This window comes from Herbaspirillum frisingense GSF30, from assembly GCF_000300975.2.
In the GTDB taxonomy this organism is placed as follows: domain Bacteria; phylum Pseudomonadota; class Gammaproteobacteria; order Burkholderiales; family Burkholderiaceae_D; genus Herbaspirillum; species Herbaspirillum frisingense.
Genome location: NZ_AEEC02000007.1, coordinates 1 through 57,671 on the forward strand (window position 1 = coordinate 1; position 57,671 = coordinate 57,671).

Genomic DNA, 57,671 nt, shown 5'->3' on the forward strand with positions numbered 1-57,671 from the left:
TCTAGAGTCGACCTGCAGGCATGCAAGCTTCGGCCGCCTAGGCCGCGGCCGCGCGAATTCGAGCTCGGTACCATTTATCAGGGTTATTGTCTCATGAGCGGATACATATTTGAATGTATTTAGAAAAATAAACAAATAGGGGTTCCGCGCACATTTCCCCGAAAAGTGCCACCTGACGTCTAAGAAACCATTATTATCATGACATTAACCTATAAAAATAGGCGTATCACGAGGCCCTTTCGTCTTCACCTCGAGAAAATTTATCAAAAAGAGTGTTGACTTGTGAGCGGATAACAATGATACTTAGATTCAATTGTGAGCGGATAACAATTTCACACATCTAGAATTAAAGAGGAGAAATTAAGCATGCGTAAAGGAGAAGAACTTTTCACTGGAGTTGTCCCAATTCTTGTTGAATTAGATGGTGATGTTAATGGGCACAAATTTTCTGTCAGTGGAGAGGGTGAAGGTGATGCAACATACGGAAAACTTACCCTTAAATTTATTTGCACTACTGGAAAACTACCTGTTCCATGGCCAACACTTGTCACTACTTTCGGTTATGGTGTTCAATGCTTTGCGAGATACCCAGATCATATGAAACAGCATGACTTTTTCAAGAGTGCCATGCCCGAAGGTTATGTACAGGAAAGAACTATATTTTTCAAAGATGACGGGAACTACAAGACACGTGCTGAAGTCAAGTTTGAAGGTGATACCCTTGTTAATAGAATCGAGTTAAAAGGTATTGATTTTAAAGAAGATGGAAACATTCTTGGACACAAATTGGAATACAACTATAACTCACACAATGTATACATCATGGCAGACAAACAAAAGAATGGAATCAAAGTTAACTTCAAAATTAGACACAACATTGAAGATGGAAGCGTTCAACTAGCAGACCATTATCAACAAAATACTCCAATTGGCGATGGCCCTGTCCTTTTACCAGACAACCATTACCTGTCCACACAATCTGCCCTTTCGAAAGATCCCAACGAAAAGAGAGACCACATGGTCCTTCTTGAGTTTGTAACAGCTGCTGGGATTACACATGGCATGGATGAACTATACAAATAAGCTTAATTAGCTGAGCTTGGACTCCTGTTGATAGATCCAGTAATGACCTCAGAACTCCATCTGGATTTGTTCAGAACGCTCGGTTGCCGCCGGGCGTTTTTTATTGGTGAGAATCCAAGCTAGCTTGGCGAGATTTTCAGGAGCTAAGGAAGCTAAAATGGAGAAAAAAATCACTGGATATACCACCGTTGATATATCCCAATGGCATCGTAAAGAACATTTTGAGGCATTTCAGTCAGTTGCTCAATGTACCTATAACCAGACCGTTCAGCTGGATATTACGGCCTTTTTAAAGACCGTAAAGAAAAATAAGCACAAGTTTTATCCGGCCTTTATTCACATTCTTGCCCGCCTGATGAATGCTCATCCGGAATTTCGTATGGCAATGAAAGACGGTGAGCTGGTGATATGGGATAGTGTTCACCCTTGTTACACCGTTTTCCATGAGCAAACTGAAACGTTTTCATCGCTCTGGAGTGAATACCACGACGATTTCCGGCAGTTTCTACACATATATTCGCAAGATGTGGCGTGTTACGGTGAAAACCTGGCCTATTTCCCTAAAGGGTTTATTGAGAATATGTTTTTCGTCTCAGCCAATCCCTGGGTGAGTTTCACCAGTTTTGATTTAAACGTGGCCAATATGGACAACTTCTTCGCCCCCGTTTTCACCATGGGCAAATATTATACGCAAGGCGACAAGGTGCTGATGCCGCTGGCGATTCAGGTTCATCATGCCGTTTGTGATGGCTTCCATGTCGGCAGAATGCTTAATGAATTACAACAGTACTGCGATGAGTGGCAGGGCGGGGCGTAATTTTTTTAAGGCAGTTATTGGTGCCCTTAAACGCCTGGGGTAATGACTCTCTAGCTTGAGGCATCAAATAAAACGAAAGGCTCAGTCGAAAGACTGGGCCTTTCGTTTTATCTGTTGTTTGTCGGTGAACGCTCTCCTGAGTAGGACAAATCCGCCGCTAGGAGCTTGCGGCCGCACTTGTGTATAAGAGTCAGGTTCCTGCTTGCGCCCTTCGGAGGCGGCGATCAGTGCGCGCTTTTCGCGTTCGGCAGTGATCTGGGCCTGCATGGCGTGCAGGATTTCCTTGGGCGGGGTCAGGTCCTTGATTTCATAGCGCAGCACCTTCACGCCCCAGTTCTCGGCCGATTCGTCGATGGCACTGACGATGGCGGTGTTGATGTGATCGCGTTCCTCGAAGGTCTTGTCCAGTTCCATCTTGCCGATCACCGAGCGCAGCGTGGTCTGCGCCAGCTGGGTGATGGCGGCAATGTAGTTGGATGAACCATAGGAGGCCCGCATCGGATCGGTGATCTGGAAGTACAGGATGCCGTCGACCTGCAGCTGCGTATTGTCACGGGTAATGCAGACCTGCGGCGGCACGTCCAGCGGGATTTCCTTGAGGATGTGCTTGTAGGCCACGCGATCGATGAAAGGCACCACGATGTTGAGGCCCGGTGCCAGCGTGGCGTGGTACTTGCCCAGGCGCTCCACCACCCAGGCGTGCTGTTGCGGGACCACCTTGACCGTCTGCACGACGAAGACGATGGCGAGGAAGAAAATGACCAGAGTGACGCTACCCAGCATGGAACTCTCCTTGGAACTTGAGGGGGATGGATCAGCGCGGTGCCACCAGCAGGCGGCTGCCGCGTATTTCGCGGATGACGTAGGGGCCGGGCAAGGCATGGTGCCCGGGCAGCAGTTCGACATCCCACTGCGCACCGCGGTAGGGGACGCGGGCGATGTATTGGCTGCCCTGTGCCTGCCAGGCTGGCACCTCGACGCTCTGGCCGATATCGAGCAGCAGGTTGGGATCGTCGTTGGCATTGCCCTGGCGCAGGCGGCCATAGCGGCTGCGGCGCAGCGCGAGCACCGCCGCCACGCCCACGATGGCCGCTACCAGCAGTTGCCACTCCAGTGGCACGCCACCCCATGCAACGACGCCGCCGGCGGCCAGACCCAGCGCAATCATCAGCAGATAGAAGGTCCCGGTGAATAGTTCTGCGGCCAGCAGCCCACCTGCCAGCGCCCACCAGATCGCCCAGTCGCTCATCAGCCCACCTCGTCAGTTAATAGCAAACGCGCCAAGTCTACCGCAGCTTGAGAACACAAAAACAAAGGCGCGGACATTTCTGTCCGCGCCTTTCACTTCTTTCAACGATCGACGTCAGTTGTTGGTCACTGACGCTTACCGCATCATCACTTCTTGGCCAGCTGCTGCCAGGTATCGATGACGGTATCCGGGTTCAGCGAGATCGACTCGATGCCCTGGTCCATCAGCCATTCGGCGAAGTCCGGATGGTCCGAAGGGCCCTGGCCGCAGATGCCGACGTACTTGCCCTTCTCGCGGCAGGTGGCGATGACCTTGGTCAGCAGGGCCTGCACCGCCGGGTCGCGCTCGTCGAAGTCGGCTGCCAGCAGCTCCATGCCGGAATCGCGGTCCAGGCCCAGGGTCAGCTGGGTCAGGTCGTTGGAACCGATGGAGAAGCCGTCGAAGTGTTCCAGGAACTGCTCGGCCAGGATGGCGTTGGACGGCACTTCGCACATCATGATGACGCGCAGGCCGTTCTCGCCGCGCTTCAGACCGTACTTGCCCAGCAGGCCGATGACCTTTTCAGCCTGACCCAGGGTACGCACGAAGGGCACCATCACCTCGACGTTGGTCAGGCCCATGTCTTCGCGTACGCGCTTCATGGCCTGGCATTCCATCTGGAAGGCTTCGGCGAAGTCATGCGCCAGATAACGGGCCGCACCACGGAAGCCCAGCATCGGGTTTTCTTCGTCCGGCTCGTAGCGCGAACCACCGATCAGCTTCTTGTACTCATTGGACTTGAAGTCCGACAGGCGCACGATTACCGGCTTGGGCCAGAAGGCCGCGGCGATGGTGGCGATGCCTTCGGCCAGCTTGTCCACATAGAAAGCCTTGGGCGAAGCATGACCACGGGCGACGGACTCCACAGCCTTCTTCAGGTCGGCGTCGATGTTCGGGTATTCCAGGATGGCCTTGGGGTGTACGCCGATGTTGTTGTTGATGATGAATTCCAGACGCGCCAGGCCGACACCGCCATTGGGGATCGACTGGAAGTCGAAGGCCAGTTGCGGGTTACCCACGTTCATCATCACCTTCAGCGGGATCGGCGGCAGTTCGCCACGGGCCACTTCGGTCACTTCGGTTTCCAGCAGGCCGTCGTAGATCTTGCCTTCGTCGCCTTCAGCGCAGGACACGGTCACCAGGGTGCCATCCTTCAACACGTCGGTCGCGTCACCGCAACCGACCACCGCCGGCACGCCCAATTCACGGGCGATGATGGCGGCGTGGCAGGTACGACCGCCACGGTTGGTGACGATGGCCGAGGCACGCTTCATCACCGGTTCCCAGTTGGGATCGGTCATGTCGGCCACCAGCACGTCGCCGGGCTGTACGCGTTCCATTTCCGCCGGATCGGTGATCACGCGCACCGGACCGGCGCCGATCTTCTGGCCGATGGCACGGCCGGTGGCCAGCACGGTACCGGAGCTCTTCAGCTTGAAGCGCTGCTGGGCGTCGGTGGCCTTTTGCTGCGACTTCACGGTTTCCGGGCGAGCCTGCAGGATGTAGAGCTTGCCGTCACGGCCGTCCTTGCCCCACTCGATGTCCATCGGGCGCTGGTAGTGCTTTTCGATGATGGTGGCGTACTTTGCCAGTTCCACCACTTCGGCGTCGGTCAGGGAATAGCGGTTGCGCAGTTCCACCGGCACATCCACGGTCTTGACCGAGCGGCCGGCCTTGGCTTCGCCGGTGAATTCCATCTTGATCAGCTTGGAACCCAGGTTGCGGCGGATCACGGGCTGCTTGCCCAGTTCCAGCATGGGCTTGTGGACGTAATACTCGTCCGGGTTGACGGCGCCCTGCACCACGGTTTCGCCCAGGCCATAGCTGGAGGTGATGAAGACCACATCCTTGAAGCCCGATTCGGTGTCGATGGTGAACATCACACCAGCCGCGCCGACGTCGGAGCGCACCATGCGTTGCACGCCGGCCGACAGCGCCACTTCCGCGTGGGTGAAGCCCTTGTGGACGCGATACGAGATGGCGCGGTCGTTGTAGAGCGAGGCGAAGACGTGCTTCATCGCTTCCAGAACGTTGTCGATGCCGACCACGTTCAGGAAGGTCTCCTGCTGACCGGCAAAGGAGGCGTCAGGCAGGTCTTCGGCGGTCGCGGAGGAACGCACGGCAAACGACATCTCGGCGGTCGAATCGGCTACCAGCTTGTCGTAGAAGGCACGGATTTCCTGGTCCAGGCGCGGCTGGAATGGCGTGTCGATGATCCATTGACGGATCTCGGCGCCGGCTTGCGCCAGCGAACGCACGTCATCGATATCCAGACCTTCGAGGCGCTTGGCGATACGGGCGGCCAGCGTCGGACCGCCACCGGCGCTGTGTTCCAGGAAATCGCGGAAAGCTTGCGCAGTCGTGGCGAAACCGCCCGGCACACGTACACCGGCGCCGGCCAGCTGGGAAATCATTTCACCCAGCGATGCGTTTTTGCCACCGACGGACTCGACGTCCGTCATGCGAAGAGTTTCAAAGGAGGCTACGTATACTGCCCCCTGGGTGTTTACTGCGTTGGACATGACTACCCCTAGCTTGATGATAAGAAATCTTCGCGGGCGCGGCATGGGTCGGTTTATTTTTGTTATTCTGCGACGGTTGCGGCAGCAGGTGCGGTGTCGAGGAAGAGCCCAGGGACATGAGCAGACGCGCGCAGGCACCGAGGACGTTTGCCAATGCAAACATCATCAGGAACTCGGTCGAATTGCGCAGGCGAATGACGGTCATGAGGATGGGCTTCTCGAAATATTGCTAGGCATTGTACCGCGTGAAATCATTTTTGTTCGTAGCACCAAACTTTTTTTCAATTTTCCAAAAGACAAGATAATCAGACCATGCTCGACCCCATGCCGATCCCGCATCCTTCGCCCGTCCTGGCCGCCAACCGCACTGTCTTCTTTGTTTCCGACGGCACCGGGATCACCGCAGAAACCTTCGGGCATTCGGTGCTGAGCCAGTTCGAGTTGCGTTTCAAGCAGATCCGTCTGCCCTTCATCGATACCCTGGACAAGGCCCACGACGCCACCCGCAAGATCAACGAGGCCTATCAGGTCGACGGCAAGCTGCCGATCGTCTTTTCCACCCTGGTCAAGTCGGAGCTGTCCTCGGTGATCCGCCGCGCCAAGGCCATGCACATGGATCTGTTCCAGACGTTCGTGGAGCCGCTGGAGCAGGAGCTGGAGATGAAGTCCACGCACACCATCGGCCGCAGCCACAACACCACCGATTCCGAGGAATACCGCAATCGAATCGAGGCCATCAATTTCTCCCTGGCGCATGATGACGGCCAGTCCAACAAGAATCTCTCGGAAGCCGACGTGATCCTGGTGGGCGTCTCGCGCTCAGGCAAGACCCCGACCAGCCTGTACCTGGCCATGCAGTTCGGCATCAAGTGCGCCAACTACCCCCTGATCCCGGAAGACTTCGAGCGCGAAAAGCTGCCCAGCGGCCTGGTGATGCACAAGAAAAAAATCTTTGGCCTGACCATCGCTCCTGAACGCCTCTCGGAAGTGCGCAATGAGCGCCGCCCGGGTAGCAAGTACGCCGCGCTGGAAAATTGCCGCTATGAAATCAATGAAGCCGAGAAGATGATGCGGCGCGAAGGCATCCGCTGGATGTCCTCCACCACCAAGTCCATCGAGGAAATCGCTGCCACCATCCTGCAGGAAATCAAGCTGGAGACGCGCTGAACTCAGGCCCGACCTCGGGCCTGCAGCGACGGGCCACGGTCAGCACGCGGGTGCGCTTTTTGGGGCCGCTGATGAAGGTTTCCATGGTGAAGGAAACTTCAGTATCGAGGGTGTAGGCGGCGTTGTAGCAATCCGGGCCGCAGAGGTGGTCGGCGGCCGGAACCAACATATTTCCACGCAGCAAATAAGACTGATAAGGCTGGCCGACGCGCTCGCCGTCGGCGAACAGCACCGCGACCCGGTCGGCGCCGAAACGGTAATCGAAGAGACGGGAAAACAGGATGGGGCGCCCCAGTGCCCCTGCCAGCATGCGCAGTTGGCCACGTTCGCGGTAGAGCAACTGGCCCGGCACTTCGCCCGAAATGAAATCGAAGGTGCCGACGGCCGTAGCCTGCGGTGTCTCGCTACCTTCCCAGATGGTGCGATCGAACTGCCATTGCCCAAGGAAGTAGGCCGCCAGGGCGGCCAAGTCCGGGGGAGGAAACGCCGTCGTGACCGCCGTCGTCGCCATGATGCCCTCTCAGCGCCCCAGCGTGCGCTGGCGCAGTTGTTCGAACAGGCAAACGGCCGCCGCAGCGGCCACGTTGAGCGACTCCATCTGCCCCAGATGCGGGATCACCACTTCTTGCGTTGCGGCCTCCTGCAAGGCCGGCGAGACGCCCTGCCCTTCATGCCCCAGCAACCAGGCCACAGGGCCGGAGAGGTCGCAGTCGTAGATGGTCTGCGCGGCGTGCGAGCTGGTGGCCAGCAACGGAATGCGGCTGGCTGCGCACAAGGCGACCAGGTCCACATTCTCGAAGATATCCAGCACGAAATGCGCGCCCATGCCGGCGCGCAAGACCTTGGGCGACCAGGCTGCCGCCGTGCCGGGGGAACAGAACACCTGCTTCACCCCGGCCGCGGCGGCGCTGCGCAAGATGGAACCCAGGTTGCCGGGGTCTTGCAGACCATCCAGCAATACTGCCGAATCCCGCAGCGATTGGGGCGCGACCGCCTGTGGGGTCATCACCAGCAGGAACAGCCCGACGCCGTTTTCGACGGTGCTGATGGCGTCATACAGCTTGTCGGCCAGCACCAGGCACTGGGCACCCAGCGCTTCACTCCGGGCCAGGATGGGTGCGACCTCGGGATGGTACTGGGCGCCCTCTGCGACTACGCAAAGCTGTGGCGCGCCGCGATACTGCAGCCAGGCCTGGGCCAGGTGCACGCCGTCCAGCAGGCTCTGGCCGGCGCGGCGGCGCGCCTGGCTGCTGGAGGCCAGCTGCTTCAGATCCTTGAAGAGCGGATTGTCTTTCGAAGTAATCAGTTTCATGTGCCCTCCCTACGCCACCATGACGGCCGGGCCTGACACGGCCTGCCCCGCCAGCAGGGCCTTGACCGGAGCGTAGGAGCGGCGGTGCACCGGCGACACGCCATGCAGGCGCAGCATCTCCAGATGCAAGGGGGTCGGATAACCCTTGTGACGGTCAAAGCCGTAATGCGGATAGGCGTCGTGCAAGACCATCAGTGCGGCATCGCGCGCGGTCTTGGCCAGGATGGAGGCGGCCGAAATCGAGGGCACCTTGTCGTCGCCCTTGACGATGGCTTCGGAGCGGATGCTCATCACCGGGCAGCGATTGCCGTCGATCAGCGCCAGCGTGGGCAAGGTGGAGAGTGCTTCCACCGCGCGTCGCATGGCCAGCATGCTGGCCTGCAGGATGTTGAGTTCGTCGATTTCCTGCTCGGTGCAGGAGGCGATGGACCAGGCCAGCGCGCATTCCTTGATCTCCAGCGCCAGGCCATCGCGGGCGGCTTCGCTGAGTTTCTTGGAGTCGCGCAGGCCCTTGACCGGGCGCGCCGGATCCAGGATCACGGCAGCGGCGAACACCGGACCGGCCAGCGGCCCGCGGCCCGCCTCGTCAACGCCGCAGATGATCTCTCCGGTGTGGTCGTCGAACAATGCCATTGTCTGCGGCGCCAGCTTGGGCATGGGAATTTCCTTCTTCAAACTTGATAACGAACCGTCGCTGCCGAGGTCAGCGGCGACGGGCGCCGATGACCTCGCACACGGCATTGGCACTCTCGCGGCTGGTATCGCGCAGCAGCGCATGGTGCATGTCGGCAAAGCGCCGCAGCAGGCGCTGCTGGAGCGCGTGGTCTTCCAGCTGATGCCACATGGCATCGGCCAGCGCGGTCGGGGTCGCCTGATGCTGCAGCAGTTCCGGCACCAGGAAGTCCCGGGCCAGGATATTGGGCAGACCGACCCAGGGCTGGTAGGCCATGTGACGCATGATCTGGTAAGAGGCCCAGTTGACCTTGTAGGAGATCACCATCGGCTTCTTGTACAGCGCCACTTCCAGCGAGGCCGTACCGGAGGCCACCAGCACCGCATCCGAGGCTTCCATGGCGCTGTGCGACTGGCCACGGATGACCTGGATGTCCAGGTCTTCATAGCCACCCTGGCGAATCTGTTCCTGGAAGAATGCCATCTGGTGATCGCCGGCCATCGGGGTGACGAACTGCAATTGTGGGTCACGCTGCCTGAGCAGGCGCGCCGCCGCCAGGAAGCCTTCACCATTCTGCTTGAGCTCGCTCATGCGGCTGCCCGGCAGGATGGCTACCACCCGCCCGGGACCGGTCAGACTCAGGCGCTGGCGGGCGCCGGCCGTATCCGGTTGCAGCGGAATCACCTCGGCCAGCGGATGACCGACATAGGTCACCGGCACGCCAGCCTTGCGGTAGATGCTTTCCTCGAAGGGGAAGATGACCAGCATGTGCGATACCGCACGCTGGATCTTCTTGATGCGCCAGCCTCGCCAGGCCCAGATCTGCGGCCCGATGAAATGGATGGTCGGGATACCGGCCTTCTTGAGCTGTTCTTCCAGGCCCAGGTTGAATCCCGGGTAATCGACGCCGACGAAGGCGTCCGGCCGGTCGGCCAGCAGCTTGTCACGCAGCGCTTCCTGGATGCCCTTGATCTCGCGATAGCGCGGAATCACCTCGAACAGGCCGCGCACGGTCAGCTTGTCCATCGGCCAGTGGCTGGTAAAGCCTTGCGCGGCCATGTGCTCGCCGCCGATACCATGCAGACGCGCCTGCGGCAGGCGTTCACGCACGCCGGCCAGCAGGCGGCTGCCGAGCAGGTCGCCTGAACTCTCCCCGGCGACCAGCGCAATCGACTGGCGCCGCGTGATGTCAGCGGATGATGCCACGGGCCGAAGCCTCGATGAACTCGCGCAACATGCGGATGTACTGGGCAGCATCGGCGGACTTGGCTTCCATCTGCGCCAGTTCCTGCTTGGCCTGCTCCAGCGGCAGGTTGGCACGATAGATCAGCTTGTAGGCGCGCTTGATCTCCATGATCTGCTCGCTGCTGAAGCCACGACGCTTGAGGCCTTCGCTATTGATGCCGGCGGGGACGGCGCGGTTGCCGGCAGCCGTCACGAAGGGCGGGACGTCCTGGCTGACTGCGGCGGTGAAGGCCGTCATGGCATGCGCGCCGATGTGGCAGAACTGGTGCACGGTGGTGAAACCGCCCAGGAAGACGTAATCGCCCAGGTGCACGTGCCCGGCCAGCGTGGCATTGTTGGCCAGGATGATGTTGTTGCCCAGCTGGCAATCATGGGCCAGGTGGACGTAGGCCATGATCCAGTTGTCGTTGCCGATGCGGGTGGCACCGGCATCCTGGACGGTGCCACGGTTGAAGGTGACGAATTCGCGGATGGTGTTGCGGTCACCGATCTCGACGGTGGTAGGCTCGCCGGCATACTTCTTGTCCTGCGGCGCCGCACCGATGGAGGCGAACTGGAAAATCTCGTTGTCCCGACCGATGCTGGTGTGGCCTTCGATGACCACGTGCGGACCGATGCGGGTACCGGCACCGATGCGCACATCAGGGCCGATGACGGCATAGGCGCCGATCTCGACCGACTCGTCGATCTGTGCTCCGGGGGCAATCACTGCGCTTGGATGGATCTTGGACATATCCTGTGCTTCGCTTGGGTTCGCTGGATGTACACATTGCAGATGCGCAACATGCACAATGAATCAGGCCCGGCGCGACCTTGCCGATCGCCGCCGGGCCTGCCTTGCAGCCTGTCGTCAGGCCGGCCGGGTCAGGCGCTCTGGCTGGCGTCGGCGGCGCTGCGCATGGTGCACATGAGGTCGCCTTCGACTGCCACCTGACCATCGACGGTAGCCACTGCGCGGTACTTCCAGATGCCGCGCGCGCGACGGGTGATCTCGACTTCCATCTTCAACTGGTCGCCCGGCTCCACCGGACGCTTGAAGCGTGCATTGTCGATGCCCACGAAATAGACCACGGTGTTTTCGTCCGGCTTGCGGCCTTCGGTCAGGAAGGACAGCAGTGCAGCCGTCTGGGCCAGCGCCTCGATCATCAGCACGCCCGGCATCACCGGCTTGTGCGGGAAGTGACCATTGAAGAATTCTTCATTCACGGTCACGTTCTTGATCGCGGTGATGGTCTTGCCGCTCTCCCAGTTCAGCACGCGATCGACCAGCAGCAGCGGGTAACGGTGCGGCAGGTACTGTTTGATTTGATTGATGTCGAGGCTATTCATTCTCTTCTTGATTCTCTGAAAGCGGGGCTTGGCCCGCTTGTTCTTGTGTCAACGTTTTGAGCGATTTTTCCAACGCCCGGATTTTCTCACGCATCGTGCCCAGATTGCGCACTAATGCCGCCGATTTTTCCCAGTCGCGGTGTTCGGTGATGGGATAGAAGCCGGTGTACTGGCCTGGCTCCAGGATGGAACGCAGGGCCAGGGTGCCGGCCGAGACGTGGACCTTGTCCACGATGGTGATGTGGCCATGGATCATGGCTGCGCCACCGATGGAGCAATACTTGCCGATGCGGGCGCTGCCGGCGATGCCTGCACAGGCAGCAATGGCGGTATGCGCGCCGATGTGGCAGTTGTGGGCGATCTGGATCTGGTTGTCGAGCTTGACGCCCTCCTCGATCACGGTGTCGGCCAGCGCACCACGGTCGATGGTGGTATTGGCGCCGATTTCGACGTCGTCGCCGATCATCACGCGGCCCACCTGGGGAATCTTGATCCACTGGCCCGCCTCATTGGCGAAACCAAAGCCATCCGCGCCAATCACGGCGCCGGAATGGACGATGCCACGGGCGCCGATTTCGCAGCCGTAGTGCAAGGTGGCACGGGCGTGGAAATGGGTATCCTCGCCAACGCTGGCGTGCTGCCCGATGAAACTGCCGGCATCGATGCGGGCACGCGGGCCGATGACGGCGCCGGCTTCGATCACCACCAGCGGACCAATCACGGCATCCGGCGCCACGCTGGCAGCAGGATCGACCACGGCGCTGGGGTGGATGCCGGCCGGAGGCAGCACCTCGGCCAGGGCCTGGAACATCTGCGCAGCACGGGCGAAATAGGCGTAGGGATTACGGGTGACGATGCGGGCACCGGCATAAGCCTGTACCTGGGCGTCGTCGGCCTCGGACAGGATCAGCGCCGCGGCCTGGGTCTGGTCGGCTTGTGCGCGGAATTTGGGATTGGAGAGGAAGGTGATGTGGCTGGAACCTGCGGCATCCAAGGGCGCGATGCCCTGGACTGCGATGTTCGCATCACCCTTCAACTGCCCGCCCAAGCGCTCGACCAATTGCTCCAGTCGAATACTCATCTTGGCTTTCCGAATGACAGGCGTTGCCTGGAATGACGATAAAACGAAAGCCGCCTGCATGGCGGCCCCTGAAGCGACATGCGGGCGCCGGGGCGATGCTGCCCCGCGCCCGCACGGCGGTGATTCAATTACTTGGCCAGTTCCTTGAGCACCTTGTCGGTGATGTCGATACGCTTGCTGGCGTAGACGGCTTCCTGGAACACGATGTCATACTTCTCGGCATCGGCGATCTGGCGGATCACCTTGTTGGTACGCTCCAGCACAACCGCCAGTTCTTCGTTGCGGCGCTGGTTCAGGTCTTCGCGGAACTCGCGTTGCTTGCGCTGGAATTCCTTGTCCAGATCGGACAGGTCACGCTGACGCTTGGCGCGGTCGGAATCGGACAGCACGGCGGCGTCCTTGTCCAGCTTGTCGGACTGGGCCTTCAGACGGGCGGCCATGTCTTGCAGCTCACGGTCGCGCTTGGCGAATTCGGCTTCCAGCTTGGCTTGGGCAGCCTTGGCCGGAGCGGCTTCGCGGAAGATGCGCTCGGTGCTGACGAAGGCGATTTTCGAGCTCTCCTGCGCATGGGCAGGGGCAAAGCTCAACAGGCAGGCAGCCATCACGATGGTCTGCAGGGACAGGAACGATTTGGTCATGAACTTCAAGATTACTCTCCGTATTACGAATCAATGATGACCGCTTTAGAAGCCGGTACCCAGTTGGAACTGGAAGGTTTGAGACTTGTCACCCGTCTTCAGGTTCAATGGCTTACCGAAGCTGAGCTTCAGAGGGCCAATCGGTGACACCCAGCTGATACCCACGCCGGCCGAATAACGCAGGTCGTTCAGCTTGATGTTCTGGCCGTCAGCGAAGACGTTGCCGCCGTCAAAGAAGGTGAACCAGCGCAGCGTACGGTCCTGGCCCGAACCCGGGAACGGGAACTGCAACTCGGCGTTGCCGTACAGACGCGAGGCGCCACCCATGGAGTCGCCGTACTGGTCCTTCAGCGAACCCAGCGAAGACGCTTCGTAGCCGCGCACGGTGCCGATACCGCCGGCATAGTAGTTCTTGAACACCGGATAAGGCTTGCTGCCAATGCCACGGCCGTAGTCCACTTCGCCATTCAGGGCCAGGGTCACGGCCTTGCTGAAGAAAGGCTGGAAGTACTGGTGCTGATAGCTCGCACGGTAGTACTTCAGGGTACCAAGGTACGAAACTTCCAGGTTGGCGCGCTGATAGCGGCCGGAAGTCGGAACCAGTGCCGAGTCGCGGCCATCACGCTGCCACGCCACCGTCAGCGGGATGCTGGTGGTACGGGCGCTGCCGATACCGCACGTTGCCCCCGAGGAGACGTCGGTCACATCGCAACCCGCAGCGCCGGCGCCGCCGAAGTCGCGCACATACTGGCGGTACAGCGAGGGGCTGGTGCTGTCGGTGCTGACGTTGGTGTTTTCCACGCCGATACCGAAGAAGACGCGATCCAGTTCCGAGAACGGCACGCCGAACTTGATGCTGCCACCCAGCGTCTTGACGCGATAGTCACCGGTCGTATAGACCGAGGGACGAATCGTGCGCAGGTAGATTTCATAGGTGCGGCTGATGCCGTCATCGGTGAAATACGGATTGGTGGTCGACAGCGAGATCGTGCGATAGCGCGAGCTGGTATTGATGTCGATACCCACGGTATTACCGCTACCGAAGGCGTTTTCCTGCGAGATCGAGCCGGTCAGGCTGAGCTTGTCGGACTGCGAGAAGCCGGCGCCGACCATGATGTTGCCGGTCGGCTTTTCCTCGACCTTCATGTTGAGGTCCACCTGGTCGCTGGTACCCGGCACTTCGGGCGTATCGACGGTGACTTCCTTGAAGTAGCCCAGACGGTCCACGCGGTCGCGCGAGAGCTTGATCTTTTCGCCGTCGTACCAGGAATCCTCGAACTGGCGGAATTCGCGGCGGATCACCTCATCGCGGGTCTTGGTGTTGCCGGCGATGTTGACGTGACGCACGTAGACGCGCTTGCCCGGGTCGACCATGATGGTGAAGGCGACTTCCTTCTTTTCGCGATCGACATTGGGGTTGGCGTTGACGTTGGCGAAGGCATAGCCGAAGTTGCCCAGGCGCTCGCCGATCTTCTTGGTGCTGTCGGTGAGCTTGGCGCCGGAATAGACGTCGCCCGGTTTCAACTGCACCAGCTTGGACAGTTCCGGCTCCATGCCGAACATCTCACCTTCAAGCTTGACGCCGGAGACGGTGTACTTCTCGCCTTCCTTGATGTTGACGGTGATGTAGATGTCTTTCTTGTCGGGCGTGATCGACACCTGGGTCGATTCGACCTGCATTTCCAGATAGCCGCGATCCAGGTAGTACGAGCGCAGGGTCTCGATGTCGCCCTGCAGCTTTTCCTTGGAATACTGGTCGGCCTTGGTGTACCAGGTGAACCAGCCCGGGGTGGTCAGCTTGATCTGGTCACGCAGGGTGCTGTCGGAGAACACCTTGTTGCCGACGAAATTGATCTGCTTGATGCGGGAAACTTCACCTTCGTCCACCGAGAAGGTAATCGCCACGCGATTACGCTCGACCGGGGTGACGGTGGTGGACACCTTGGCGCCGTACAGGCCGCGCGACAGGTACTGGCGCTTTAATTCCTGCTCGGCACGATCGACCTGGGAGCGGTCGAAGATGCGCGACTCGGCCACGCCGATTTCCTTGAGCGCCTTGGTCAGCTGTTCCTTGTCGAACTCCTTGATGCCGGAGAAATCGACGCTGGCGATGGCCGGACGTTCGACCACCTGCACCACCAGCACGTCCCCTTCAGCCTCGATGCGCACATCGCGGAAGAAGCCGGTGGCATACAGCGCCTTGATGGCAGCAGTGGCCTTTTCATCGTTGAACGTGTCGCCCACGCGCACCGGCAGGTAGCTGAAGACCGTGCCGGCCTCGGTACGCTGGATGCCTTCGACGCGGATATCCTTGACCACGAAGGGCGTGACCGCCATGGCCTGGCTGGAGCACAGGGCAAAGGCGGCTGCGGCGATCAGGCGACGGGAGAAGGTCGGGATGGGATGTTGCGCAGGGTGTAATTTCATCTATCGTTCATCAACAGTTTTTCGCCGTGACACTGCCTGACAAGATGCTGGTAAGGAATTGAAAACGGATCCCAGATCCATTGCCAATTGCTTAACAACTGCCATCGGGCTTGGCCGGCAAATGTAAAAAATCCGGTCTTTCGCGCCGCCCCGCCGCTGGTATCGCCGGGGCCGGCATCAGGCCGGATTCATCCTTGGAACATCAGCCGCACGATATCGTTGAATGCGGCAACGAGCATCAGCGCCATCAGTAAACCCAGGCCGGCACGCTGCGCGATTTCCCCAAACCGTTCGGAAACGGGCCGTCCTGTCAAAATCTCCAGCGCATAATACAGCAAATGACCGCCATCTAGAACCGGGATCGGCAAGAGATTCATCACGCCGAGGCTGATGCTGATGAAGGCCAGGAAGCTCAGATAGCTGACCAGACCCACGCGCGCGGTCTGCCCGGCGTAGTCGGCGATGGTGATGGGGCCGGTGATGTTCTTCAGCGAAACCTGGCCGACGATCATCTTGCCGATCATCTTGACGGTCATCGCACTGGTATCCCAGGTACGCTGTGCGCCCTTGGCCAAGGCCGTCAGCGGGCCATCACTGACGGTGGCCATCTCCGGTGCCAGCGGCACTTCCACCTTGATGCGACCGATGCGCTTGCCGCTGTCGCCCTCCTCCATCGCTTCCGGGGTCACGCGTACCTCGAAGCGGTTGCCGCCGCGCACGCCTTCCAGCAGCAGCGGCTTGCCGGCCGATTCACGGACCTTTTCGACAAAGGCCAGGCCATCCTGGACCGGGACCGCGTCGATGGCGGTGATGCGGTCACCGCTCTGCAGCCCGGCCACCTTGGCCGGCCCCTCCATGATCTTGCCCAGCACGGCCGGTGGACGCGCCAGGGCCAGGCCCAGCTTGCCCAGGAAATCGCCTTCCAGCTCATTGCTGTCGATCCCGGCCAGACGCAGGGTCACACTGTTGAGCAGCTTGCCGCTGCCATTCGGATTGGGACGCTCCACATCCACACGGGCATCAGCCTTCTCCAGCACCAGCTGCATCAGCTTCCAGCGCACCTCCGACCAGACCTGCACCGGTGCACCATTGATGGCGGTGATGCGGTCACCGGCGCGCAGGCCGGCCTGGTAGGCCGCACTTTGCTCGGCTGCGGCGCGCAGCACCGGCACCGGCTCGGGTACGCCATGCATGTAGAGCCCGGCGAACAGGACGATGGCCAGCAGGAAATTGGCAATCGGCCCCGCCGCCACGATGGCGATGCGGCGCCATACCGACTGCCGGGTGAATTCGCGTTTGAGATCGGCTTCGGAAATGTCTTCCAGTGGTTGCTCGCGGGCATCGAGCATCTTGACGTAACCGCCCAGCGGCAGGATCGACAGCGCCCACTCGGTCTGATCACGCCCGAAACGCCGCGACCAGATCACCCGGCCCATGCCCACCGAGAAACGCAGTACCTTGACCCCGCACCAGCGGGCGACCAGGTAATGGCCCAGTTCATGCACCACCACCAGGCTGCCCAGGGCGACAAAGAAAGCAATCAGGGTATGCAGCAGTGTCATCGTGAAATCAGGGCCTCGGCGTGGGTGCGTGCCTGCCGGTCCTGCTCCAGCAAGGCGGCGATATCGTCGGCTTGGCGGTTGGGGATGGCGGACATGACCTCTTGGATCAGGGGAGCGATCTTCCCGAAGCCGATGCGGCGGTCCAGGAAGGCCTGCACGGCAACTTCGTTGGCGGCATTGAGGATGGCCGCCAGTGTGCCACCGGCTCGCAGGGCATCATACGCCAGTTTCAGGCAGGGAAAGCGCCGATAATCAGGCGCCGAGAAGGACAGCTGCGCGATCTGCGCCAGGTCCAGCGGGGCGACGCCGGAGGCGATCCGCTCCGGATAGGCCAGCGCATTGGCAATCGGGGTGCGCATGTCGGGGTTGCCCAACTGTGCCAGCACCGAGCCGTCGGCATACGACACCATGGAATGGATCACGCTTTGAGGGTGGATCACCACCTCGATCTTGTCGGCCGGCGCACCAAAGAGCCAGTGCGCCTCGATCACTTCCAGGCCCTTGTTCATCATGGTGGCCGAATCCACCGAGATCTTGCGCCCCATCACCCACTTGGGATGCGCCACCGCTTCTTCCACGGTCACCTGGTCCAGCGTGCTGACATCGCGATTCAGGAAGGGTCCGCCGGAGGCGGTCAGCAGGATCTTCTCGACGCCGTGCGCCGGCATCGAGCGGCTGTAATCCGCCGGCAGGCACTGGAAAATGGCGTTGTGCTCGCTATCGATGGGCAGCAGGCTGGCACCATGGGCAGCCACCGTGTCCATCAGCAACTGGCCGGAGATGACCAGGGCTTCCTTGTTGGCCAGCAATATCTTCTTGCCGGCACGAGCGGCGGCCAGCGTCGATGCCAGGCCGGCAGCGCCCACGATGGCGGCCATGACCATGTCGCAACCATCGGCGGCGGCGATATCGCACAGGGCCCGCGGTCCATAGGCCACTTCGGTCTGCAGATCGGCTGCACGCAAGAGCTTCTGCAACTCGGTGGCCGCCTCGGCCGAACCGACCACGGCTACTTGCGGGCGAAAACGCTGGCATTGCTCGGCCAGTTCGGCCACGCGCGCATGCGCGCTCAGGGCATGGACGCGATAACGGTCCGGATGACGGGCGACCACATCCAGCGTGGACACGCCGATGGAGCCGGTGGAACCGAGAATGCTGATGGACTGCATGGAATTTCCAGAAGGAAAGCGGCGGCTCAGGCAGCCGCCAGCCAGAGGTCGACCAGCGCCGCCAGGGGCAGCACCGGGATGAGTGCATCAATGCGGTCGAGGACGCCACCATGACCAGGAAGCAGATTGCTGCTGTCCTTCATGCCGGCGCGCCGCTTGAGCTGCGACTCGAAGAGGTCGCCCACCACGCTGGCCACCACCATCAGGCTCAAGGCCCCGACAAAACCGGCCCAGCCCCAGCGGTTGAAGAGGTGATACTGGAAGGTCTCGCCCGCGCTCATGGACATGGCCACGGCGGCCGAAATCACCAGCACCGCCAGCCAGCCACCGATGGCACCTTCCCAGGACTTGCCCGGAGAAATGGTCGGCGCCAGCTTGTGGCGACCGAAACCCTTGCCGGCGAAATAGGCGCCGATGTCAGCCACCCACACCACCGCCATCACCGACAGCAGATACAGCGGCGAACGCTGGAACAGATCCACGATGGCCACGAAGCAGCCGAGGATGGACAGCATATATGTCGCATTGAGCAGGCGATTGCCGAAGGCCTCGACCTTGGGCAGGCCCAACCCCAAGGCGGGCACGAACCGCAATGCCCACAACAGCACGCACAGCACGTAGAGCGGACGTACGCTGGGCAGGCCGCTGAAGAACAGGATCACGCAGAAGACCAGCGTCCACACGACTGCCCACAAGGTCGGACGCGGGCTCTTGAAGAGGCGGAAACATTCCCAGGCGCCGGCGGCGAAAAACACCAACGCGGCCATGGCAAAGGCCGGGAAATAGCCGAAATACAGGATCGGCAACAGGATTGCCAGCAGGATCAACGCTGTGATGACACGCGTCTTGAGCATCAGGAAGCCTTTTTCTGGTCCAGCACCTGGGCGCTGGTGCGCCCGAAGCGGCGCTCGCGTTGTTGATAGGACCCGATCGCCACGTCCAGCGCCTTGGCATCGAAGTCGGGCCAGAAGGTCTCGGTGAAATACAGTTCGCTGTAGGCCAGTTGCCACAGCAGGAAATTGGAAATGCGCTGTTCACCGCCGGTGCGGATGAACAGGTCCGGCTCCGGGGCATAGGCCATGGCCAGATAGGGTGCCAGCTCTTCTTCGGTGTAATCGGATACGCCCGGCTTGTCCTTGACCATGCGCGAGACCGCCTGCATGACATCCCAGCGGCCACCGTAATTGGCGCAGACAGTCAGGGTCAGACGGCTGTTGCCGGCAGTTTGGGCCTCAGCCTTGGCGGCCATCTCCTGCAGCTTGGGATCGAAACGGCTCATGTCGCCGACGATCTTGAGGCGGATGCCGTTGTTGGCCATCTTGCCCACTTCGCGCTCCAGCACGGTCATGAACAGGCGCATCAACACCGACACTTCATCGGCCGGCCGACGCCAGTTCTCGGAACTGAAGGCAAACAGGGTCAGGAATTCGATGCCGCGTTCGGCACTGGCCTCGACGATGGAACGTACTGCGTCCACCCCCTTGGCATGCCCCGCCACGCGCGGCAGGAAACGCTTGGTCGCCCAACGACCGTTGCCGTCCATGATGATGGCAACATGGCGCGGGACCGCGGAAGAATCCGGAACCGCAAGAGTTGAGCTTTGATGCTTCATGAAAATAATTTAGTGCATTTCGGTGCGTGGGGAACGGGGCAGCGCCTCATGGTAACGGGCCGCGGACGCTTTGACAAACCAGCCGCGCGCGCCCTACCCCAAGCGAAATGCTCCCCGCTGCGCCCTGCACATTTGCTGTCTTTGACTTCTCGTGCAGCGCGACCACCTGTGCGGTCGCGCATAGGGCCTGCCGAACGACCTATACGGTCATCACTTCCTTTTCCTTGTCGCCCACCAGCTTGTCGATTTCGGCGACGAACTTGTCGGTCAGCTTCTGGATTTCATCCTGGCCACGACGCTCGTCATCTTCCGAGGCAACCTTGTCCTTGACCAGCTTCTTCAGACCTTCGTTGCCTTCGCGGCGGATGTTGCGCACCGCGATCTTGGCATCTTCGGCTTCGCTCTTGACCAGCTTGACCATTTCCTTGCGGCGCTCTTCGGTCAGCGGCGGCATCGGCACGCGGATCAGTTCGCCGTGGGTGGCCGGGTTCAGGCCCAGGTCGGCTTCACGGATGGCCTTCTCGACAGCAGCGACCATCTTCTTCTCGTACGGCTGCACACCGATGGTGCGGGCGTCGATCAGGGTCAGGTTGGCGACCTGCGACAGGCCGGTCGGCGAACCGTAGTAATCGACCATCACCTGGTCCAGCAGGCCGGTATGGGCGCGGCCGGTACGGACCTTGGCCAGGTTGGCCTTCAGGGTCTCGATGGACTTACCCATCTTCTGTTCAGTATTTTTCTTGACGTCAGCGACACTCATGCTGCTCTCCTAACTTGGTGCAATAACTTGGCTTTTCTTGATGGCAAATGCCTGAAAGAGGGGCATTGTAAACGGGAATGACCGGCCTGCGGCCGGTTTCTGTTCCGCAATACGGCTCAGACGTGGACGAGGGTACCCTCGTCGTCACCCATGACCACGCTCTTGAGCGCGCCCGGCTTGACGATGGAAAACACCTTGATCGGCAGCTTCTGGTCACGGCACAGCGCGAAGGCGGTCGCGTCCATCACCTGCAGATGCTTGGCGATGGCTTCGTCGAAGGAAATCGACTGGTAGCGGGTCGCGGCCGGGTCCTTCTTGGGGTCGGCGGTGTAGACACCGTCCACCTTGGTGGCCTTGAGCACGATCTGGGCGCCGATTTCCGAGCCACGCAGGGCGGCGGCGGTATCGGTAGTGAAGAAGGGGTTGCCGGTACCGGCAGCGAAGACCACGATCTTGCCCTCTTCCAGGTATTGCAGCGCCTTCGGGCGCACATAGGGCTCGACCACCTGTTCGATGCCGATGGCGGACATCACGCGGGCTGTCAGGCCAGCCTGACGCATCGCGTCGGCCAGGGCCAGCGAGTTCATGACGGTGGCCAGCATGCCCATGTAGTCGGCGGTCGCACGATCCATGCCCTGGGCGCCCGGCGCCACGCCGCGGAAGATGTTGCCGCCACCGATCACGATGGCCAGTTCCACGCCCAGTTTGCTGATTTCTGCTACATCCGCGACCATGCGTTCGATGGTCGCGCGATTGATACCGTAGGCGTCGTCGCCCATCAGTGCTTCGCCGGAGAGTTTGAGGAGTACGCGCTTATAAGCAGGTGTTGTCATTGCAGGGCTCCGTGTTCTTTCCGATGTTGAATTGCTTGTTGACGCGTCGGCACTCGCTGTCACCCGACGAAACGGCGCGATTTCGTCATCTGGATGTAGCCCGAACGCATGAGGGGGTTACTGCTGCGCCCTACTCTATTGCCACTACGACTGCCATTGCTTCCATGCTGTTGCCATTGCTACTTGCAGCCTGTCCACTGCACCTGCCATCGGATCACCCGGCAGCCGACCCAGAGGATAGATGCAGCCTTCTCCGAAAGTTCCCGGGGACCGGCTTAAAAAAACGGGCCTCTCGGCCCGTTTTTCTTGCAACGCTTACTGAGCTTGTTTCGCTGCAGCCACTTGCGCAGCCACTTCAGCGGCGAAGTCGTCTTGCTTCTTCTCGATGCCTTCACCCACCACGTACATGGCGAACGACTTGACGGTCGTGTTGGCGGCCTTGAGCATCTGTTCGACGCTTTGCTTGTCGTTCTTCACGAAAGCCTGGTTGAACAGGGAAACTTCCTTCAGGTACTTCTGCACCGAACCGTCCACCATCTTGGCGACGATCTCGGCCGGCTTGCCGGATTCGGCAGCCTTCAGGGCGGCGACCGAGCGTTCCTTCTCGATCAGGTCGGCCGGCACTTGCTCGGCCGACAGGGCGACCGGCTTCATGGCGGCGATGTGCATGGCCACGTCCTTGCCCACTTGCTCGTCGGCACCGTCGAACTCGACGATCACGCCGATACGGGTACCGTGCAGGTAGGAAGCCAGCTTGCCGCTGGTTTCGAAACGCTGGAAGCGACGGAACGACATGTTCTCGCCGATGCGGCCGATCAGTTCGGTGCGCAGTTCTTCCAGGGTCTTGCCGTCGGCCAGCTTGCAGGCGCCCAGGGCAGCCACGTCAGCCGGATTCTGCTCGACCACCAGCTTGGCAGCGGCTTCGACCAGACCGATGAACTCGTCGTTCTTGGTCACGAAGTCGGTTTCGCAGTTCACCTCGACCAGCGCGCCGACGTTGCCGGCGATGTAGGTCGAGATCACGCCTTCTGCGGTGATGCGGGAAGAGGCCTTGGAAGCCTTGCTGCCCAGCTTGACGCGCAGAATCTCTTCCGCCTTGGCCATGTCGCCACCGGCTTCGGTCAGCGCCTTCTTGCATTCCATCATCGGCGCGTCGGTCTTCGCGCGCAGATCGCCCACCATTGCTGCGGTAATTGCCGCCATACTATTCTCCTGACTTGGAGGCATCCCGCGTCCTGCGGCATGCCTGAAACTCGAAAATTGAATCAAAAAAAAGGGGCCACTGCGTCACTACCCGCTGTCACCCCTTTTTGTACTACCGTACTACCGGAAGAGCAGAATCAAGCCTGCTCGACCTCGACGAATTCATCGCCCTTGACTGCTTCGACCACGTCGTTGACGGCGTTGGCACGGCCTTCCAGCACGGCGTCAGCCATGCCGCGAGCGTACAGTGCGATTGCCTTGGCGGAGTCGTCGTTACCCGGGATCACGTAGGTGACGCCTTCGGGCGAGTGGTTGGTATCGACCACGCCGATGACCGGGATGCCCAGCTTGGCGGCTTCGGTGATGGCGCCCTTGTGGTAGCCGACGTCGATGACGAAGATGGCGTCAGGAATGCCACCCATGTCCTTGATGCCGCCGATGGCCTTCTGCAGCTTTTCCTGTTCACGGCTGAACAGCAGGGCTTCCTTCTTGGACAGCTTCTCGACGGAACCGTCTTCGACTGCTGCTTCCATGTCCTTCAGACGCTTGATCGAGGTCTTGATGGTCTTGAAGTTGGTCAGCATGCCGCCCAGCCAGCGCTGATCGACGTAAGGCACGCCAGCACGTTGCGCTTCAGCGGCCAGGATTTCACGCGCTTGGCGCTTGGTGCCGACGAACAGGATGGTGCCGCGGTTGGACGACAGTTGACGCACGTACTTCTGCGCCTCCTGGTACATGCCCAGGGTCTTTTCCAGGTTGACGATGTGAATCTTGTTGCGGTGACCGAAGATGAAGGGGGCCATCTTGGGGTTCCAGAAGCGGGTTTGGTGACCGAAGTGGACACCGGCTTCCAGCATTTCGCGCATGGTAACGGACATGAATTTCTCCAGGGTTAGGTCTGGAATCCGCTCGGTCATCCGGCTCATGCAGCCAGACACCCTTTTAGCGAACGGATTCGCGTTTCAAAAAGATTTACAACACATATTGCCAAAAAGATATGAAGATTCATTCCGCACACCGATTCCGGCAACCGACCCGAGGTTTCAGATCAGCCCGGCATTCTACTCGACCCCGCCCTTTTGTTCAAGTAGCACGTCAATTCGCCGCAAATCACCCCGAATTGCCATCCAGCCCGCCACCATGGCCGGCAAAACAGAAAACACCCTCGTCGTCTATAATCCCGACTTGACGATTTTCTAGCGAATTGCGATTCATCATGGGCAATATCACCATCAAGACCGCCGAAGACATCGAAGGCATGCGCGTGGCCGGCCGCCTGGCCGCCGAGGTGCTGGACTACATCACCCCCTTCGTGAAGCCCGGCGTGACCACCGGCGAGATCGACCGCCTCTGCCACGAGTACATGACCAATGTACAAGGCAGCATCCCGGCTCCGCTCAATTACTGCCCTCCCGGCTACACCCCCTACCCCAAAGCCATCTGCACCTCGCTCAATGACGTGATCTGCCACGGCATCCCCGGCGACAAGGTGATGAAGAACGGCGACGTGCTCAACATCGACGTCACCATCATCAAGGACGGCTACCACGGCGACACCAGCCGCATGTTCTTCCTGGGCGAGCCCTCCATCCTGGCGCGCCGCCTCACCGAGATCACCTACGAATGCATGTGGCTGGGCATTTCCAAGATCAAGCCGGGCGCCCATCTGGGCGACATCGGCCACGTCATCCAGCAGCACGCCGAAAAGGCCGGCTATAGCGTGGTGCGCGAGTTCTGCGGCCACGGCATCGGCAAGGTCTTCCACGAAGAGCCGCAGGTGCTGCACTATGGCCGCCCCGGCACCCTGGAAAAGCTGGAAGCCGGCATGATCTTCACCGTCGAACCCATGATCAACGCCGGCCGCCGCGAAATCCGCGAGATGGGTGACGGCTGGACCATCAAGACCAAGGACCGCAGCCTGTCGGCGCAGTGGGAACACACCGTCCTGGTCACCGAGACCGGTTTCGAGGTGTTGACCGTGTCGCCGGGCATGCCGGCGCCGCCGGCCTTCATCCAGAACCAGGTCGCTGCCGCGGCCTGAGCGAATGATGGCGGGGCAAGCAACGGTGACGCCAGCTGCCCCGCCCGCAGTTTCCGGCATGAAACCTGCTAAGGGCTCGGGGCCGCATGGGGATGCGGCCCCGTCCGTTGTTGGCGCTACCCCGGCGCCCTGCCTCCTTTGATCGAATCCACCGATGCCCACTCTCGCCATCACGCTCAAGAAACAGCTCAAGGCCGCGCGCCAGCAAGCCATCGATGTGTTCCAGTCCAATCACAAGACCGAGCAACTGCTGGCGCAATTGCGCCGCAATGTCGATGAAGCGCTGACCCAGGCCTGGGAAGAACTGGGCATGTCCGGCAATGCCGCGCTGGTGGCCGTGGGTGGCTATGGCCGTGGCGAACTGTTCCCGCATTCGGACGTGGATGTACTGATCCTGCTGGACCAGGCACCGGACGCCGCCAAGAAGGAAAAGCTGGAATCGCTGGTGCAACTGTTCTGGGACATCGGCCTGGAAATCGGCCACAGCATCCGCACCATCGACGAATGCCTGGACGAATCGGCGGCCGACATCACGGTCCAGACCAGCCTGCTGGAAGCGCGCCTGGTCACCGGCAACCGGGCCCTCTTCAAGCGCCTGCAGGAGCGCTACCACGCCGCGCTCGACCCGCTGGCCTTCTTCCAGGCCAAGACCCTGGAAATGCGCCAGCGCCACGTGAAATATGAAGATACCCCCTACAGCCTGGAACCCAACTGCAAGGAAAGCCCCGGCGGGCTGCGCGACCTGCAGGTGATCCTGTGGGTGGCCAAGGCGGCCGGTCTGGGCAATTCCTGGGGCGAACTGGCCGAGCACGGCATGCTGACCTCTACCGAGGCACGACAATTGCGCCAGAAGGAACGCGCCTTCAAGGATATCCGCATCCGTCTGCACATCCTCACCGACCGCCGCGAAGACCGGCTGGTGTTCGACATCCAGACCCAACTGGCCGAAACCTTCGGCTTCAAGACCACCGATACCCGCCGCGCCAGCGAATACCTGATGCAGCGCTACTACTGGGCCGCCAAGGCGGTGACCCAGTTGAATACCATCCTGCTGCAGAACATCGAGGCCCACCTGTTCCCGCAGCAGGCGGTGCCACGCCAGATCAACGAGCGTTTCAACGAGGTCAACGGCTTCCTCGACATCGCCCACGACAAGGTCTTCGAAGACACCCCCTCGGCCATGCTGGAGGTGTTCCTGGTGCTCTCCGAGCATCCCGAGCTCAAGGACATGTCGGCCCGCACCATGCGCGCGCTGTGGCATGCGCGCTTCAAGATCGACAATGCCTTCCGCAACGATCCGCAAAATCATCGTCTGTTCATGCAGATCATCCAGAGCAAGCGCGGCATCACCCATGCCCTGCGCGGAATGAACGCCACCAGCGTGCTGGGTCGCTACCTGCCGAATTTCCGCCAGATCGTCGGACAGATGCAGCATGACCTGTTCCACGTCTACACGGTGGATCAGCACATCCTGATGGTAGTGCGCAACGTACGCCGCTTCACCATGAGCGAGCATGCCCACGAATACCCCTTCTGCAGCCAGCTGATGGCCAACTTCGGCCAGCCCTGGGTGCTGTACGTCGCCGCGCTGTTCCACGACATCGCCAAGGGGCGCGGCGGTGATCACTCCAAGCTGGGCATGGCCGATGCGCGGGCCTTCTGCCTGCAGCATGGCATCTCCGAAGAGAATACCGAGCTCATCGTGTTCCTGGTCGAACAGCATCTGGCCATGTCGCATGTGGCGCAGAAGCAGGACATGTCCGACCCCGACGTCATCACCGCCTTCGCCCAGCTGGTCAAGGACGAACGTCACCTGACCGCTCTCTACCTGCTGACCGTGGCCGACATCCGCGGCACCAGCCCGAAGGTATGGAACGCCTGGAAGGGCAAGCTGCTGGAAGACCTCTACCGCATGACCCTGCGCGTGCTGGGCGGCGAAGCGCCCTCGGCCGACCGTGAGCTCAAGAACACCCAGCAGGAAGCCATCAAGACGCTGCGCCTTTACGGTCTGCCGGCCGACGCCCACGAACAGCTCTGGAAGCAACTGGATGTGGCCTACTTCCTGCGCCACGACGCCTCCGACATCGCCTGGCAGACGCGCTGTTTCTACGACAAGGTAGATACCGGGGTGCCGCTGGTGCGCTGCCGCCTGGCGCCCATCGGCGAAGGCGTGCAGGTAGCGGTCTACACGCCCGACCGCCCCGACCTGTTCGCGCGCATCTGCAGCTACTTCGATGAAAAAAGCTTCAGCATCTTCGACGCCAAGATCCACACCACCCGCAACAACTACGCACTGGATGCCTTCCTGATCAATGCCCCGGTGTTCGCCAAGAACTACCGCGACATCATCAACCTGATCGAACACGAACTGGGCGCCCTGCTGCAGTCGGAGCAGCCGCTGCCGCCGCCATCCAAGGCCCGCCTGTCGCGGCTGTCGCGCACCTTCCCGGTCAATCCCTCGGTGGACCTGCGCCCGGACGAACGCGGCCAGTACTACCTGCTGTCGGTCTCCGCCAATGACCGCGCCGGTCTGCTGTATTCGATCTCCAACGTCCTGGCCAAGTACCGGATCAACCTGCACACCGCCAAGGTGATGACCCTGGGCGAGCGGGTGGAAGACGTGTTCCTGATCGACGGCCCCGGGCTGTCCCAGCCGCGCAACCAGATCCTGCTGGAAACCGAACTGCTGCAGACCCTGCGCATCTGACCTCGCCGGTACCGGCAGGGCCGCCGCCAGTCTGGCGCGCCGGCCCTGCCGGCCTTACAATCTCACCCTCGCCGCTGGCCGGCTCCCCGTTTTTCGCAAGGCAATTCCCATGACTGAACCCGTACGACTTTCCAAACGCATGTCCGAACTCGGCCTGTGCTCGCGCCGCGAGGCCGACGAATGGATAGAAAAGGGCTGGGTGCGGGTCGATGGCGTGGTGGTATCGGTACTGGGCAGCAAGGTGTTGCCGCACCAGAAGGTGACCGTGGAACGCCAGGCCAGCGCCGAACAGGCGCAGCGCGTGACCATCCTGCTCAACAAGCCCATGGGCTATGTCAGCGGCCAGGCCGAGGACGGCTACAAGCCCGCCGTGGTGCTGGTCAACGAGCAATCCCGCTGGGTCGAAGACCAGACCGACATGCGCTACCATCCGCGCCAGCTGAAGAGCCTGGTACCGGCCGGGCGACTGGACATCGACTCCGTCGGTCTGTTGGTGCTGACCCAGGACGGCCGCATCGCCAAGCAACTGATCGGCGAAGATTCGGCGGTCGACAAGGAATATCTGGTGCGGGTGCAATACACCCGCCCCGGCAAGCTGCCCGAATCCGATCTCAAGCGCCTGAACCACGGCCTGATCATGGACGGCAAGCCGCTGCGTCCGGCCAAGGTGGCCTGGCAGAACGAAGACCAGTTGCGCTTCACCCTGCGCGAAGGCAAGAAGCGCCAGATCCGCCGCATGTGCGACATGGTGGGACTGAAGGTGATCGGCCTGAAACGCGTGCGCATCGGCGGCGTCAAACTGGGCGACCTGCCGGTGGGACAATGGCGCTACCTGCGGCCTGACGAAAAGTTCTAGAAGTTCAGATCACTACCCGCAAACGAGAACGGCCCTGACTCAACATCAGGGCCGTTGCTTTTTCCAGCAAAACAGGGAAAAAGGATCAGAGGAAACGATCCAGGATCTTGCGACTATGCTTGTCCAGCGCCTTCTGGTCACGGATCAGGAACTGGATGCCATGGCTGTCGGCAATCAACAGCGCCGGTGCCGCCAGGCGACGGATATCCTCCTCCCCCTTGAGGGTGAAGGTCGTGGTGCCACGGGTGGTCTGTACGGTCCAGTCGCTGGGCGTGGCGAAGGTCGAGACACTGACGATACGCTCGATCTCGGGCATGAATTCGCGGCTGGCCAGTTCTTCCTCGATCAGCTTGCGCGCGTTTCCGGCGAGCTCATCCAGCGTATCGATCCAGGCCAGTTCATGGCCATCGCTGCTGACCAGCGACAGGCCGTGATCCGGCGCGGAGACGGGAAAGGCACGCACCGGGATCACGTTCTCATGGGCCACACCATCGACATCGGTGAGCACCAGGCGGCCGAAGCTGTTGCGTTGCAGTTGCCAGGACGGCTGGGCAATAGTGGTGGTCGTCATGGCTTCAATCGCCCTTCTCTTCGTCGCTCACCGACACCTCGGCATCCCCGTCCGGGTTGCGCGCCTGCGCCTGGTAGAGCCTGTAGTAATGCCCTTCGCGGGCCATCAGTTCTTCATGGTTGCCGACCTCGACCACCTGGCCGCGATCCAGCACCACCAGACGGTCGGCCTTGCGCAGCGTGGACAGGCGGTGGGCAATGGCGATCGTGGTCCGGCCCTGCACCAGGTTGTCCAGGGCTTTCTGGATTTCCTTTTCGGTGGTGGTATCGACCGAGGAAGTGGCCTCGTCCAGGATCAGGATGCGCGGATCGATCAGCAGCGCCCGCGCAATCGAGATGCGCTGGCGCTCGCCGCCCGACAGCGCCTGCCCGCGTTCGCCGACCAGCGAGTCGTAACCCTGCGGCAGGCGCAGGATGAATTCGTGGGCGTGGGCGGCACGGGCGGCAGCGATGATTTCCTCGCGGGTGGCCTCGGGCTTGCCGTAGGCAATGTTCTCGGCAATCGTGCCGAAGAACAGGAAAGGCTCCTGCAACACCAACCCGATGTTGCGACGGTATTCGGAAATCGGCAGCGAACGGATATCCACGCCATCGATGCGGATCGCCCCTTCGGAGACATCGTAGAAGCGGCAGATCAGGTTCACCATGGTCGACTTGCCCGAACCGCTGTGTCCGACCAGGCCGATCATCTCGCCCGGAGCAATCGACAGGCTCATATTGCGGATCACGGCGCGGTTGCCGTAGCGGAAGCCGATATTGCGTACTTCGATGGCACCCTGCACCTTCTCCAGGTGCACCGGGTTGGCCGGTTCCGGCACGCTGGAGACGTGATCCAGGATGTCGAAGATGCGCTTGGCGCCGGCGGCCGCCTTCTGGGTCACCGACACGATGCGGCTCATCGAATCCAGGCGCGTGTAGAAGCGGCTGATGTAGGCCAGGAAGGCCGTCAGCACACCCACCGTGATCTGGTTGCTGGAGACCTGCCAGATACCGAACACCCACACCACCAGCAGACCCACTTCGGTCAGGAAGGTGACGGTCGGCGTAAACAGCGACCAGATCTTGTTGACCCGGTCATTGACCATCAGGTTGTGGCGGTTGGCCTCGCGAAAACGGGCCACTTCGCGCTTTTCCTGGGCGAAGGCCTTGACCACGCGGATGCCGGGGATGGTATCGGCCAGCACGTTGGTCACCTCAGACCAGATGCGGTCGATCTTCTCGAATCCGTGGCGCAGGCGGTCGCGCACCACATGGATCATCCACGCGATGAAAGGCAGCGGCAACAAAGTCACCAGCGCCAGCCAGGGATTGATGGAGATCAGGATGGCCGCCGTCATGATGATCATCAGCACATCGATGGCGAAGTCCAGCAGGTGCAGCGAAAGGAAGACGCAGATGCGGTCGGTCTCGGAGCCGATGCGGGCCATCAGGTCACCGGTCCGCTTGCCGCCGAAATATTCCTGCGACAGCCGCAGCAGGTGCGCATAGGTGGTGGTGCGCAGGTCGGCCCCGATGCGCTCGGACACCAGCGCCAGGATATAGGTCCGTGCCCAGCCCAGGCCCCAGGCCAGCAGCGCCGCGCCCAGCAGGCCCGACAGATAGAGCGTGGCCAGATGGGTATCGATGGGCGTGCCGTTCTGGAACGGGATCAGCACATTGTCCATCAGCGGCATGGTCATGTAGGGCGGCACCAGCGTGGCGGCCGTCGAAGCCAGCGTCAGCAGGAAGCCCAGCAGCAGCGACCCCTTGTAGGGCTTGGCAAAGCGCGACAGGCGGAACAGCGCCCAGGTGGACGGCGGCGCCTCCTTGGTCTCGGGGCAGATGGCACAGGTTTCCTGGCCTTCCGGCAGGACCGCCTTGCAGGTCGGGCAGACGTCGCCCTCTTCCTCGACCTGCACGCCCGAGGCCAGCAGGTCGCGTTGCTGCTCGAACAACTTGATCAGGCGCAGCGCCTGCGGGTTCTGCGCCAGCGTGTAGCGCCAGGCCGCCAGGCGGCCGGCGCCATCGCACAGTTCCAGCGTGCCCACGCCGGCGTGGTCGTGGTGCTTCAATTGCAGATCGGCCCCGTAGGTCCATTCCTGCCAGACGCGACCGTCGGCAGAGCTGGAGAGCAGGCGGCGTTCGGTCGCCAGCACCAAAGAGCGGGAGAATTGCAGCTGGGCGTCCAGGTCCAGCTCCAGCCAGGCCAGCACGGCTTCGCCGGGCGCCAGGCGGGCAGCAGTTTCCGTTTGCCAGCGCTCGGGCAGGCTGGCGGTCGCGGAAGGATGTGAGTCAGTAGTCATGTAACGGCAACGTTGAGGCCCGAAGTGAGCTGTTTGGCTATTGTTTTATGGATGAGCAGGTCTCGCCGGACCGCTTGCAACGCCTCAGCGGCGAGCAGCGCGCGATTATAGCGCAGCGCCCCGCAGCCCCTGCCTGCGTCGCGCACCCCGGATAGGCGACAAGCTTCACCCGATAACGCGAGAACCGGCAAAACGGTGCACCAGAGCAGAGATTCAGCACAATTTTCCCGCCAAATGCGAATGCCGGAAGCACCTGAGCGCCGCGTTTTTTGCGCCAGGCGTGCCACGGGGAGAAACAGTCTGCGACAATATCGTTCACTTCCCATCCCCCAGCATCAGCATACAGATGACTTTTATGCCCTTTCTGCGCCCATTTGAGCGGTCTCCCGGATCGGGGCCAGGCCGCCAGCGTTCTTCCCGACAAGAAAATCCAGGGTCGTTCTGTCGTATCCAGTAAACCAAACGCCGCCCTGCGCGTTAGTGAACCATGCGTTATTCTGACAGAGTGCTGACCGGTCTGCGCCGGGCTTCACCTGAGGGCGACGACAAATGCATCTGCAGTACAGGCAGCATGGGCAAAACGGACAAGCTCCAGCATTTCAGAATTTCAGCAGCTTCGGCAATCCAGGCTTAGGCCAACACAGCGGCACACCAACCACACATGAAAAATATCGAATTCCTCCGTTTCCTGAACCTCAAGGGTCCGAACATCTGGACTTACCGTTCCGCTCTCGAAGTGTGGATCGATATCGGCGAACTGGAAGACTGCCCCTCCAACACCATTCCCGGCTTCCCGGACCGCCTGACCACCTGGCTGCCGACCCTGATCGAACACCGCTGCAGCTATGAAGAGCGCGGCGGCTTCGTGCGTCGCCTGCACGAGGGCACCTGGCCCGGTCACATCCTGGAACACGTCACCCTGGAACTGCAGAACCTGGCCGGCCTGCCCGGCGGCTTCGGCAAGGCCCGCGAAACCAATGTGCGCGGCGTCTACAAGGTAGTGGTGCGCGCCCGCCATGAAACTGTCACTCGCGCCGCCCTCTTCGCCGCCCGCGATCTGGTGATGGCCGCCATCGAAGACCGTCCTTACGACCTCGACGGCACCCTCTCCAAGCTGCGCCGCATGGTCGACCGCCTGTGCCTGGGCCCCAGCACGGCCTGCATCGTGGACGCCGCCGACGAGCGCCGCATCCCCACCATCCGCCTGTCCGAAGGCAACCTGGTGCAACTGGGCCACGGCTGCAAGTCGCGTCGCATCTGGACCGCCGAATCCGACCAGACCAGCGCCATTGCCGAAGGCATTTCGCGCGACAAGGACCTGACCAAGTCGCTGCTGGAAACCTGCGGCGTGCCGGTCCCTGAAGGTCGGCTGGTGGAGAGCCCGGAAGATGCCTGGGAGGCCGCCCAGGACATCGGTCTGCCGGTGGTGGTCAAGCCCTGCGACGCCAACCATGGCCGCGGCGTCTTCATCGACCTGAACACCCGGGAGGAAATCGAGACCGCCTACAAGGTCGCGCTGGAAGAAGGCAGCGGCGTGCTGGTCGAACGCTTCGTGCCGGGCCTGGAACACCGCCTGCTGATCGTTGGCGGCAAGCTGGCCGCCGCCGCCCGTGGCGAACCCATCTTCATCGTCGGCGATGGCAAGTCCACCGTCCAGGACCTGCTGGACGAGCTGAACCGCGACCCGCGTCGTGGCCTGCTGGAAGAACACCTGCTGGACCCGGTGCTGCTGGAACGCGAACCGGCCGCCGCGCTGGAACTGCAACGCCAGGGCCTGACCACCGAGTCGATCCCCGCCGCCGGCCGCCGCATCCTGCTGCTGCGCAACGGCAACGTCTCTTCCGACATCACCGATCTGGTCCACCCCAGCGTGGCCGCCGCCGCCTCGCTGGCCGCACGCATCGTCGGCCTGGACATCGCCGGCGTGGACATCGTGGCCGAAGACATCTCGCGCCCGCTGGCCGATCAGGGCGGTGCCATCGTCGAGGTCAATGCCGGCCCCGGCCTGCTGATGCATCTCAAGCCCTCCGACGGCAAGCCGCGTCCGGTCGGCGAAGCCATCATCGACAACCTGTTCGGCCCGGAAGAAAACGGTCGCATCCCCATCGTCGGCGTCACCGGCACCCACGGCAAGACCACCATCTCGCGCCTGATCGCGCGCATCGTGCACCTCTCGGGCAAGCATGTGGGCCTGGCCTGCGGCGATGGCCTGTACTTCGGTGAACGCCAGATCGAGCGTGGCAACCGCGCCAACTGGGATGCCGCGCACCGCGTGCTGTTGAACCGTGCGGTGGAAGCCGCCGTGTTCGAGAACGGCAGCGCCTCCATCCTGGCCGAAGGCCTGGCCTATGACCGCTGCCTGGTGGGCGTGGTCGCCAACATCGACCCCGACGACAGCCTGCCCGAGTTCTACATCGAGAACGCCGAACAGATCGCCACCAAGGTCAAGCGCACCCAGGTGGACCTGGTGTTGCCCGATGGCGCGGCCGTGCTCAATGCCGACGACCCGCTGGTGGCGGACATGGCCCAGCTGTGCGATGGCGAAGTGATCTTCTTCGGCACCGACCCGGCCTCCGAACTGCTGGTCGGCCATCTGAAGGAAGGTGGCCGCGCCGTGTTCCTGCGCGATGGCGACCTGATCCAGGCCGACGGTGAACGCGAATGCAAGGTCAGCTCGGTGGATGCCATTCCGCTGACCGAAAACGGCGCCGTCGCCTACCAGGTCGAGAACGTGCTGGCCGCCGTGGGCGCAGCCTGGGCGCTGGGTATCAGCCCCGAGGTCATCCGCGCCGGCATCGAGCTCTTCGGTACCGAACGGGCCGAAGAGCAAGGCCTGAAGTTCAAGAGCCAGGTGGCCTGAGCCATCGGCTTGGACTGCATCCGCACTGCAAGACAGACAGATTCAAGATCAAGAGACACCTAGGAAAACTTGTCCATGGACGTATCCCGCATTCGCGCCCTGCGCGGCCCCAATCTCTGGAGCAGACACACTGCCATCGAAGCCATCGTTTCCTGCCCGGAACACGAGCGCGTCATCGACGACATGCCCGGCTTCGAACTGCGCCTGCGCGCCCGCTTCCCGCAGATCGGCTTCCTCGAACCCGATGGCGGCAAGCAGGTGGTGTCGATGGCCCACGCGCTGGCCGCCGCGGCCCTGGCCCTGCAATCGCAGGCCGGCTGTCCGGTGACCTTCAGCCGCACGGTGTCCACCGTCGAGACCGGCATCTACCAGGTGGTCGTGGAATACAGCGAAGAGGAAGTCGGCCGCCTGGCCTTCGACCTGGCGCTGGAACTGGTGCAGGCGGCCCAGGCTGATGCGCCCTTCGACCTGACCGCCGCGCTCACCCGCATCCGCGAACTGGACGAAGATGTCCGCCTGGGGCCCTCCACCGGCTCCATCGTCAATGCCGCCATCAAGCGTGGCATTCCCTATCGCCGCCTGACCCAGGGCAGCATGGTGCAGTTCGGCTGGGGTAGCCGTCAGAAGCGCATCCAGGCCGCCGAGACCAGCAACACCAGCGCCATTGCCGAATCCATCGCCCAGGACAAGGACCTGACCAAGATGCTGCTGCACGCCGCTGGTGTGCCGGTGCCCAACGGCCGCGTGGTCACCACGGCCGAAGATGCGCTCAAGGCCGCCGAGGAAATCGGTTCGGCCGTGGTCATCAAACCGCTGGACGGCAACCAGGGCAAGGGTGTGGCCGTCAACATCAGCACCCCGGAACAGATCACCCGTGCCTTCAACAACGCCGCCCTGATCAGCGATGAAGTGATCGTCGAGCGCTATCTGCCCGGCCACGACTTCCGCCTGCTGGTGATCGGCAAGACCCTGGTGGCGGCTGCCCGCCGCGACCCGCCGCAAGTCATCGGCGATGGTGTGCACACCATCCGCCAGCTGATCGACCAGGTCAACGCCGACCCGCTGCGCGGCGATGGCCACGCCACCTCGCTGACCAAGATCCGCCTGGACGACATCGCCCTGTCGGTGCTCTCTGGCCAGAACCTGGAACCCGAATCCATCCCCGCCCAAGGGGTGCGCGTGGTCCTGCGCAACAACGCCAACCTGTCCACCGGCGGCACTGCCACCGATGTCACCGACGACGTCCATCCCGACGTGGCGGCACGCGCCATTGCGGCGGCCCAGATGGTGGGGCTGGACATCTGCGGCGTGGACGTGGTCTGCAACTCGGTACACATGTCGCTGGAAGAGCAAGGCGGCGGCATCGTCGAAGTCAATGCCGCGCCAGGCCTGCGCATGCATCTCTCGCCCTCCTACGGCAAGGCGCGCGATGTCGGCGAAGCCATCGTCTCGACCATGTACGAAGACGGCGACGACGGCCGCATCCCCGTGGTGGCCGTGGCCGGTACCAACGGCAAGACCACCACCGTGCGCCTGATCACCCATCTGTTGGCCAAGACCGGCCTGCGCGTGGGCATGACCAATACCGATGGCGTCTACATCGACGGCCTGCGCACCGACACCGGCGACTGCAGCGGCCCGCGCAGCGCCCGCAACGTGCTGTTCCACCCGGAAGTCGATGCGGCCGTGCTGGAAACCGCACGTGGCGGCGTGCTGCGTGAAGGCCTGGGCTTCGATCGCTGCGCCGTGGCCGTGGTCACCAACATCGGCATGGGCGACCACCTGGGCCTGTCCTACATCAGCACAGTGGAAGACCTGGCCGTGGTCAAGCGCGTCATCGTCGAGAACGTCGCACCGACCGGCACGGCCGTGCTCAATGCCGCTGATCCGATGGTAGCCAAGATGGCCGCTTCCTGCCCCGGTTCGGTGACCTTCTTCGCACTCGATCCCAGCCACCCCATCATGGCCACCCATCGCGCCCAGGGCCATCGCATCGTCTATCGCGATGGCGACGCCATCGTGGCCGCCCAGGGCAGTTTCGAAAAACGCCTGAAGCTCTCCGGCATCCCCCTGACCCGTGCCGGCGCCATCGGCTTCCAGGTCGAGAACGTGATGGCTTCGGTCGGCGCGGCATGGGCCCTGGACCTGGACTGGGAGCAGATCACCGGCGCCCTGGCCAGCTTCATCAGCGACAGTGGCACCGCACCGGGCCGCTTCAACCTGTTCGATTACAAGGGCGCCACCCTGATCGCCGACTACGGCCACAATCCGGACGCCATCCAGGCCCTCATCAAGGCCGTCGACAGCATGCCCGCCAAGCGTCGCTCGGTGGTCATCAGCGGTGCCGGTGACCGGCGCGATGTCGACATCACCCGCCAGACCGAACTGCTGGGCGATGCCTTCGACGAGGTGGTGCTGTATCAGGACCAGTGCCAGCGCGGCCGTGAAGATGGAGAAGTGATCGCCCTGCTGCGCCAGGGTCTGGAAAAGGCCAGCCGCACCAGCGACATCAAGGAAATCGACGGCGAATTCATCGCCATCGATACCGCCCTGGCGTCGCTGCAGCCGGGTGACCTGTGCCTGATCCTGATCGACCAGGTGGAAGAGGCGCTGGCGCACATCGACGCCCGCGTGAAGGAAAGCCACTGACCGCGACCGTACACCCGCCTGGCGGGTCATGCAAAAAGCGAAAAAGCATCCCGGCGCCGTGCCGGGATGCTTTTTTTACGACCGCCTCAAACGCAAGACCGGGACTCAGTCGTCCTGACTGGGGTCCAGCTCGGGGAACAGCACTTCGGTAAAGCCGAACTGGCGGAAGTCGCGAATGCGCATCGGGTACAGGATGCCCTGCAGATGGTCGCACTCGTGCTGCACCACGCGGGCGTGGAAGCCCTCCACGGTGCGGTCGATCAGCTTGCCGTTCTGGTCCACGCCCTGGTAGCGCAGACGGCTCCAGCGCGGTACCACGCCGCGCATGCCGGGCACCGACAGGCAGCCCTCCCAGCCCTCCTCTTCCTGGTCGGACAGGGGCGTCAGGATGGGGTTGATCAGTACCGTCTCGGGCACGGCCGGGGCGTCCGGATAGCGCTGGTTGCGGCCGAAGCCGAAGATCACCAGCTGCAGATCGATACCGATCTGGGGCGCCGCCAGTCCCGCACCGTTGACGGCGCGCATGGTCTCGAACATGTCATCGACCAGCCGCGCCAGCTCGGGCGTGCCGAACTCGGTCACTGGCTGCGCCTGGCGCAGCAGGCGCGGGTCACCCATCTTGAGAATCTCGCGTATCGCCATTCATTTTCTCCATGAAAGACGCCCGGTCGGGCCGGGCGTCAGGGTGTGAGCACATCAGGGCATCATCATGGTCGCGCCATGCGAGCTCATCTTCAGCGCTGCTTGTTCGCCACTTCCTGCAGGTACTCGGAAAAGGCCGGGCCGGTTTCCGGATGCTTCAGGCCCATGGCCACCATGGCCTTCAGGTAACCCAGCTTGGAACCGCAATCATAGCGCTGGCCCTGATAGCGATAGGCCAGTACCGACTCAGCCTGCATCAGCTTGGCGATGCCGTCGGTCAGCTGGATTTCGCCGCCGGCACCGCGGGGGATGTTTTCCAGGTAGTGGAAGATGCGGCTGTTGAGCACATAGCGACCCACCACCGCCAGCGTGGACGGTGCCTCTTCCGGCGCCGGCTTCTCGACGATGGCGTTGATGCGTTCCAGATCGGGCTGGTAAGGCGTGGCACTGACGATACCGTATTGGCGGGTATCGCTCTTGGGCACTTCCTGCACGGCCAGCATGCTCATGCCTTCGCGGGCATAGATGTCGGTCATCTGCGCCAGCACCGGCTTGACACCGTCGTCGGTATCCATGAAGTCGTCGGCCAGCAGGATGGCGAAAGGTTCCTCGCCCACCACCGGACGCGCGCACAGCACGGCGTGGCCCAGGCCCAGTGGTTCGGACTGGCGGATGAAGATGCAATTGACGTTCTTGGGTACCACGTTCTGGACGATTTCCAGCAGCTTCTTCTTGCCGGCCGCTTCCAGTTCGCTTTCCAGTTCATAGGCCTTGTCGAAGTGGTCTTCGATGGCGCGCTTGTTGCGGCCAGTGATGAACACCATCTCGGTGATGCCGGCGGCCACCGCCTCTTCGACAGCGTAATGGATCAGCGGCTTGTCGACGATGGGCAGCATTTCCTTGGGCTGTGCCTTGGTGGCGGGCAGGAAGCGGCTGCCGAGACCGGCGACGGGAAAGACGGCTTTCTTGATCTTCTTGATCATCATGACTCCGAGGTAGGAATGGGTCTTGGTAGTGCGTTATCGTCTGCTTTGGCAGAGCAGCCCCGACTGAACGGGAATGTAATGGTGGCGCATTGTATATGAATAAAAAGACAAGGTAATTACGCCGGGTTGTCAGCGTTGTCAGCGTCGCCGCCTTCACTGTCCGCATCGCCCGCACCACCCTCGCCTGCACACAGTGCCTTCAGAGCGTCCTCGTCCAGGATGGTCAGCCCCAGCTCTTCGGCCTTGGCCAGCTTGCTGCCGGCGTCGGCGCCGGCCACCACGTAGCTGGTCTTCTTGGACACCGAGCCCGACACCTTGCCGCCGGCCGCCTCGATCAACTGCGAAGCCTGGTCGCGGGAGAGATTGGGCAGGCTGCCGGTCAACACGAAGGTCTTGCCGGCCAGGTGCTTGGCACCGGCCTCCACACCTGCACTTTCGGGCCAGTGTACGCCGACTGCGCGCAATTGCTCGACCAGTTCCACGTTGAGCGGATCACTGAAGAAGGCGCGCAGCGAACTGGCCACCACCGGGCCGATGTCGGCCACTTCCAGCAATTGCTCTTCGCTGGCCACCAGCAGCTTGTCGATGCCGCCGAAATGGCGTGCCAGCTCCTTGGCTGTGGCCTCGCCCACGTGACGGATGCCCAGCGCATAGATGAAGCGCGCCAGCGTGGTGGTCTTGGACTTCTGCAGTGCGTCCAGCACGTTCTGTGCCGATTTCTCGGCCATGCGGTCCAGTTCGGACAGTGCCGACAGACCCAGCCGATAGAGGTCGGCCGGGGTGTTGACCACCTTGCGATCAACCAGTTGTTCCACCAGTTGCTCACCCAGGCCCTCGATATCCATGGCGCGACGCGAGGCGAAGTGCTGCAGGCCGCCCTTGCGCTGGGCGGCACACTTGAGCCAGCCCCCGGAGCAACGCGCCACCGCCTCATCCTCGGCACGCACGATGGGCGAGCCGCACACCGGGCAGGCCGTCGGCATGACGAAGGCGCGCGCGTCGGCCGGACGCTTCTCGGGCACATAGGCGACCACTTCCGGGATCACGTCGCCGGCACGCCGCACGATGACGGTGTCGCCGATCTGGATGTCCTTGCGGCGCACCTCGTCCTCGTTATGCAGGGTGGCATTGGTGACGGTGACGCCGCCCACGAAGACCGGATTGAGTCGGGCCACCGGCGTGATGGCTCCGGTGCGACCGACCTGCACCTCGATGTCCTGCACCACGGTCAGCGCTTCCTGCGCCGGGAATTTATGGGCCAGCGCAAAGCGCGGCGCGCGCGAGACGAAGCCCAGGTATTTTTGCTGATCCAGGCGGTCCACCTTGTAGACCACGCCGTCGATCTCGTAGGGCAGGCTGTCGCGCTTGGCGCCGATGCCGCGGAAGAAATCCAGCAGCCCGGCCGCACCCGTGACCACGGCGCGCTCCTTGCACACCGGCAGGCCCAGTTCCTGGTACCAGTCCAGCAGGGCCGAATGCGAAGCCGGCATCTCGGCACCTTCCAGCACGCCGATGCCATAGGCGAAGAAGCGCAGCGTGCGCTGGGCGGTGATGCGCGAATCCAGCTGGCGCAGGCTGCCGGCAGCGGCATTGCGGGGGTTGGCAAACTCCTTCTGCCCAGCATCGCGCTGGCGCTGGTTCAGGCGGGCGAAATCGCTCTTGTACATCAGCACTTCGCCGCGTACGTCGATCACCTGCGGCACCTGTTCGCCATGCAAGCGCAGGGGAATGGCGCGCACTGTGCGGATGTTGGCGGTGACGTTTTCGCCGGTCGTACCGTCGCCCCGCGTGGCAGCCTGGACCAGCACGCCGTTTTCGTAACGCAGGCTGATGGCCAGGCCGTCGAACTTCAGCTCGGTGGCATAGCGCACTTCCTGCAGGCTTTCCAGCCCGTCGCGCACCCGCTTATCGAAGGCTTCGATGTCTTCATCGGAAAAGCCATTGCCCAGCGACAGCATCGGCACCTCATGGCGCACCGGCTCGAATTGCGGCAAGGGTCCGGCCCCGACGCGCTGGGTGGGGGAATCGGGGGTGAGCAGTTCGGGGTGGGCGGTTTCCAGCGCCTGCAGTTCCTGGAACAGCCGGTCGTATTCGGCATCCGGAATGCTCGGCTGGTCCAGCACGTAGTAACTGTGGTTATGGCGGTTCAGGTCGGCGCGCAGCGTGAAGGCGCGCACCAGCCAGTCCGGCGCCCCTTGGGGGGGCCGGCCGGCGGAAAACAGATCTGCTTGCATCGTGGAGGAGTAGGAACGGGGCCTTAGCTGAACAGGCGCAAGGCACGGGTGGAGCCGGCTGCGATCTCGGCCGATTCCATGGCGCTGTAGAAGGCGGCGACCTGTTCGGCGATATCGGCCAGGGCTTCATCGGAAAGGGGCTGGTCGCTGTCGTCGACGATCACGCCACCCAGGCGCTGCGCCAGCGAACGGGCGCAGGCCACCAGGGCGCCATAGCCGTCACGTGCCGGGGACACCCGCGGCACGTCCAGCAGCAGCGTCAGGCGGTCGGTGGTCTCGTCGGTCGGCGTGGCATTGGTGGAGAGAGCGAACAGTACTTCGCCCTCGCCGTCCTGCATCACCAGGAAGCCTTCGGTGCGACGGTCGAAGCCCTGACGGGTCAGCGCCGCCAGCAGCGTCGCCAGGCTCCACGGCGCGCCTTGCGAGCGCACATTCACCGACAGCTGGACATCATGGTCGGCGATGAACTGGTGCAGCGCCTGGGCGGTACGGATCACGTCGGGCATGTCCGGCAGTTCCGGTTCGCCCGAGAGCGAATCGGTCAGGTCACGCAGGCGCATGACCAGTTCCGAGTATTCGATTTCGTTGAGGGCATTGCTGCGGTTGGCCAGCTGCGCACCGGCCAGCAACGCGGTGTAGATGCCGCCATGGGCCACGGCTTCCCAGTCGCCCTCGGCGGTGCGGCCGATGAAGTGCACCGGCTTGTTGCCGACATGGCGCAGGTTCTGCAGCAGCGGCAGCAGCTTGTCGCCGCGCAGGGGGTTGTCCAGGGCGATGGGGATGTTGCAGTCGATGAGTTCATCGACCGGTAGCTCGCGGCGCGGCGCCAGGCGCGCCTGCATTTCGGGCGGCGGCGTGAAGGCGGGCGCGGCTTCGATCTGGTCTTCGGCACCGGCGATGACCTGGGCCACGGTCGATTGCGGGGCTTGCGCCAGGGCCTCGCCCAGCACCGCCTCGTCGGCGACGCGGGGCAGCTCGCCGGCCGGCGGCTCGCCCAGGAAGGGTTCACGCGGCTCGAACTCGGCCTGGTCCTGGTAAGCCTTCACCGGCGCCGGCACGGGCTTGCGCTCGGGAATATCGTAGAGGGAGGGCTCGGTGCGCTCGGCCGTTTCCTCGGCCAGGGCCGAGGGGCCGGCAGCGGCACGCTCGCCCTGCGGCGCGGCGAACACCGGTTCAATGGCCGAGGGCTCGTCCGGCGACATCAGCACATCGTCATGGGACGAAGAGAAGGCGCGCTCGACGGTCTTGCGCGCCTTGTGTTCCTGCCATTTGTTGTAGGAGATGACACCGACGACGAAGACGCCGCCGAGAATGATCAGGCTGGTCTGGAGATCCATCATCATGCTGCACGACCTTTCAGGCTATCTGGCTGGGGGGCGCCATCATGGGCGCCGCAGGGCATGGTCGGCTGGGAGAAGCTGCTCATCGAAGAAATCCGAATCCTATCAATCCAAGAAGGCCGACCGCGGCCGCCGGTACATGCGCGTCCGCCGCTGCCACGCTCGGCATTGCTGCGCCGCCATCGGCGTCGGCCAGGCAGGCGGACATCGGGCGCGTCGGACGGAAGGAGTACGGCAAGATCGCGGTCAAGATATTGTTATTTTTCCATGGCCCGTGGGGGCCGAGAATCGAAGCTACTGCGAACGCTGCGGCAAACGCAGCGCCGACCCGACACCGGCTGGGCAGACGCCCGGACCGGGCCGGTCGACAAGTTTTTCAGGGTACGGTCGCGCCCCCTGCTTGTCAAGCCGACAAAGACCTTGGCACTGCTAGCAAAAGGCATCCCGCACCCGACATCAGGCCGCCTGCTCGGCGCTGGAGAAGTTGGCGGCCGACTCCATGTCCACCGCCACGATGCGCGACACGCCCTGCTCCTGCATGGTCACCCCGATCAGCTGCTGCGCCATTTCCATGGCGATCTTGTTGTGGGAGATGAACAGGAACTGGGTATGGTCGGACATGCGCTTGACCATGTTGGCGAAGCGTTCGGTGTTGGCATCGTCCAGCGGCGCGTCGACCTCGTCGAGCAAGCAGAACGGCGCCGGGTTCAGCTGGAACATGGAAAACACCAGTGCGGTCGCCGTCAGTGCCTTCTCGCCACCCGAGAGCAGGTGGATGGTGGCGTTCTTCTTGCCCGGCGGCTGCGCCATGACCTGCACGCCGGAATCCAGGATCTCGTCGCCAGTCATGATGAGCTTGGCCTGGCCGCCCCCGAAGAGCACCGGGAACAGCTCCGAGAAGTGGTGATTGACCTTGTCGAAGGTGTCTTGCAGCAGGTCGCGGGTTTCCATGTCGATCTTGTGGATCGCATCCTGCAGGGTGGTAATGGCTTCGTTCAGGTCGGCATGCTGCGCATCCAGGAAGTGCTTGCGCTCGGAAGCCGTGGCCAGTTCATCCAGCGCGGCCAGGTTGACCGCACCCAGTGCCGCGATGGCATTGGTCAGGCGGGTCACTTCGCCTTGCAGGTAGGACGGGCGCATGTCGCTGGTCAGTTTCTCCGACAGCGCGGCCTCGTCAGCCTGGGTCTGGGCCAGGGCTTCGGAGAACTGTTCCTGGTTCAGGCGCGCGGCCTGTTCCTTCAGCTGCAGTTCGGTGATGCGGTCGCGCTGCGGCTGCAGGCTGCGTTCGGCCTGCATGCGGCTTTCTTCATGCGAGCGTAATTGCTGGGACAGCTGGTCCAGTTCGTGACGGGCATCGGCCAGTGCGCGTTCCTGCTCGCTGCGACGGTCCAGCAACTCCTGCAGGCCGGCCTGGGCGGCCTGGTCGTCCAGGCTTTCCAGCTCCAGCGAGCCTTGCTGCATGCTGGCGAACAATTGCGCCGCCTGTTCCAGGGCGGTGGCGATACCGCGCTTCAATTCCTCGATCTTGTTGCGATGCGACTTCTCGGCGAACTCGGTCTCCTGGGCCGCACGCTCCAGCTCGCGCAGGCGGGTGCGGGCGTCGTTGAGCTGCTGCTCCTTGTTGAGGTAATCGGTCTGGCCGTTTTCGTGCTGCTCCTGCAGCTCGGCCAGTTCGATATCGAGTTCCTCGAAGCGCGCCTCGGATTCGGCCTGGACCTGCTGCTGCTCGGCTTCCTGCATGCCGATTTCTTCCAGGTCGGTGGCGATCTGGGTGCTGCGCTGGTTGAAGCGCTCCTGCACCTCGGCCAGCTTCATTACCTCGATCTGCAGGCTATGCGCCGACTGGGTCAGCGAATTGACGCGCTGGCGCAGTTCCTGCAGGCGCTGCGAGGCGCCCGACAGAGCGGCCTCGGCGCGCACGGCGCGGCCCTTGGCTTCCTCGGCCAGCATGGACTGGGCGCGCTGCTGCTTGGTGATGTTCTCGATTTCCTGCTGGCGCGCCAGCATGCCGTCCTGCTCCGAATCGGAGGCATAGAAACGTACGCTGGAATTGCTCACCACATGGCCCTGACGGGTCACGAAGAGGCCACCCAGCGGCAGCTTCGAACGTTCGGCAAAGGCGGTAGCCGTGTCGTCGGCGATGTAGATGTGGTTGAGCCAGTCGTTCATCAGGGCGCGCAGGCCCGGATCGTTCAGCTGCAGCAGGCCCACGAAGGGCTTCAGACCGGCGACCGGCTGCGCGTCCGGCTGGGCCAGCCCGGCATTGGGGGCGTACAGCGCCAGCTTGGCCGGCGGTGCATCGCTGAAGAAGGCCTTGGCCCAGTCCAGGTTGGACATTTCCAGGGCCGACATGCGCTCGCGCAGCACCGCTTCCAGCGCGGTCTCCCAGCCGGATTCGATGTGCAGCTTCTGCCACAGGCGCGGCAGTTCGGCCAGGCCGTGCTTTTCCAGCCAGGGCTGGACCTTGCCTTGCGCCTGCACGCTTTCCTGCAATTGCTTCAGGGCGCTCAGGCGTGCTTCCAGCTGGGCGTTGGCCGAGGTTTCCTTGCTCACCAGTTCCTGGGCAGTGCGGCGCTCTTCTTCCAGGCGCGGCAACTGCTCCTGCGCCTCTTCCAGATACATGCTGGCCTCTTCCAGCGAGGCCTGCTTCTCTTCCAGCTGCATGCGCAGGTTGGACAGGTGCGTCTCGTCGGGCAGGGCCATGCCATTCTTTTCCTGCATCAGCCGCTCGCGGCGCACCGCAAGGCCGGAGAGGATGTTGGAGGCATTGCGCTGATGCGTCGATTGCAGCTCGATCTGCTGCTGCACCTGCATGATCTTGCCGCGCGATTCGGTGGTCTTCAGCTGCGACTCGCGCCAGGCGGCTTCCAGCGAGGGCAGGCGGTCGCTGCTGTCCTGCACGGCGTGCTGGGCCTGCTCCACGCGCATGCCGAATTCTTCCAGCTGGATTTCGGCCTCGGCCAATTCTTCCTGCTGCTGCGTGCCCTGGCGCTGCCACTGGTCACGCTGCGCGCCCAGGGAGTTCAACTGGGCCTGCAGGCGGTTGCGCGATTCGATGACGAACTTGATCTGCGCTTCCAGGCTGCCGATCTCGGAGTTGGTCTGGTACAGATGACCCTGCGCCTGGTGCAGGCGGTCGCCGGCGCCATAGTGGGCCTGGCGCATGTGCTCCAGTTCGGTCTCGACGTGGCGCAGCTTGGCGGTCTGCTCTTCCAGGTCGATCTGGGCGCGTTCGATTTCCTTGAAGAACTTTTCCTGCTCGGCCTTGGCTTCGTTCTTGCGCAGCAGCCACAGCAGCTTCTGCTTTTCTTCCTGATCGTTCTGCAGCTCATGGAATTTCTTGGCCACGGCGGCCTGGGCTTCCAGCTTTTCCAGGTTGGCGTTGAGCTCGCGCAGGATGTCTTCCAGGCGGGTCAGGTTTTCGGTGGTGTCGTGCAGGCGGTTCTCGGTCTCGCGGCGGCGCTCCTTGTACTTGGAGACGCCGGCGGCTTCTTCCAGGAAGATGCGCAGCTCTTCGGGACGCGCTTCGATGATGCGCGAGATCATGCCCTGACCGATGATGGCGTAGGCGCGCGGGCCCAGGCCGGTACCGAGGAAGATGTCCTGGATGTCGCGGCGACGCACCGACTGGTTGTTGATGTAGTAGGACGAAGTACCGTCGCGGGTCAGGGTGCGCTTGACGGCGATCTCGGCGTATTGCCCCCACTGGCCGGCAGCCTTGCCGGCGGAATTGTCGAACACCAGTTCGACCGAGGCGCGCCCGGCCGGCTTGCGGTGGGTGGAGCCGTTGAAGATGACGTCCTGCATCGACTCGCCGCGCAGTTCCGAAGCCTTGGACTCGCCCAGCACCCAGCGCACGGCGTCGATGATGTTGGATTTGCCGCAGCCGTTGGGTCCGACCACGCCTACCAGCTGCCCCGGAACCTGGAAATGCGTAGGCTCGACGAAGGACTTGAATCCAGATAATTTGATGGAAGTTAGACGCACGTTATCGACAAATTAGAACAATTGAGGGAAAGCGGGAATTTTGCTTCCGGGAAGGCCGGTATCATAACATCGCCAGCCCCCGCCACGGCCAAAAACGGCCCTCCTCCGAGCCCTGGCCGGCGCTGTCGCCGCCCCTTCCTCGCCCAATGAAAAACGCTGCGCCGACTTGCATTGGCACAGCGTCAAGCACTACCTACGGCGGCGGCAAGGATCAGAAGGTTTCCCAGTCGCCATCATCGCCGGTGGGCGCCGGCTTCTTCCCGGCGGCCGGCTTGGCCACCGGCATGGCCAGCGCAGCTGCCTTGACGGGGGCTGCCGGGTTCGCCGGAGCGGCCGCCTTCGGCGTCAGCTTCGGGGTCGGCTTGAAGGCCGGAGCGGACGCCGGCTTGGCCGCCATTGCCGGGACCGGGCGCGCAGCAGCTTCCGCGGCGGAGGCCTCGCCTTCGACCTGGAAGGTGGCCACGGCCGCCTTCAGGCGTCGCGCCTGCTCTTCCAGCGAGCCGGCTGCTGCGGCGGCTTCCTCGACCAGAGCCGCATTCTGCTGGGTCACCTGGTCCATCTCGCCAATGGCCAGGTTGACCTGTTCGATGCCGCGGCGCTGCTCTTCGGAAGCGGCCGAGATTTCACTGACGATATCGGTCAGGCGATGCACCGCCGAGACCACCTCGCCCATGGTTTCACCGGCGCGGGCCACCTGGTCGGAGCCACTGCCCACGCGCTGCACCGAATCCTCGATCAGGGCCTTGATTTCCTTGGCGGCCTGGGCGCTACGCTGGGCCAGCGAGCGCACCTCGGAGGCCACCACCGCAAAGCCGCGGCCCTGCTCGCCGGCCCGGGCCGCCTCGACCGCGGCATTCAGGGCCAGGATATTGGTCTGGAAGGCAATGCCATCGATGACGCCGATGATGTCCGAAATCTTGCGCGAACTTTCAGTAATCCCTTCCATGGTCTGCACTACCTGCCCCACGACCTCGCCCCCGCGCTGGGCGATTTCCGAAGCGTTGTTGGCCAGTTGCCCGGCCTGGCGGGCGTTGTCGGCGTTCTGCTTCACGGTGGCGGTCAGCGAATCCATGTTGGACGCGGTGGTCGCCAGTGAACCAGCCTGCTCTTCGGTACGCGAAGACAGGTCCAGGTTGCCGGCCGCGATCTCGTGCGCACCGACGTCGATGGCATCGGTGCCCTGGCGGATGCCCTTGATCACCCCGGCCAGGCGTTCGCGCATGGTCGCCATCTCGTAGAGCAGGCTGCGCTGGTCACCGGGCCGGGTATCGACCTTCACGGTCAGGTCGCCGTTGGCGATGCGGGTGGCGATGGCCACCGCATAGGCCGGCTCGCCGCCCAGGCTGCCGGTGATGCGGCGGATGATGGCCAGCATCATCACCGACACCACCACCCCCACCACCAGCAGGATGCCCATCAGCCTGAGCAGGTCGCTGCGGAACTGTGCCTGTACGTCGCTCAGGAACACGCCGGTGACGATGAACCAGTCCCAGGTCTTGTTGTGCACGACATAGCTCATCTTGGGAGTGCGGTTGCTGTCATCGGTACCGGGCAGGCGCCCCATGTACTGGACGAATCCTTGCTGCTTTTCCTGGCCGACCTTCATCATCTCGACGTAATAGGCCTTGCCCTCGGAATCCTTGCGATCGGCCACGTTCTTGCCGATCATGGCCTTGTTGGAGGGCAACATCAACACCACCGGCCTGGAATCGAAGATGAACAGGTAGTTGTCGCCGTCGTAACGCATGGCGCCGATGCGCTCCAGCGCGCTTTTCTGCGCCTCTTCCTTGGAGAGCTTGCCAGCGGCGACATCGGCCACATAGCTGTTGACCACCCCATTGGCGGCCTCCACCACGCGGCGCAGACCATCCTTGCGTTCGTCCATCATGTTTTCACGGGCGCTGAAGGCCGACCAGGCGGCCAGCAGCAACAGACCTACCCACATCACGACCAGCGCAGACAGTAGCTGCGCCTTTAGGCTTTTCATTCTTGTTCTCCGGGGTTCAGTGCCAGCCTTGTGAGCCGGCCAGTTTTGGCGAGCGCCCACAATACCCCCGAAAGCTTGCTGACAATCCGCTGAATACACCCGCTACGCAGGCCTGATTTTCGGGATTGCACATTTCATAACGTGGCCGCGACATGGACTGAACACCTGCGCAGCCCGCTTTCCGGCAACCCGAGCTCTTGTCTCTCATGCATGTCATCGTATCAATTCGCCAGGCGACCATCGGCGCGGCAATGACGGTATAATCGCAAGCTTTCCCAGCCCTTTGCCGTGGCCGTCCTTCCTGCCTGATGATCGCGTTCTCGCTGATGATCCGGCCAGTTGCCGGCCCGGGCAGCTTTACTCCAGCCCCAGCGACGTGAATCCCCTACTCGACCAACTGCAGCCCTATCCCTTCGAAAAGCTCAAGAAGCTCTTCGCCGGCATCACGCCCGATCCGGCCTATCGTCCGATCAGCCTGGGTATCGGCGAGCCCAAGCATCCGACACCGGAATTCATCAAGCGCGCGCTGACCGACAACCTGGCCGGCCTGGCTTCCTACCCGGCCACGCTGGGCAGCGATGCCCTGCGCGGCGCGATTGCCGACTGGCTGCAGAATCGCTATGGCATCCCGCGCCCTGATCCGGCCACCGAAATCCTGCCGGTCAATGGTTCGCGTGAGGCACTGTTCTCGCTGACGCAGACCGTGATCGACCCCACCAGGCCTGGCGCGCTGGTGATGTGCCCCAACCCGTTCTACCAGATCTACGAAGGCTCGGCCTACCTGGCCGGCGCCCAGCCGTACTTCGTCAATTCCGACCCGACGCGCAACTTTGCACCGGACTTCAGCCAGGTGCCGCAGGAGGTGTGGGAGCGCGTGCAGCTGCTCTTCGTCTGCTCGCCCGGCAACCCCACGGGCGCGGTGCTGACGCTGGAAGACTGGAAGGAACTGTTCGCCCTGTCGGATCGCTATGGCTTCGTGATCGCTTCCGACGAGTGCTATTCGGAAATCTACTTCAAGCAGGAGCCGCCGCTGGGTGGCCTGGAAGCCGCCCGCAAGCTGGGCCGCGACTACCGCAACCTGATCGCGTTTTCCAGCCTGTCCAAGCGCTCCAACGTGCCGGGCATGCGCTCGGGCTTCGTGGCCGGCGATGCGGCGATCCTGAAGAAATTCCTGCTCTACCGCACCTACCATGGCGGCGCCATGAGCCCGGTGATCCAGGCAGCGTCGGTAGAGGCCTGGAAGGACGAGACCCACGTCCAGGACAACATCGCCAAGTACGTCACCAAGTTCTCGCAGGTCACCCCGCTGTTGCAGGAAGTGCTGGACGTCGCGCTGCCGGACGCGGCCTTCTACCTCTGGGCGAAGGTCGACAAGCTGGTCGCCATCAGCGACACCGAATTCGCCCGTCGCCTGTACGCCGAATATAATGTCACGGTGCTGCCCGGCAGCTACCTGGCGCGCGAGGCGCATGGCGTCAATCCGGGCGCCGGTCGCATCCGCATGGCGCTGGTGGCCGAAGTCGAGGAATGCCTGGAGGCGGCGCAACGCATCGTCGCCTTTACCAAGAAACTCGCCGGCCAGGGCTAAAAGCCCGCCGACAAGCGAGACCAATACCCCTTTCACCCAACCGTTCATAGATACCAACATGACACAGTCCATTCAGCAAATCATCGATCAGGCGTGGGAAGACCGCGCCAGCCTGTCCCCCAAGAGCGCTCCGGCCGACATCCGCAATGCAGTCGCCGAAGTGATCGCAGGCCTGAACGATGGCACCCTGCGCGTCGCCAACCGTCAAGGCGTCGGCCAGTGGGAAGTCAACCAATGGGTGAAGAAGGCCATCCTGCTGTCGTTCCGCCTGGAAGACAACGTGCCGATGTCGGCCGGTACCGGCTACCCGCAGTTCTACGACAAGGTGCCCACCAAGTTCGCCAACTACACCGCCGAAGATTTCGCCAAGGGTGGCTTCCGCGTGGTGCCGCCTGCTGTGGCCCGTCACGGTTCCTTCATCGGCCGCAACGTGGTGCTGATGCCCTCCTACGTCAACATCGGCGCCTATGTCGATGAAGGCACGATGGTCGACACCTGGGCCACCGTCGGCTCGGCTGCGCAGATCGGCAAGAACGTTCACCTGTCCGGCGGTGTCGGCATCGGCGGCGTGCTGGAGCCGGTGCAGGCCGGTCCGGTCATCATCGAAGACAACTGCTTCATCGGTGCCCGTTCGGAAGTGGTCGAAGGCGTCATCATCGAAGAAAACTCGGTGCTGTCCATGGGCGTGTACATCGGCCAGTCCACCAAGATCTACGATCGTGAAACCGGTGAAGTGCATTACGGCCGCGTGCCGGCCGGTTCCGTGGTGGTACCGGGCAACCTGCCCTCCAAGGATGGCAAGTACAGCCTGTACGCCGCGATCATCGTCAAGAAGGTCGATGCCCAGACCCGTTCCAAGACTTCCATCAACGAACTGCTGCGCGGCGAGTAATCCCGCCTTGCGGCTTCATTGAAGTCCTGCATCACCACGCGCCGCGCCGGTCGTCTCGTACACCGGCGCGGCGTCGTGTTCTAGTGGCCCCGATTGCAAAGCGCGAGAACGAGCATGAGCGACAAGATCACCCTCTACGGCATCCCCAACTGCGACACCGTCAAGAAGGCCCGCGTGTGGCTGGACGAGCAAGGGATCGCCTTCCATTTCCACGATTTCAAGAAGGCCGGCCTGGAGGCCGCACAGGTGCAAGCCTGGTTGAAGGACGTGGAGCGCGACGTGCTGGTCAACCGCAAGGGGACCACCTGGCGCGCCCTGCCCGACGAACGCAAGGCCGCCATCACCGATGACGCTGCCGCAGTTGCACTCATGGTGGAAAACCCCTCGGTGGTGAAGCGCCCGGTGCTCTTCGATGGCAAGCACTATCACGTCGGCTTCAAGGCCGATCAGTATCAACACATTTTCGAGAAATGATCATGAGCAAGACGCTGGCCCTGACCCAGGAATTGATGTCCCTTTCTTCCGTCACCCCTGAAGACAAAGGCTGCCAGGCGCGGCTGGCCGAATTGCTCGCGCCTCTGGGCTTCGTCTGCGAGACCATCCAGTCCGGCGACGTCACCAACCTGTGGGCGCGCAAGGGAACAGCCCAGCCGCTGGTGGTCTTCGCCGGCCACACCGACGTGGTGCCCACCGGCCCGCTGGAGAAGTGGCAGTCGCATCCGTTCCAGCCGACCCTGCGCGAGGGCCGCCTGTATGGCCGTGGTGCCTCCGACATGAAGACCTCGATCGCCGCCATGGTGGTGGCCTGTGAGGAGTTCACCGCGGCCCATCCGGATCATCGGGGCTCAATCGGCTTCCTCATCACCAGCGATGAAGAAGGCCCGGCTATCGATGGCACCGTGGTGGTCTGCAATGCCCTGAAGGCACGTGGCGAGCAACTGGACTACTGCATCGTGGGTGAGCCGACCTCGGCCAAGACCCTGGGCGACATGATCAAGAACGGCCGCCGCGGCACCATGTCGGGCAAGCTGACGGTCAAGGGCATCCAGGGCCACATCGCCTATCCGCAACTGGCGCGCAACCCCATTCACCAGGCCGCGCCGGCGCTGGCCGAGCTGGTCGCCGAGCAGTGGGATGCGGGCAATGAATACTACCTGCCGACATCCTGGCAGGTCTCCAACATCCATGGCGGCACCGGTGCCTCCAATGTGATCCCGGGTGAAGTGGTGATCGACTTCAATTTCCGCTTCTCCACCGCCAGCACCGTGGAAGGCCTGCAGCAGCGCGTGCACGCCATCCTGGACAAGCATGGCCTGGAATACGACCTGAAGTGGACGGTCGGCGGCCTGCCCTTCCTGACCCCGCGCGGCGACCTGTCGGATGCGCTGGCCAAGGCCATCAAGGACGAGACCGGGCTGGAGACCGAACTGTCGACCACCGGCGGCACCTCGGATGGCCGCTTCATCGCCCAGATCTGCCCGCAGGTGATCGAGTTCGGGCCGCCCAACGACAGCATCCACAAGATCGACGAGCACATCGAGGTGCGCTATATCGATCCCCTGAAGAACATCTACCGCAAGACGCTGGAAAACCTGCTGGCCTGAGTGCCCGGCATTGAAGAGAACATCATGACCCCCAACAATTTCTCCACCGTGCGCGACCTGCTGCGCTACGCCGTGACCCGTTTCAACACCGAACAACTGTTCTTCGGTCACGGCAGCAGCAATGCGCTGGACGAGGCAGCCTACCTGATCCTGCATACGCTGAAGCTGCCGCTGGACCAGCTCGATCCCTTCCTCGATGCGCGTCTGCTGCCCGAGGAAATTGCCTCCGTCATGCGCGTGATCGAGCGTCGCAGCAAGGACCGCGTGCCGGCCGCCTACATCACCAACGAAGCCTGGCTGGGTGCCTATCGCTTCTACGTCGATGAGCGCGTGATCGTACCGCGTTCCTTCATCGCCGAATTGATTCCGCAGCATTTCTCGCCGTGGATCCAGGACCCGGAAGCCATCGTGAATGCGCTGGACCTGTGCACCGGTTCGGGCTGTCTGCCGGTCTTGCTGGCCGACGCCTTCCCCCATGCGCAGATCGATGCCGTCGATATCTCCGCCGATGCCCTGGCGGTGGCGCGCAAGAACGTGGACGAGTACCAGCTGCAGGAGCGCATCATCCTGGTCGAGTCGGACCTCTACACCCAACTGCCGGCCCGCAAGTACGACCTGATCATCAGCAATCCGCCGTATGTGAATTCCGGTTCCATGGCCAAGCTGCCGCAGGAATACCTGCGCGAGCCGCAACTGGCGCTGGCCGGCGGCGAGGATGGCATGGACCTGGTGCGCAAGATCGTCGCTGGCGCCGCTGAACGTCTCACGCCCGAAGGCGTGCTGGTGGTCGAGATCGGCAACGAACGCGCCTTTGCCGAAGCCGCCTTCCCGGAACTGGAACTGACCTGGCTGACCACCAGCGCCGGTGACGACATGGTGTTCCTGGTCACGGCCGAACAACTGCAACTGGGCTGATGCCCTGAAGTCCGCCCTGCTCCACCGCGTTCCACTGATTGTGAATCACCGATGATCCGTTTCCAGCAAGTATCCCTCCAGCGCGGCGTCAAGCCGCTGCTGGAGAATGTCGACCTGACGCTCAACCCGGGCGACAAGATCGGCCTGATCGGCGCCAATGGCGCCGGCAAGTCCAGCCTGTTCGCCATGCTGCGTGGCGAATTGCACGCCGACCAAGGCAATATCGATTTCCCGGCACGCTGGCGCATGGCCTACGTGGCGCAGGAAACGCCGGCGCTGGACCGTCCGGCCATCGAATACGCCATCGATGGCGACGCCCACCTGCGCCAGCTGGAAGCCGATCTGGCCCGTGCCGAAGCGCAGCCCGATGACAAGCACGACGGCAACCACATCGCCGAACTGCACACCGCCCTGGCCGATGCCGACGCCTATACGGTGCGCTCGCGTGCCGAGCAGTTGCTGCTGGGCCTGGGCTTTTCGCTGGAACAGATGGCGCGGCCGGTGGCCAGCTTCTCGGGCGGCTGGCGCATGCGCCTGAACCTGGCACAGGCGCTGATGTGCCCGTCCGACCTGCTGCTGCTGGACGAACCGACCAACCACCTGGACCTGGATGCCATCATCTGGCTGGAAGACTGGTTGAAGCGCTACCCGGGCACCCTGCTGATCATTTCCCACGATCGCGATTTCCTGGATGGCGTGGTCAATGTCATCGTTCATATCGATGATCGCAAGCTCAAGCGTTATTCCGGCAACTACAGCGCCTTCGAGCGCCAGCGCGCGGCCCAGCTGGAACTGATGGCCGGCATGATCGAGAAGCAGCAGCGCCAGCGCGCCCACCTGCAATCCTTCATCGACCGCTTCAAGGCCAAGGCCACCAAGGCGCGCCAGGCGCAGAGCCGCATGAAGGCGCTCTCCAAGATGGAAGAACTGGCGCCGCTGCGCGCGGCGGCCGAATTCTCCTTCGAGTTCCGCGAACCGCTGTCGGCGCCCAACCCCTTGCTGGTGATGGAAAAGGTCAATGCCGGCTATCACATCGAGGGCAAGAACGGCGCGCCGGATGAAGACAAGATCATCGTGCATGGCATCGACTTTTCGCTGCAAAACGGCCAGCGCATCGGCCTGTTGGGCGTCAACGGCGCCGGCAAGTCCACGCTGATCAAGACGGTGGCAGGCGAGATCGATCCCTTGTCCGGCACGGCCCGCCTGGGCAAGGGGCTGGTGATCGGTTACTTTGCCCAGCACCAGGTGGAGATGCTGCGCCATGACGAATCGCCGCTGTGGCACCTGACGCGACTGGCGCCGGATGTGCGCGAGCAGGAGTTGCGCAACTTCCTGGGCAGCTTCAACTTCAACGGCACCATGGCCTCGTCCTCCATCGCGCCCTTCTCGGGCGGTGAAAAGGCGAGACTGGCGCTGGCGCTGATCGTCTGGCAGCGCCCCAACCTTTTGCTGCTGGACGAACCGACCAACCACCTCGACCTGGAAACCCGCGAAGCCCTGACCATGGCCCTGGCGCAGTTCGAAGGTACGCTGGTCCTGGTGTCCCACGATCGCCACCTGTTGCGTGCCACCACCGACCAGTTCCTGATCGTGGCCGAGGGCAAGCTGCAAGACTTCGACGGCGACCTGGACGACTACAAGGACTGGCTCTTCAAGACCAAGCTGGCCGCACGCAATGATGCGGCTGCCGCAGCGCCCCTGCCCACGGCCAGCCAGGTGGCGGACGCCGCTTCGTCGGCCAGCACCGTGGACCGCAAGGAGCAGAAGCGACTGGAAGCCGAGCAGCGCCAGAAGATGTCGGCGCTGAAGAAGCCCATTGAGACGCGCATCAAGCGGCTGGACGAACAGATCGCCAAGCTCAATGCGCGCAAGGCTGACATCGATGCGCGGCTGGGAAGTGCCGATATCTACGATGCGGCCAACAAGGAAGAACTGAAGACGCTCATCACTGACCAGGCCTATTGCAGCAAGGAGCTCGAACAGTTGGAGAACGAGTGGCTGGAGCAGCAGGAAGCGCTGGAGCAACTGCAGGCCTGATGCCGCCTGGCTGGGGGCCGGCATAAGCTTTCTACATCAAAGTCTTAAGCCTGCCCTTGCAGTTCGGCAAAACGAAGGCATCATGGCGACCTGGCTGCATTTTCGTGGCGATTGTTTTCGAAAGGAAATCGACAAATGAACAAGAACATCAAGCAATGGCTGCTGGCTGGCGTTGGCGCTGCACTGCTGGCCTCTTCCCTGAGCGTTTCCGCAGCTGACCTGCTGCAATCGGTCAAGAGCAGCGGCACCCTGAAAGTGGCGCTGGAAGGCAACTATCCGCCGTTCAACTTCAAGGACGCCAAGACGGGCGAGCTGACCGGCTTCGAGGTCGACGTGGCCAAGCTGCTGGCGGCCAAGCTGGGCGTGAAACCCGTCTTCACCACCACCGAATGGAGCGGCATCCTGGCAGGCCTGGGCGCGGGCAAGTATGACGTCATCATCAACCAGGTGGGCATTACCGACGAACGCCAGAAGGCCTTCGACTTTTCCGACCCCTACACCCTCTCCAGCGCCCAGTTGATCGTGCGCAAGGATGAAAAGCGCGAATTCAAGAGCCTGGACGACCTGAAGGGCAAGAAGCTCGGCCTGGGCCAGGGCACCAACTTCGAACAGAAGGCCAAGGCCGTGCCGGGCATCGACGTGCGCACCTATCCGGGTTCGCCGGAATACCTGGCTGACCTGGCCGCTGGTCGCATCGACGCCGCCTTGAACGACAGCCTCCTGGTCGGCTACATCCTGAAGTCGACCAACCTGCCCTTGAAGGCCGGCAGCCCCATCGGCACCGTCGACAAGATCGGCATTCCCTTCCGCAAGGGCAACCCGGAATTCAAGGCCGCGCTGAACAAGGCCCTGGCCGACATCAAGGCCGATGGCAGCTTCAAGGCCGCTTCCGAGAAGTGGTTCGGCATTGACGTAAGCCAGCCGCCGAAAGCACAATAAGGCGCGCTCACCGGCGCCCCATGCCGACCGGCACTGACCGGGCGGACCGACTTATCCCCGCATTGCGGGGATAATTTTTTATATCGAATGCCTATGGAAATCCTGGAACTGCTACAGCAAGCCGCCCCCACCCTGGCCAAGGGCGTGGGCTATACCCTGCTTTTTGCACTGGCGTCCATGGTGGGCGGACTGGTGCTGGGTTTCGTGCTGGCCGTGGCGCGCATCGTTCCCTGGCGCCCGATCCACTGGCCGGCTGCGCTCTACGTCAGCATGATGCGCGGCACGCCCTTGCTGGTGCAGATCTTCGTGGTGTATTACGGCCTGCCGGGGATCGGCATCGAGTTCTCGCCGCTGACGGCCGGCGTCCTGACCCTGAGCCTGAACGCCGGGGCTTACCTGTCGGAAAGCCTGCGCGGTGCCATCCTGGGCGTTACCCGAGGTCAGTGGAACGCCTCCTACAGCGTCGGGCTGACCTATTTCCAGACCTTGCGCTACATCATCGTGCCGCAGGCGGTGCGCATCGCCGTCCCCTCGATGAGCAACACCCTGATCAGCCTGATCAAGGATACCTCGCTGGTTTCCGTCATTACCGTCACGGAACTGATGCTGGCCACCAAGGAAGTGATTGCCGTGACCTTCCGCCCGCTTCCGCTCTATCTGGCGGCAGCGGCGATCTACTGGATGCTCAGCCTGTGTTTCGAGGCCCTGCAACATCGTCTGGAAAAGAAACTGGGCAAGGCGCACCAGATATAGGTCGAGCAAGACCTTGCGCAGACGCAGCCATCACTGCGGTTAGTGAACGTGAAAAAGCCCGAATGTTGTGCATCCGGGCTTTTCGCATTTCTGGATCGGGGCGGGAATCTTTCCGTGCCGACGACATCCATGAATCAGTAATCAGCGCTAGCGTTTGACGCGGTAGATGTCCTGACCGACTTCGTTGATCTGGCGCCGCAGTTCACGCCGTTCATCGGCGCTGAGCTTGCCGTTGCGGCGCTGATCCTGATCGCTGGCGATCTGGTTGCGGTGATCCTGCGGGTTGAAATCACCCGCGTGCTGACGGAAGTCGCCCGGCTGCCCCGGCATCGGCCGGCCACCCTGTGGTGGGGCTGCCGACGCGGCCGCTCCCACACCGAGCGCCAGCATCACTGCCAGACATAGCTTGTTGACGACTGCAATCTTCATAATGTGCGTATTTTCCGAGGACAGAGAATCAAAAGGGAAAGCCCTGACGACATGGCTTTCTTGCCTGATTCCAGTGTAGGCCGCAGGCCGCGATGGTATAAGATGATTAAGGTAAGGTATGTAACAGTTTGTAATGGATCATCCGCCCCGACTTGCTCAAAATCGCCAAGACGCTACCATAGGCAACATGAATACAACTACTGGCAACAATAGTAATACGACAACATCCGCCAATCAATTCAAAGTATTGGTGGTGGATGACGATATCCGTCTGCGCGACCTGCTGCGTCGCTATCTGACCGAACAGGGTTTCAACGTGGTCACGGCCGAAAACGCCCAGGCCATGAACAAGCTATGGATCCGTGAGCGCTACGATCTGCTGGTGCTGGACCTGATGCTGCCCGGCGAAGATGGCCTGGCGATCTGCCGCCGCCTGCGCGGCGCCGGCGACCAGACCCCGATCATCATGCTCACCGCCAAGGGCGAGGACGTGGACCGCATCATCGGCCTGGAAATGGGTGCCGACGACTACCTGCCCAAGCCGTTCAATCCGCGTGAGCTGGTGGCCCGCATCAACGCGGTGCTGCGCCGCAAGGGCCCGGACGAACTGCCGGGTGCGCCTTCGGAGACGCCGGAAACCTTCGAATTTGGC

46 protein-coding genes and 1 pseudogene (1 of these 47 running past the window's edge) are annotated in these 57,671 nt (G+C 62.4%); 18 read left to right on the top strand and 29 right to left on the bottom strand.

Features of this window, described 5'->3' with window-relative positions:
- Positions 1 to 366: 366 nt before the first annotated feature.
- Both HFRIS_RS06680 and HFRIS_RS06685 read left to right on the top strand, forming a co-directional pair.
- Positions 367 to 1,083, top strand: coding sequence for a green fluorescent protein (locus HFRIS_RS06680; protein ID WP_006462513.1), 717 nt, complete (start codon positions 367 to 369; stop codon positions 1,081 to 1,083).
- 157 nt (positions 1,084 to 1,240) lie between these two features.
- Positions 1,241 to 1,900, top strand: a complete 660-nt coding sequence (locus HFRIS_RS06685; RefSeq protein WP_000412211.1) for a type A-1 chloramphenicol O-acetyltransferase — start codon at positions 1,241 to 1,243, stop codon at positions 1,898 to 1,900.
- Between the two features lie 195 nt (positions 1,901 to 2,095).
- On the opposite strand, the pseudogene HFRIS_RS06690 reads toward HFRIS_RS06685, so the two are convergent.
- The 3 genes and pseudogenes from HFRIS_RS06690 to ppsA form a co-directional block, all read right to left on the bottom strand.
- A pseudogene (locus HFRIS_RS06690) lies at positions 2,096 to 2,683 on the bottom strand (SPFH domain-containing protein); the annotation flags it as partial.
- A 31-nt stretch (positions 2,684 to 2,714) separates the two neighbouring features.
- A complete protein-coding gene (locus HFRIS_RS06695) occupies positions 2,715 to 3,149 on the bottom strand; it encodes an NfeD family protein (RefSeq protein ID WP_006462522.1) in 435 nt (144 codons plus the stop codon).
- A 146-nt stretch (positions 3,150 to 3,295) separates the two neighbouring features.
- Positions 3,296 to 5,650 carry a phosphoenolpyruvate synthase gene (gene ppsA, locus HFRIS_RS06700; protein WP_006462523.1) on the bottom strand — a complete coding sequence of 785 codons (2,355 nt, stop codon included), beginning with the start codon at positions 5,648 to 5,650 and terminating at the stop codon, positions 3,296 to 3,298.
- A 372-nt stretch (positions 5,651 to 6,022) separates the two neighbouring features.
- Between ppsA and ppsR the strand changes: the two genes are divergently transcribed.
- Entirely contained in the window at positions 6,023 to 6,877 is an 855-nt protein-coding gene (gene ppsR / locus HFRIS_RS06705; RefSeq protein ID WP_006462525.1) for a posphoenolpyruvate synthetase regulatory kinase/phosphorylase PpsR, read from the top strand.
- On the opposite strand, the gene HFRIS_RS06710 is transcribed toward ppsR, so the two are convergent.
- The 17 genes from HFRIS_RS06710 to rpsB all read right to left on the bottom strand — a co-directional run bounded on the left by HFRIS_RS06710 (position 6,858) and on the right by rpsB (position 23,599).
- Entirely contained in the window at positions 6,858 to 7,388 is a 531-nt protein-coding gene (locus HFRIS_RS06710; RefSeq protein WP_051110887.1) for a DUF6314 family protein, read from the bottom strand. The two genes, ppsR and HFRIS_RS06710, sit on opposite strands and share 20 nt — an antisense overlap.
- Before the next feature lie 9 nt (positions 7,389 to 7,397).
- A complete protein-coding gene (locus HFRIS_RS06715) occupies positions 7,398 to 8,189 on the bottom strand; it encodes a TrmH family RNA methyltransferase (protein ID WP_006462527.1) in 792 nt (263 codons plus the stop codon).
- Positions 8,190 to 8,198: 9 nt separating this feature from the next.
- Positions 8,199 to 8,846, bottom strand: coding sequence for a ribonuclease HII (gene rnhB / locus HFRIS_RS06720; RefSeq protein WP_006462528.1), 648 nt, complete (start codon positions 8,844 to 8,846; stop codon positions 8,199 to 8,201).
- 46 nt (positions 8,847 to 8,892) lie between these two features.
- On the bottom strand, positions 8,893 to 10,068 hold the full coding sequence (lpxB, locus tag HFRIS_RS06725; protein ID WP_006462529.1) for a lipid-A-disaccharide synthase: 1,176 nt from the start codon (positions 10,066 to 10,068) through the stop codon (positions 8,893 to 8,895).
- Positions 10,052 to 10,840 carry an acyl-ACP--UDP-N-acetylglucosamine O-acyltransferase gene (gene lpxA / locus HFRIS_RS06730; protein WP_006462530.1) on the bottom strand — a complete coding sequence of 263 codons (789 nt, stop codon included), beginning with the start codon at positions 10,838 to 10,840 and terminating at the stop codon, positions 10,052 to 10,054. Before lpxA ends, lpxB begins: the two co-directional genes overlap by 17 nt.
- A 131-nt stretch (positions 10,841 to 10,971) precedes the next feature.
- Positions 10,972 to 11,436 (bottom strand): 3-hydroxyacyl-ACP dehydratase FabZ, encoded by a 465-nt coding sequence (fabZ, locus tag HFRIS_RS06735; protein WP_006462531.1) that lies wholly within the window; start codon positions 11,434 to 11,436, stop codon positions 10,972 to 10,974.
- Positions 11,429 to 12,517 carry a UDP-3-O-(3-hydroxymyristoyl)glucosamine N-acyltransferase gene (lpxD, locus tag HFRIS_RS06740; RefSeq protein WP_006462532.1) on the bottom strand — a complete coding sequence of 363 codons (1,089 nt, stop codon included), beginning with the start codon at positions 12,515 to 12,517 and terminating at the stop codon, positions 11,429 to 11,431. The genes fabZ and lpxD overlap by 8 nt, the downstream gene beginning before the upstream one ends.
- A 128-nt stretch (positions 12,518 to 12,645) precedes the next feature.
- Complete coding sequence (locus HFRIS_RS06745) at positions 12,646 to 13,155, bottom strand: OmpH/Skp family outer membrane protein (protein ID WP_233207591.1); 510 nt, start codon at positions 13,153 to 13,155, stop codon at positions 12,646 to 12,648.
- A gap of 45 nt (positions 13,156 to 13,200) precedes the next feature.
- Complete coding sequence (bamA, locus tag HFRIS_RS06750) at positions 13,201 to 15,582, bottom strand: outer membrane protein assembly factor BamA (RefSeq protein WP_006462534.1); 2,382 nt, start codon at positions 15,580 to 15,582, stop codon at positions 13,201 to 13,203.
- A gap of 188 nt (positions 15,583 to 15,770) precedes the next feature.
- Complete coding sequence (gene rseP, locus HFRIS_RS06755; protein WP_006462535.1) at positions 15,771 to 17,144, bottom strand: RIP metalloprotease RseP; 1,374 nt, start codon at positions 17,142 to 17,144, stop codon at positions 15,771 to 15,773.
- Positions 17,141 to 18,313, bottom strand: coding sequence for a 1-deoxy-D-xylulose-5-phosphate reductoisomerase (ispC, locus tag HFRIS_RS06760; RefSeq protein WP_006462536.1), 1,173 nt, complete (start codon positions 18,311 to 18,313; stop codon positions 17,141 to 17,143). The genes rseP and ispC overlap by 4 nt, the downstream gene beginning before the upstream one ends.
- 26 nt (positions 18,314 to 18,339) lie before the next feature.
- On the bottom strand, positions 18,340 to 19,167 hold the full coding sequence (locus HFRIS_RS06765) for a phosphatidate cytidylyltransferase (RefSeq protein WP_006462537.1): 828 nt from the start codon (positions 19,165 to 19,167) through the stop codon (positions 18,340 to 18,342).
- Positions 19,167 to 19,925, bottom strand: a complete 759-nt coding sequence (uppS, locus tag HFRIS_RS06770) for a polyprenyl diphosphate synthase (protein WP_077237119.1) — start codon at positions 19,923 to 19,925, stop codon at positions 19,167 to 19,169. Before uppS ends, HFRIS_RS06765 begins: the two co-directional genes overlap by 1 nt.
- Before the next feature lie 199 nt (positions 19,926 to 20,124).
- Positions 20,125 to 20,685, bottom strand: coding sequence for a ribosome recycling factor (gene frr / locus HFRIS_RS06775; protein WP_006462539.1), 561 nt, complete (start codon positions 20,683 to 20,685; stop codon positions 20,125 to 20,127).
- A gap of 116 nt (positions 20,686 to 20,801) precedes the next feature.
- A complete protein-coding gene (gene pyrH / locus HFRIS_RS06780; RefSeq protein ID WP_006462540.1) occupies positions 20,802 to 21,518 on the bottom strand; it encodes a UMP kinase in 717 nt (238 codons plus the stop codon).
- A 315-nt stretch (positions 21,519 to 21,833) separates the two neighbouring features.
- On the bottom strand, positions 21,834 to 22,721 hold the full coding sequence (gene tsf / locus HFRIS_RS06785; RefSeq protein ID WP_006462541.1) for a translation elongation factor Ts: 888 nt from the start codon (positions 22,719 to 22,721) through the stop codon (positions 21,834 to 21,836).
- Positions 22,722 to 22,858: 137 nt separating this feature from the next.
- On the bottom strand, positions 22,859 to 23,599 hold the full coding sequence (gene rpsB, locus HFRIS_RS06790) for a 30S ribosomal protein S2 (protein WP_006462542.1): 741 nt from the start codon (positions 23,597 to 23,599) through the stop codon (positions 22,859 to 22,861).
- Here rpsB and HFRIS_RS25185 point away from each other — a divergent pair.
- The 4 genes from HFRIS_RS25185 to HFRIS_RS06805 all read left to right on the top strand — a co-directional run bounded on the left by HFRIS_RS25185 (position 23,598) and on the right by HFRIS_RS06805 (position 28,325).
- Positions 23,598 to 23,921 (top strand): hypothetical protein, encoded by a 324-nt coding sequence (locus HFRIS_RS25185; RefSeq protein WP_152486651.1) that lies wholly within the window; start codon positions 23,598 to 23,600, stop codon positions 23,919 to 23,921. The genes rpsB and HFRIS_RS25185 overlap by 2 nt on opposite strands.
- 16 nt (positions 23,922 to 23,937) lie before the next feature.
- Positions 23,938 to 24,762 carry a type I methionyl aminopeptidase gene (map, locus tag HFRIS_RS06795; protein WP_006462543.1) on the top strand — a complete coding sequence of 275 codons (825 nt, stop codon included), beginning with the start codon at positions 23,938 to 23,940 and terminating at the stop codon, positions 24,760 to 24,762.
- 154 nt (positions 24,763 to 24,916) lie between these two features.
- The gene (locus HFRIS_RS06800) at positions 24,917 to 27,469 is read left to right on the top strand and encodes a [protein-PII] uridylyltransferase (protein WP_006462544.1); all 2,553 of its coding nucleotides are present in this window, start codon (positions 24,917 to 24,919) and stop codon (positions 27,467 to 27,469) included.
- A 109-nt stretch (positions 27,470 to 27,578) separates the two neighbouring features.
- Complete coding sequence (locus HFRIS_RS06805; RefSeq protein WP_039874775.1) at positions 27,579 to 28,325, top strand: pseudouridine synthase; 747 nt, start codon at positions 27,579 to 27,581, stop codon at positions 28,323 to 28,325.
- An 85-nt stretch (positions 28,326 to 28,410) separates the two neighbouring features.
- Here HFRIS_RS06805 and HFRIS_RS06810 read toward each other — a convergent pair whose 3' ends face one another.
- A complete protein-coding gene (locus HFRIS_RS06810) occupies positions 28,411 to 28,896 on the bottom strand; it encodes a cyanophycin metabolism-associated DUF1854 family protein (RefSeq protein ID WP_006462546.1) in 486 nt (161 codons plus the stop codon).
- A gap of 4 nt (positions 28,897 to 28,900) precedes the next feature.
- Complete coding sequence (locus tag HFRIS_RS06815) at positions 28,901 to 31,177, bottom strand: cyanophycin metabolism-associated ABC transporter (RefSeq protein WP_006462547.1); 2,277 nt, start codon at positions 31,175 to 31,177, stop codon at positions 28,901 to 28,903.
- Positions 31,178 to 31,838: 661 nt separating this feature from the next.
- On the opposite strand from HFRIS_RS06815, the gene HFRIS_RS06820 reads away from it, so the two are divergent.
- Positions 31,839 to 34,037: a cyanophycin synthetase gene (locus HFRIS_RS06820; protein WP_006462548.1), complete on the top strand. Its 2,199-nt coding sequence runs from the start codon at positions 31,839 to 31,841 to the stop codon at positions 34,035 to 34,037.
- 75 nt (positions 34,038 to 34,112) lie between these two features.
- Positions 34,113 to 36,686: a cyanophycin synthetase gene (gene cphA, locus HFRIS_RS06825; RefSeq protein WP_006462549.1), complete on the top strand. Its 2,574-nt coding sequence runs from the start codon at positions 34,113 to 34,115 to the stop codon at positions 36,684 to 36,686.
- Between the two features lie 105 nt (positions 36,687 to 36,791).
- On the opposite strand, the gene def is transcribed toward cphA, so the two are convergent.
- From def to HFRIS_RS06855, 6 genes are all read right to left on the bottom strand, one after another.
- Positions 36,792 to 37,328 carry a peptide deformylase gene (gene def, locus HFRIS_RS06830; RefSeq protein ID WP_006462550.1) on the bottom strand — a complete coding sequence of 179 codons (537 nt, stop codon included), beginning with the start codon at positions 37,326 to 37,328 and terminating at the stop codon, positions 36,792 to 36,794.
- Positions 37,329 to 37,420: 92 nt separating this feature from the next.
- Positions 37,421 to 38,311, bottom strand: a complete 891-nt coding sequence (galU, locus tag HFRIS_RS06835) for a UTP--glucose-1-phosphate uridylyltransferase GalU (protein WP_039874777.1) — start codon at positions 38,309 to 38,311, stop codon at positions 37,421 to 37,423.
- Positions 38,312 to 38,430: 119 nt separating this feature from the next.
- Positions 38,431 to 40,548: an NAD-dependent DNA ligase LigA gene (gene ligA, locus HFRIS_RS06840; RefSeq protein WP_006462552.1), complete on the bottom strand. Its 2,118-nt coding sequence runs from the start codon at positions 40,546 to 40,548 to the stop codon at positions 38,431 to 38,433.
- A gap of 23 nt (positions 40,549 to 40,571) precedes the next feature.
- On the bottom strand, positions 40,572 to 41,891 hold the full coding sequence (locus HFRIS_RS06845; RefSeq protein ID WP_006462553.1) for a cell division protein ZipA C-terminal FtsZ-binding domain-containing protein: 1,320 nt from the start codon (positions 41,889 to 41,891) through the stop codon (positions 40,572 to 40,574).
- A 453-nt stretch (positions 41,892 to 42,344) separates the two neighbouring features.
- Entirely contained in the window at positions 42,345 to 45,875 is a 3,531-nt protein-coding gene (smc, locus tag HFRIS_RS06850; RefSeq protein ID WP_006462554.1) for a chromosome segregation protein SMC, read from the bottom strand.
- A 211-nt stretch (positions 45,876 to 46,086) separates the two neighbouring features.
- On the bottom strand, positions 46,087 to 47,862 hold the full coding sequence (locus HFRIS_RS06855; protein ID WP_006462555.1) for a methyl-accepting chemotaxis protein: 1,776 nt from the start codon (positions 47,860 to 47,862) through the stop codon (positions 46,087 to 46,089).
- A 376-nt stretch (positions 47,863 to 48,238) separates the two neighbouring features.
- Here HFRIS_RS06855 and dapC point away from each other — a divergent pair, with 376 nt between their 5' ends.
- The 8 genes from dapC (at position 48,239) to HFRIS_RS06895 (ending at position 56,590) form a co-directional block, all read left to right on the top strand.
- Positions 48,239 to 49,450 (top strand): succinyldiaminopimelate transaminase, encoded by a 1,212-nt coding sequence (gene dapC / locus HFRIS_RS06860; RefSeq protein WP_006462556.1) that lies wholly within the window; start codon positions 48,239 to 48,241, stop codon positions 49,448 to 49,450.
- 58 nt (positions 49,451 to 49,508) lie between these two features.
- On the top strand, positions 49,509 to 50,342 hold the full coding sequence (gene dapD / locus HFRIS_RS06865; RefSeq protein ID WP_006462557.1) for a 2,3,4,5-tetrahydropyridine-2,6-dicarboxylate N-succinyltransferase: 834 nt from the start codon (positions 49,509 to 49,511) through the stop codon (positions 50,340 to 50,342).
- A gap of 114 nt (positions 50,343 to 50,456) precedes the next feature.
- Positions 50,457 to 50,816: an ArsC family reductase gene (locus HFRIS_RS06870; protein ID WP_006462558.1), complete on the top strand. Its 360-nt coding sequence runs from the start codon at positions 50,457 to 50,459 to the stop codon at positions 50,814 to 50,816.
- 2 nt (positions 50,817 to 50,818) lie between these two features.
- Complete coding sequence (gene dapE, locus HFRIS_RS06875; protein WP_006462559.1) at positions 50,819 to 51,946, top strand: succinyl-diaminopimelate desuccinylase; 1,128 nt, start codon at positions 50,819 to 50,821, stop codon at positions 51,944 to 51,946.
- A 24-nt stretch (positions 51,947 to 51,970) separates the two neighbouring features.
- On the top strand, positions 51,971 to 52,861 hold the full coding sequence (gene prmB / locus HFRIS_RS06880; protein ID WP_039874848.1) for a 50S ribosomal protein L3 N(5)-glutamine methyltransferase: 891 nt from the start codon (positions 51,971 to 51,973) through the stop codon (positions 52,859 to 52,861).
- A 51-nt stretch (positions 52,862 to 52,912) separates the two neighbouring features.
- Positions 52,913 to 54,898, top strand: coding sequence for an ATP-binding cassette domain-containing protein (locus HFRIS_RS06885; RefSeq protein WP_006462561.1), 1,986 nt, complete (start codon positions 52,913 to 52,915; stop codon positions 54,896 to 54,898).
- A gap of 135 nt (positions 54,899 to 55,033) precedes the next feature.
- Positions 55,034 to 55,837, top strand: coding sequence for a cystine ABC transporter substrate-binding protein (locus HFRIS_RS06890; protein ID WP_006462562.1), 804 nt, complete (start codon positions 55,034 to 55,036; stop codon positions 55,835 to 55,837).
- Between the two features lie 93 nt (positions 55,838 to 55,930).
- Positions 55,931 to 56,590 (top strand): amino acid ABC transporter permease, encoded by a 660-nt coding sequence (locus HFRIS_RS06895; RefSeq protein WP_006462563.1) that lies wholly within the window; start codon positions 55,931 to 55,933, stop codon positions 56,588 to 56,590.
- Positions 56,591 to 56,737: 147 nt separating this feature from the next.
- Here HFRIS_RS06895 and HFRIS_RS06900 read toward each other — a convergent pair whose 3' ends face one another.
- Positions 56,738 to 57,019, bottom strand: coding sequence for a hypothetical protein (locus HFRIS_RS06900; protein ID WP_006462564.1), 282 nt, complete (start codon positions 57,017 to 57,019; stop codon positions 56,738 to 56,740).
- Between the two features lie 187 nt (positions 57,020 to 57,206).
- Between HFRIS_RS06900 and ompR the strand changes: the two genes are divergently transcribed.
- On the top strand, positions 57,207 to 57,671 hold the 5' portion of the coding sequence (gene ompR, locus HFRIS_RS06905) for an osmolarity response regulator transcription factor OmpR (RefSeq protein ID WP_039874787.1). The gene runs 297 nt beyond the window's last position; the window shows 465 of its 762 coding nt (coding positions 1-465); it begins with the start codon at positions 57,207 to 57,209; its stop codon lies off the right edge, out of view.

Coding starts and splice junctions, on each gene's coding strand:
- HFRIS_RS06890 (WP_006462562.1), top strand. CDS start 55,034: ATGAACAAGAACATCAAGCAATGGCTGCTGGCTGGCGTTGGCGCTGCA.
- HFRIS_RS06895 (WP_006462563.1), top strand. CDS start 55,931: ATGGAAATCCTGGAACTGCTACAGCAAGCCGCCCCCACCCTGGCCAAG.
- HFRIS_RS06900 (WP_006462564.1), bottom strand. CDS start 57,019: ATGAAGATTGCAGTCGTCAACAAGCTATGTCTGGCAGTGATGCTGGCG.
- frr (WP_006462539.1), bottom strand. CDS start 20,685: ATGAGTGTCGCTGACGTCAAGAAAAATACTGAACAGAAGATGGGTAAG.
- fabZ (WP_006462531.1), bottom strand. CDS start 11,436: ATGAATAGCCTCGACATCAATCAAATCAAACAGTACCTGCCGCACCGT.
- HFRIS_RS06710 (WP_051110887.1), bottom strand. CDS start 7,388: ATGGCGACGACGGCGGTCACGACGGCGTTTCCTCCCCCGGACTTGGCC.
- HFRIS_RS06685 (WP_000412211.1), top strand. CDS start 1,241: ATGGAGAAAAAAATCACTGGATATACCACCGTTGATATATCCCAATGG.
- rnhB (WP_006462528.1), bottom strand. CDS start 8,846: ATGCCCAAGCTGGCGCCGCAGACAATGGCATTGTTCGACGACCACACC.
- pyrH (WP_006462540.1), bottom strand. CDS start 21,518: ATGACAACACCTGCTTATAAGCGCGTACTCCTCAAACTCTCCGGCGAA.
- rseP (WP_006462535.1), bottom strand. CDS start 17,144: ATGACACTGCTGCATACCCTGATTGCTTTCTTTGTCGCCCTGGGCAGC.
- HFRIS_RS06810 (WP_006462546.1), bottom strand. CDS start 28,896: ATGACGACCACCACTATTGCCCAGCCGTCCTGGCAACTGCAACGCAAC.
- lpxD (WP_006462532.1), bottom strand. CDS start 12,517: ATGAGTATTCGACTGGAGCAATTGGTCGAGCGCTTGGGCGGGCAGTTG.
- ligA (WP_006462552.1), bottom strand. CDS start 40,548: ATGCAAGCAGATCTGTTTTCCGCCGGCCGGCCCCCCCAAGGGGCGCCG.
- HFRIS_RS06815 (WP_006462547.1), bottom strand. CDS start 31,177: ATGACTACTGACTCACATCCTTCCGCGACCGCCAGCCTGCCCGAGCGC.
- rpsB (WP_006462542.1), bottom strand. CDS start 23,599: ATGTCCGTTACCATGCGCGAAATGCTGGAAGCCGGTGTCCACTTCGGT.
- HFRIS_RS06845 (WP_006462553.1), bottom strand. CDS start 41,891: ATGATGATGGATCTCCAGACCAGCCTGATCATTCTCGGCGGCGTCTTC.
- lpxA (WP_006462530.1), bottom strand. CDS start 10,840: ATGTCCAAGATCCATCCAAGCGCAGTGATTGCCCCCGGAGCACAGATC.
- map (WP_006462543.1), top strand. CDS start 23,938: ATGGGCAATATCACCATCAAGACCGCCGAAGACATCGAAGGCATGCGC.
- ppsA (WP_006462523.1), bottom strand. CDS start 5,650: ATGACGGACGTCGAGTCCGTCGGTGGCAAAAACGCATCGCTGGGTGAA.
- HFRIS_RS06870 (WP_006462558.1), top strand. CDS start 50,457: ATGAGCGACAAGATCACCCTCTACGGCATCCCCAACTGCGACACCGTC.
- ispC (WP_006462536.1), bottom strand. CDS start 18,313: ATGCAGTCCATCAGCATTCTCGGTTCCACCGGCTCCATCGGCGTGTCC.
- HFRIS_RS25185 (WP_152486651.1), top strand. CDS start 23,598: ATGAATTTCTCCAGGGTTAGGTCTGGAATCCGCTCGGTCATCCGGCTC.
- HFRIS_RS06715 (WP_006462527.1), bottom strand. CDS start 8,189: ATGAAACTGATTACTTCGAAAGACAATCCGCTCTTCAAGGATCTGAAG.
- uppS (WP_077237119.1), bottom strand. CDS start 19,925: ATGAAGCATCAAAGCTCAACTCTTGCGGTTCCGGATTCTTCCGCGGTC.
- HFRIS_RS06800 (WP_006462544.1), top strand. CDS start 24,917: ATGCCCACTCTCGCCATCACGCTCAAGAAACAGCTCAAGGCCGCGCGC.
- HFRIS_RS06695 (WP_006462522.1), bottom strand. CDS start 3,149: ATGAGCGACTGGGCGATCTGGTGGGCGCTGGCAGGTGGGCTGCTGGCC.
- bamA (WP_006462534.1), bottom strand. CDS start 15,582: ATGAAATTACACCCTGCGCAACATCCCATCCCGACCTTCTCCCGTCGC.
- def (WP_006462550.1), bottom strand. CDS start 37,328: ATGGCGATACGCGAGATTCTCAAGATGGGTGACCCGCGCCTGCTGCGC.
- ppsR (WP_006462525.1), top strand. CDS start 6,023: ATGCTCGACCCCATGCCGATCCCGCATCCTTCGCCCGTCCTGGCCGCC.
- HFRIS_RS06745 (WP_233207591.1), bottom strand. CDS start 13,155: ATGACCAAATCGTTCCTGTCCCTGCAGACCATCGTGATGGCTGCCTGC.
- dapD (WP_006462557.1), top strand. CDS start 49,509: ATGACACAGTCCATTCAGCAAATCATCGATCAGGCGTGGGAAGACCGC.
- HFRIS_RS06820 (WP_006462548.1), top strand. CDS start 31,839: ATGAAAAATATCGAATTCCTCCGTTTCCTGAACCTCAAGGGTCCGAAC.
- galU (WP_039874777.1), bottom strand. CDS start 38,311: ATGATCAAGAAGATCAAGAAAGCCGTCTTTCCCGTCGCCGGTCTCGGC.
- cphA (WP_006462549.1), top strand. CDS start 34,113: ATGGACGTATCCCGCATTCGCGCCCTGCGCGGCCCCAATCTCTGGAGC.
- tsf (WP_006462541.1), bottom strand. CDS start 22,721: ATGGCGGCAATTACCGCAGCAATGGTGGGCGATCTGCGCGCGAAGACC.
- HFRIS_RS06885 (WP_006462561.1), top strand. CDS start 52,913: ATGATCCGTTTCCAGCAAGTATCCCTCCAGCGCGGCGTCAAGCCGCTG.
- prmB (WP_039874848.1), top strand. CDS start 51,971: ATGACCCCCAACAATTTCTCCACCGTGCGCGACCTGCTGCGCTACGCC.
- dapE (WP_006462559.1), top strand. CDS start 50,819: ATGAGCAAGACGCTGGCCCTGACCCAGGAATTGATGTCCCTTTCTTCC.
- HFRIS_RS06805 (WP_039874775.1), top strand. CDS start 27,579: ATGACTGAACCCGTACGACTTTCCAAACGCATGTCCGAACTCGGCCTG.
- HFRIS_RS06765 (WP_006462537.1), bottom strand. CDS start 19,167: ATGCTCAAGACGCGTGTCATCACAGCGTTGATCCTGCTGGCAATCCTG.
- HFRIS_RS06680 (WP_006462513.1), top strand. CDS start 367: ATGCGTAAAGGAGAAGAACTTTTCACTGGAGTTGTCCCAATTCTTGTT.
- HFRIS_RS06855 (WP_006462555.1), bottom strand. CDS start 47,862: ATGAAAAGCCTAAAGGCGCAGCTACTGTCTGCGCTGGTCGTGATGTGG.